Origin of the sequence: Tateyamaria sp. syn59 (assembly GCF_007995245.1) — a bacterium.
Taxonomy (GTDB): domain Bacteria; phylum Pseudomonadota; class Alphaproteobacteria; order Rhodobacterales; family Rhodobacteraceae; genus Tateyamaria.
Genome location: NZ_VCBA01000003.1, coordinates 1 through 55,884 on the forward strand (window position 1 = coordinate 1; position 55,884 = coordinate 55,884).

At 61.1% G+C, this 55,884-nt stretch carries 54 protein-coding genes and 1 tRNA gene (1 of these 55 only partly in view); 31 read left to right on the plus strand and 24 right to left on the minus strand.

Annotation, left to right across the window (positions count from 1 at the left end; translation table 11 throughout):
- Window positions 1-60 precede the first annotated feature (60 nt).
- Window positions 61-762, minus strand: a complete 702-nt coding sequence (locus FD715_RS06125; RefSeq protein ID WP_147106786.1) for a hypothetical protein — start codon at window positions 760-762, stop codon at window positions 61-63.
- A gap of 358 nt (window positions 763-1,120) precedes the next feature.
- Here FD715_RS06125 and FD715_RS06130 point away from each other — a divergent pair, with 358 nt between their 5' ends.
- The 6 genes from FD715_RS06130 to FD715_RS06155 all read left to right on the plus strand — a co-directional run bounded on the left by FD715_RS06130 (window position 1,121) and on the right by FD715_RS06155 (window position 9,217).
- Window positions 1,121-2,509 carry a cytochrome ubiquinol oxidase subunit I gene (locus FD715_RS06130; RefSeq protein ID WP_147106789.1) on the plus strand — a complete coding sequence of 463 codons (1,389 nt, stop codon included), beginning with the start codon at window positions 1,121-1,123 and terminating at the stop codon, window positions 2,507-2,509.
- Window positions 2,510-2,514: 5 nt separating this feature from the next.
- A complete protein-coding gene (locus FD715_RS06135) occupies window positions 2,515-3,525 on the plus strand; it encodes a cytochrome d ubiquinol oxidase subunit II (protein ID WP_147106792.1) in 1,011 nt (336 codons plus the stop codon).
- Window positions 3,526-3,654: 129 nt separating this feature from the next.
- Window positions 3,655-4,863, plus strand: a complete 1,209-nt coding sequence (locus FD715_RS06140; RefSeq protein WP_147106795.1) for a urate hydroxylase PuuD — start codon at window positions 3,655-3,657, stop codon at window positions 4,861-4,863.
- Between the two features lie 42 nt (window positions 4,864-4,905).
- Window positions 4,906-6,723, plus strand: a complete 1,818-nt coding sequence (gene mutL / locus FD715_RS06145) for a DNA mismatch repair endonuclease MutL (protein ID WP_147106799.1) — start codon at window positions 4,906-4,908, stop codon at window positions 6,721-6,723.
- Window positions 6,720-7,958: a DNA recombination protein RmuC gene (locus FD715_RS06150; protein ID WP_147106802.1), complete on the plus strand. Its 1,239-nt coding sequence runs from the start codon at window positions 6,720-6,722 to the stop codon at window positions 7,956-7,958. Before mutL ends, FD715_RS06150 begins: the two co-directional genes overlap by 4 nt.
- Window positions 7,955-9,217 carry an adenylate/guanylate cyclase domain-containing protein gene (locus FD715_RS06155; RefSeq protein ID WP_147106805.1) on the plus strand — a complete coding sequence of 421 codons (1,263 nt, stop codon included), beginning with the start codon at window positions 7,955-7,957 and terminating at the stop codon, window positions 9,215-9,217. Before FD715_RS06150 ends, FD715_RS06155 begins: the two co-directional genes overlap by 4 nt.
- Window positions 9,218-9,267: 50 nt before the next feature.
- Here the strand turns inward: FD715_RS06155 and FD715_RS06160 are convergent, their stop codons facing one another.
- Together FD715_RS06160 and FD715_RS06165 are read right to left on the minus strand one after the other, a co-directional pair.
- Window positions 9,268-9,924, minus strand: a complete 657-nt coding sequence (locus tag FD715_RS06160) for a ChrR family anti-sigma-E factor (RefSeq protein ID WP_147106808.1) — start codon at window positions 9,922-9,924, stop codon at window positions 9,268-9,270.
- A gap of 5 nt (window positions 9,925-9,929) precedes the next feature.
- Window positions 9,930-10,454 carry a sigma-70 family RNA polymerase sigma factor gene (locus FD715_RS06165; protein WP_189799443.1) on the minus strand — a complete coding sequence of 175 codons (525 nt, stop codon included), beginning with the start codon at window positions 10,452-10,454 and terminating at the stop codon, window positions 9,930-9,932.
- Window positions 10,455-10,682: 228 nt separating this feature from the next.
- Between FD715_RS06165 and FD715_RS06170 the strand changes: the two genes are divergently transcribed.
- The 6 genes from FD715_RS06170 to FD715_RS06195 all read left to right on the plus strand — a co-directional run bounded on the left by FD715_RS06170 (window position 10,683) and on the right by FD715_RS06195 (window position 15,806).
- The gene (locus FD715_RS06170) at window positions 10,683-11,984 is read left to right on the plus strand and encodes an NAD(P)/FAD-dependent oxidoreductase (RefSeq protein WP_147106813.1); all 1,302 of its coding nucleotides are present in this window, start codon (window positions 10,683-10,685) and stop codon (window positions 11,982-11,984) included.
- A complete protein-coding gene (locus tag FD715_RS06175) occupies window positions 11,981-12,742 on the plus strand; it encodes a DUF1365 domain-containing protein (protein ID WP_147106816.1) in 762 nt (253 codons plus the stop codon). The genes FD715_RS06170 and FD715_RS06175 overlap by 4 nt, the downstream gene beginning before the upstream one ends.
- Window positions 12,739-13,974 carry an MFS transporter gene (locus tag FD715_RS06180; RefSeq protein ID WP_147106819.1) on the plus strand — a complete coding sequence of 412 codons (1,236 nt, stop codon included), beginning with the start codon at window positions 12,739-12,741 and terminating at the stop codon, window positions 13,972-13,974. The genes FD715_RS06175 and FD715_RS06180 overlap by 4 nt, the downstream gene beginning before the upstream one ends.
- A 1-nt stretch (window position 13,975) precedes the next feature.
- Window positions 13,976-14,557 carry a DUF3833 family protein gene (locus tag FD715_RS06185; protein WP_147106822.1) on the plus strand — a complete coding sequence of 194 codons (582 nt, stop codon included), beginning with the start codon at window positions 13,976-13,978 and terminating at the stop codon, window positions 14,555-14,557.
- On the plus strand, window positions 14,554-15,291 hold the full coding sequence (locus tag FD715_RS06190; protein ID WP_147106825.1) for an SDR family oxidoreductase: 738 nt from the start codon (window positions 14,554-14,556) through the stop codon (window positions 15,289-15,291). Before FD715_RS06185 ends, FD715_RS06190 begins: the two co-directional genes overlap by 4 nt.
- Window positions 15,292-15,482: 191 nt before the next feature.
- On the plus strand, window positions 15,483-15,806 hold the full coding sequence (locus FD715_RS06195; RefSeq protein ID WP_147106828.1) for a DUF3775 domain-containing protein: 324 nt from the start codon (window positions 15,483-15,485) through the stop codon (window positions 15,804-15,806).
- Between the two features lie 43 nt (window positions 15,807-15,849).
- Here FD715_RS06195 and FD715_RS06200 read toward each other — a convergent pair whose 3' ends face one another.
- From FD715_RS06200 to FD715_RS06215, 4 genes are all read right to left on the minus strand, one after another.
- A complete protein-coding gene (locus tag FD715_RS06200) occupies window positions 15,850-16,914 on the minus strand; it encodes a saccharopine dehydrogenase (RefSeq protein WP_147106831.1) in 1,065 nt (354 codons plus the stop codon).
- Window positions 16,911-17,522, minus strand: a complete 612-nt coding sequence (locus FD715_RS06205) for a glutathione S-transferase family protein (protein ID WP_147106834.1) — start codon at window positions 17,520-17,522, stop codon at window positions 16,911-16,913. The genes FD715_RS06200 and FD715_RS06205 overlap by 4 nt, the downstream gene beginning before the upstream one ends.
- 8 nt (window positions 17,523-17,530) lie before the next feature.
- Entirely contained in the window at window positions 17,531-18,184 is a 654-nt protein-coding gene (locus FD715_RS06210) for a histidine phosphatase family protein (protein ID WP_147106836.1), read from the minus strand.
- A 101-nt stretch (window positions 18,185-18,285) separates the two neighbouring features.
- Entirely contained in the window at window positions 18,286-19,329 is a 1,044-nt protein-coding gene (locus FD715_RS06215) for an AbrB family transcriptional regulator (RefSeq protein ID WP_147106838.1), read from the minus strand.
- A gap of 149 nt (window positions 19,330-19,478) precedes the next feature.
- On the opposite strand from FD715_RS06215, the gene fdhF reads away from it, so the two are divergent.
- Entirely contained in the window at window positions 19,479-22,244 is a 2,766-nt protein-coding gene (gene fdhF, locus FD715_RS06220; protein WP_147106841.1) for a formate dehydrogenase subunit alpha, read from the plus strand.
- A gap of 102 nt (window positions 22,245-22,346) precedes the next feature.
- Complete coding sequence (locus FD715_RS06225; RefSeq protein ID WP_147106844.1) at window positions 22,347-23,549, plus strand: hydantoinase/carbamoylase family amidase; 1,203 nt, start codon at window positions 22,347-22,349, stop codon at window positions 23,547-23,549.
- On the opposite strand, the gene FD715_RS06230 is transcribed toward FD715_RS06225, so the two are convergent.
- The 3 genes from FD715_RS06230 to FD715_RS06240 are packed head-to-tail and all read right to left on the minus strand — an operon-like array spanning window position 23,534 to window position 26,370.
- The gene (locus tag FD715_RS06230; protein ID WP_147106847.1) at window positions 23,534-23,752 is read right to left on the minus strand and encodes a WGR domain-containing protein; all 219 of its coding nucleotides are present in this window, start codon (window positions 23,750-23,752) and stop codon (window positions 23,534-23,536) included. The genes FD715_RS06225 and FD715_RS06230 overlap by 16 nt on opposite strands.
- A gap of 27 nt (window positions 23,753-23,779) precedes the next feature.
- Window positions 23,780-24,481, minus strand: coding sequence for a response regulator transcription factor (locus tag FD715_RS06235; RefSeq protein WP_147106850.1), 702 nt, complete (start codon window positions 24,479-24,481; stop codon window positions 23,780-23,782).
- The gene (locus FD715_RS06240) at window positions 24,478-26,370 is read right to left on the minus strand and encodes a PAS-domain containing protein (protein ID WP_147106852.1); all 1,893 of its coding nucleotides are present in this window, start codon (window positions 26,368-26,370) and stop codon (window positions 24,478-24,480) included. Before FD715_RS06240 ends, FD715_RS06235 begins: the two co-directional genes overlap by 4 nt.
- 147 nt (window positions 26,371-26,517) lie before the next feature.
- On the opposite strand from FD715_RS06240, the gene FD715_RS06245 reads away from it, so the two are divergent.
- Window positions 26,518-28,527, plus strand: a complete 2,010-nt coding sequence (locus FD715_RS06245) for an AMP-binding protein (protein ID WP_147106855.1) — start codon at window positions 26,518-26,520, stop codon at window positions 28,525-28,527.
- Between the two features lie 188 nt (window positions 28,528-28,715).
- Here FD715_RS06245 and FD715_RS22460 read toward each other — a convergent pair whose 3' ends face one another.
- Entirely contained in the window at window positions 28,716-28,880 is a 165-nt protein-coding gene (locus FD715_RS22460) for a hypothetical protein (protein WP_189799422.1), read from the minus strand.
- A gap of 82 nt (window positions 28,881-28,962) precedes the next feature.
- Here FD715_RS22460 and FD715_RS06250 point away from each other — a divergent pair, with 82 nt between their 5' ends.
- The 5 genes from FD715_RS06250 to FD715_RS06270 are packed head-to-tail and all read left to right on the plus strand — an operon-like array spanning window position 28,963 to window position 32,335.
- Window positions 28,963-29,781, plus strand: a complete 819-nt coding sequence (locus FD715_RS06250; protein WP_147106858.1) for an ABC transporter ATP-binding protein — start codon at window positions 28,963-28,965, stop codon at window positions 29,779-29,781.
- Entirely contained in the window at window positions 29,774-30,322 is a 549-nt protein-coding gene (locus FD715_RS06255) for a hypothetical protein (RefSeq protein ID WP_147106861.1), read from the plus strand. The genes FD715_RS06250 and FD715_RS06255 overlap by 8 nt, the downstream gene beginning before the upstream one ends.
- A 4-nt stretch (window positions 30,323-30,326) precedes the next feature.
- Window positions 30,327-30,890: a hypothetical protein gene (locus FD715_RS06260; protein WP_147106864.1), complete on the plus strand. Its 564-nt coding sequence runs from the start codon at window positions 30,327-30,329 to the stop codon at window positions 30,888-30,890.
- A gap of 1 nt (window position 30,891) precedes the next feature.
- The gene (locus FD715_RS06265; RefSeq protein ID WP_147106866.1) at window positions 30,892-31,923 is read left to right on the plus strand and encodes a branched-chain amino acid ABC transporter permease; all 1,032 of its coding nucleotides are present in this window, start codon (window positions 30,892-30,894) and stop codon (window positions 31,921-31,923) included.
- Window positions 31,910-32,335 carry a hypothetical protein gene (locus FD715_RS06270; RefSeq protein ID WP_147106869.1) on the plus strand — a complete coding sequence of 142 codons (426 nt, stop codon included), beginning with the start codon at window positions 31,910-31,912 and terminating at the stop codon, window positions 32,333-32,335. Before FD715_RS06265 ends, FD715_RS06270 begins: the two co-directional genes overlap by 14 nt.
- Window positions 32,336-32,348: 13 nt before the next feature.
- On the opposite strand, the gene FD715_RS06275 is transcribed toward FD715_RS06270, so the two are convergent.
- Complete coding sequence (locus FD715_RS06275) at window positions 32,349-32,678, minus strand: SHOCT domain-containing protein (protein ID WP_147106872.1); 330 nt, start codon at window positions 32,676-32,678, stop codon at window positions 32,349-32,351.
- A gap of 125 nt (window positions 32,679-32,803) precedes the next feature.
- Here FD715_RS06275 and FD715_RS06280 point away from each other — a divergent pair, with 125 nt between their 5' ends.
- The 7 genes from FD715_RS06280 to FD715_RS06310 all read left to right on the plus strand — a co-directional run bounded on the left by FD715_RS06280 (window position 32,804) and on the right by FD715_RS06310 (window position 39,872).
- Window positions 32,804-33,880, plus strand: a complete 1,077-nt coding sequence (locus FD715_RS06280) for a branched-chain amino acid ABC transporter permease (protein ID WP_147106875.1) — start codon at window positions 32,804-32,806, stop codon at window positions 33,878-33,880.
- 92 nt (window positions 33,881-33,972) lie between these two features.
- The gene (locus FD715_RS06285; RefSeq protein ID WP_147106878.1) at window positions 33,973-35,247 is read left to right on the plus strand and encodes an ABC transporter substrate-binding protein; all 1,275 of its coding nucleotides are present in this window, start codon (window positions 33,973-33,975) and stop codon (window positions 35,245-35,247) included.
- A gap of 73 nt (window positions 35,248-35,320) precedes the next feature.
- The gene (locus FD715_RS06290) at window positions 35,321-36,145 is read left to right on the plus strand and encodes an ABC transporter ATP-binding protein (protein ID WP_039685541.1); all 825 of its coding nucleotides are present in this window, start codon (window positions 35,321-35,323) and stop codon (window positions 36,143-36,145) included.
- 11 nt (window positions 36,146-36,156) lie between these two features.
- Window positions 36,157-36,537: a cupin domain-containing protein gene (locus FD715_RS06295; protein WP_147106880.1), complete on the plus strand. Its 381-nt coding sequence runs from the start codon at window positions 36,157-36,159 to the stop codon at window positions 36,535-36,537.
- Between the two features lies 1 nt (window position 36,538).
- A complete protein-coding gene (locus FD715_RS06300; protein ID WP_147106883.1) occupies window positions 36,539-36,826 on the plus strand; it encodes a hypothetical protein in 288 nt (95 codons plus the stop codon).
- Between the two features lie 5 nt (window positions 36,827-36,831).
- Window positions 36,832-38,037, plus strand: a complete 1,206-nt coding sequence (locus FD715_RS06305) for a phenylacetate--CoA ligase family protein (RefSeq protein ID WP_147108121.1) — start codon at window positions 36,832-36,834, stop codon at window positions 38,035-38,037.
- Between the two features lie 230 nt (window positions 38,038-38,267).
- Complete coding sequence (locus tag FD715_RS06310; protein WP_147108124.1) at window positions 38,268-39,872, plus strand: iron ABC transporter permease; 1,605 nt, start codon at window positions 38,268-38,270, stop codon at window positions 39,870-39,872.
- Between the two features lie 45 nt (window positions 39,873-39,917).
- Here the strand turns inward: FD715_RS06310 and FD715_RS06315 are convergent, their stop codons facing one another.
- The 5 genes from FD715_RS06315 to FD715_RS06330 form a co-directional block, all read right to left on the minus strand.
- Window positions 39,918-40,691, minus strand: a complete 774-nt coding sequence (locus FD715_RS06315) for a YHYH protein (RefSeq protein ID WP_189799423.1) — start codon at window positions 40,689-40,691, stop codon at window positions 39,918-39,920.
- Between the two features lie 166 nt (window positions 40,692-40,857).
- Window positions 40,858-41,010 carry a hypothetical protein gene (locus tag FD715_RS22465; protein ID WP_189799424.1) on the minus strand — a complete coding sequence of 51 codons (153 nt, stop codon included), beginning with the start codon at window positions 41,008-41,010 and terminating at the stop codon, window positions 40,858-40,860.
- Between the two features lie 25 nt (window positions 41,011-41,035).
- Window positions 41,036-41,515 (minus strand): aggregation factor core, encoded by a 480-nt coding sequence (locus FD715_RS06320; RefSeq protein ID WP_147106889.1) that lies wholly within the window; start codon window positions 41,513-41,515, stop codon window positions 41,036-41,038.
- Between the two features lie 220 nt (window positions 41,516-41,735).
- On the minus strand, window positions 41,736-42,611 hold the full coding sequence (gene yghU / locus FD715_RS06325; protein ID WP_147106892.1) for a glutathione-dependent disulfide-bond oxidoreductase: 876 nt from the start codon (window positions 42,609-42,611) through the stop codon (window positions 41,736-41,738).
- A gap of 89 nt (window positions 42,612-42,700) precedes the next feature.
- Entirely contained in the window at window positions 42,701-43,564 is an 864-nt protein-coding gene (locus FD715_RS06330) for a LysR family transcriptional regulator (protein ID WP_147106897.1), read from the minus strand.
- Window positions 43,565-43,660: 96 nt separating this feature from the next.
- On the opposite strand from FD715_RS06330, the gene FD715_RS06335 reads away from it, so the two are divergent.
- Window positions 43,661-44,725, plus strand: a complete 1,065-nt coding sequence (locus FD715_RS06335) for a sodium-dependent bicarbonate transport family permease (protein ID WP_147106900.1) — start codon at window positions 43,661-43,663, stop codon at window positions 44,723-44,725.
- Between the two features lie 344 nt (window positions 44,726-45,069).
- Here the strand turns inward: FD715_RS06335 and ykgO are convergent, their stop codons facing one another.
- Both ykgO and FD715_RS06345 read right to left on the minus strand, forming a co-directional pair.
- The gene (ykgO, locus tag FD715_RS06340; protein ID WP_005850168.1) at window positions 45,070-45,195 is read right to left on the minus strand and encodes a type B 50S ribosomal protein L36; all 126 of its coding nucleotides are present in this window, start codon (window positions 45,193-45,195) and stop codon (window positions 45,070-45,072) included.
- 106 nt (window positions 45,196-45,301) lie between these two features.
- Window positions 45,302-45,376: transfer RNA gene (locus tag FD715_RS06345), tRNA-Val, on the minus strand.
- A 149-nt stretch (window positions 45,377-45,525) separates the two neighbouring features.
- Here FD715_RS06345 and FD715_RS06350 point away from each other — a divergent pair.
- Window positions 45,526-46,386, plus strand: coding sequence for an N-formylglutamate amidohydrolase (locus FD715_RS06350; protein ID WP_147106903.1), 861 nt, complete (start codon window positions 45,526-45,528; stop codon window positions 46,384-46,386).
- 3 nt (window positions 46,387-46,389) lie between these two features.
- Here FD715_RS06350 and FD715_RS06355 read toward each other — a convergent pair whose 3' ends face one another.
- Window positions 46,390-47,643, minus strand: coding sequence for a DNA polymerase IV (locus FD715_RS06355; RefSeq protein WP_147106907.1), 1,254 nt, complete (start codon window positions 47,641-47,643; stop codon window positions 46,390-46,392).
- Window positions 47,644-47,697: 54 nt separating this feature from the next.
- On the opposite strand from FD715_RS06355, the gene FD715_RS06360 reads away from it, so the two are divergent.
- Window positions 47,698-48,132, plus strand: coding sequence for an NUDIX domain-containing protein (locus tag FD715_RS06360; protein WP_147106909.1), 435 nt, complete (start codon window positions 47,698-47,700; stop codon window positions 48,130-48,132).
- A gap of 219 nt (window positions 48,133-48,351) precedes the next feature.
- Here the strand turns inward: FD715_RS06360 and pyrF are convergent, their stop codons facing one another.
- Entirely contained in the window at window positions 48,352-49,068 is a 717-nt protein-coding gene (pyrF, locus tag FD715_RS06365; protein WP_147106912.1) for an orotidine-5'-phosphate decarboxylase, read from the minus strand.
- A gap of 196 nt (window positions 49,069-49,264) precedes the next feature.
- Window positions 49,265-49,576, minus strand: a complete 312-nt coding sequence (locus FD715_RS22470) for an orotidine 5-phosphate decarboxylase (protein ID WP_189799425.1) — start codon at window positions 49,574-49,576, stop codon at window positions 49,265-49,267.
- Between the two features lie 443 nt (window positions 49,577-50,019).
- Between FD715_RS22470 and clpB the strand changes: the two genes are divergently transcribed.
- A complete protein-coding gene (gene clpB, locus FD715_RS06375) occupies window positions 50,020-52,635 on the plus strand; it encodes an ATP-dependent chaperone ClpB (RefSeq protein WP_147106915.1) in 2,616 nt (871 codons plus the stop codon).
- 185 nt (window positions 52,636-52,820) lie between these two features.
- Here the strand turns inward: clpB and FD715_RS06380 are convergent, their stop codons facing one another.
- Entirely contained in the window at window positions 52,821-53,717 is an 897-nt protein-coding gene (locus tag FD715_RS06380; protein WP_147106917.1) for a DNA-binding response regulator, read from the minus strand.
- A protein-coding gene (locus FD715_RS06385) for an ATP-binding protein (protein WP_147106920.1) crosses the window boundary here: on the minus strand, window positions 53,704-55,884 show its 3' portion. It continues 1,164 nt past the right edge of the window; 2,181 of the gene's 3,345 nt are visible here — the last part of the coding sequence; the start codon falls outside the window, past its right edge — the gene reads right to left on this strand; the stop codon is at window positions 53,704-53,706. Before FD715_RS06385 ends, FD715_RS06380 begins: the two co-directional genes overlap by 14 nt.

The window sequence follows — 55,884 nt, forward strand, 5'->3', positions numbered from 1 at the left end:
TGGGTCCTGACCCTAGTGCGCAGACAAGCAACTTTGGTTCGCAGATCGTGACGCGCTGAGTTAAACTGCAATCTCTTCAAAATTGATTTCAAGAAACAGAAACGGCATGTTGGCTGAACTGTAGTTGTACTTTGCATCACCCTTTGACAACGAGATTCCTCTGGAGGCAGTTGTTAAGCGATCACGCCCCCCAACCACACTATGTTTAGCAAAAGCGAAGGTCCCTCCAAAAATGCCGCCTCGAGCAACATAGGCTTCGATTGGCCCCATGTGCATGTGCTCCCTGGTGCTGTGCTTGGCTGCATCTAGAGCAGCCAAATACTCGTTCCGGCTGTTCTGCTCCGCCTTATCATCTACTGGCTCGAAGTTGATTAGCACCATCGCCGCGTCGCCGTACGGACGTGCAAAGGAGAAGGGCATTGTGATTGCTAGTGTGTCCTCAAATGGATGGCTCCAAAATCGGCAGTTTTGGTTCTTTTCCCACATACTCAGTCTTCGAAGATCCTGGTCGATCTTTTTGGTGTTTTTCGAACCAATTAACGGATTCAAGTCGGGGCCGACATCCGACGCGACGCTGAAAGCATCGCGTATTCTAGTCAGGTTTTCGGAGGATTTATCAAGTAGAAAACCAAAGCTTGTTAGGTCGCCTGCAAAACCGCGGGTTGTGACGGCGCTTTCAAGTGCCGTTGCCACGGACCAAAAGGCCGCAGCACCATCAGCTCGGGTAGGCTTTCGACGGTTATCCACTTTTGGAACACTCAATTTCGCACCTATCCACTGTAGCAAGGGCAAGTTCGCGTGACTTGTTAGAATTAGTCGACCACTTTGATGCCGGAAGCATCATGCAAAAATCACGCGTACTGTCAAAGAAGCCGAAACCTGACGTTCATCTATTTGTGCCACAAGTCAGCTTTTCATGTCCGCAAAGCGGCCATTCGATCGGTCCCGCCGCCTTGTTCGTATGCGCTTTGAACATTGCCGGCGCGCGCACCCGACATCATGGCAATACTCTGTGACAAAACGCGCATGTGCACCCTGTCGCACCCCCGCTGACCCAGGCCATGCGCCATCTATATCTGCATCAAGACATCAGTTGTAACCGTTTTGGGCGGAGGTCTTCATGGACACCCTCATGCTGTCCCGCATTCAATTTGGGGCGAATATTTCGTTTCACATCCTGTTCCCGACGATCACGATCGCCTTGGGCTGGGTGCTTTTGTTTTTCAAGCTGCGCTACAACGCGACGGGCAATGTGCGCTGGATGGAAGCCTATCGCTTTTGGGTGAAGGTCTTTGCGCTGTCCTTTGCGATGGGTGTCGTGTCCGGCATCACCATGTCGTTCCAGTTCGGGACGAACTGGCCCGGATTTATGGAAACGGTGGGCAATATCGCCGGGCCGCTTTTGGCCTATGAGGTGATGACCGCGTTCTTCCTCGAGGCGGTGTTCCTCGGCATCATGCTGTTTGGATTTTCGCGGGTGCCGGGGTGGTTGCATACCCTGGCAACGTTCCTCGTGGCCTTCGGCACCACGATGTCTGCGTTCTGGATCATCGTGTTGAACAGCTGGATGCATACGCCGCAGGGGTTTGAGATGCGTGAGGGCGTCGCCTTTGCTACCAACTGGTTCGAGATCATCTTTAACCCGTCGATGCCCTATCGATTTACGCACATGATGCTTGCCTCGGGTCTGACCGTGGCCTTCCTTCTGGCCGGTCTGAGCGCGTTCCGCTGGTTGCTGGGTGACCGGAGCAACGGTGTCCGCGCAACCTTGAAAACTGGAGTGTTCATGGGTGCGCTGCTGATCCCGGTCCAGATCTTTATGGGTGACCTACATGGTCTGAACACGCTGGAGTATCAGCCTCAGAAGGTTGCCGCGATGGAGGGCAATTGGGAAACCCAATCGAACGTGCCGCTGTTGCTGTTCGCGATCCCAGATGAAGAGGCGCGCGAAAACCGGATGGAGGTGGGCATTCCCAACATGGCGTCCATCATCCTCAAGCACAAAGCGGATGGCGTCGTGCCGGGTCTGAACGATTTTGTCGCCGAGGATGGCACCGTGATGCACCCGCCCGTGGCGCCTGTGTTCTGGTCCTTCCGGATCATGGTGGGCACCGGCTTTGCCATGTTGCTCCTGAGCTGGGCGGCGGCGTTCCTGATGCTGCGCAAAAGGCGCGGGCCAGAGGGCATTCCGACCTTTATGTATGTCGCGATGGTGCCGATGGCATTCTCTGGCTGGGTTGCGACCCTCGCCGGGTGGTACACGACCGAGATCGGGCGTCAGCCGTGGCTGGTGCAGGGCGTGCTGACCACCGAGATGGCCGTGGCCGATGTGCCTGCGCCGTTCGTGGGGACCACGTTGGCGGCATATCTGGCGATCTATGCCTTGCTGCTTGCGGCCTATGTGGGAGTTCTGTTCTTCCTCGCCCGCAAGGGTGTGGATGGCGATGTGCCGCGCCCGCGCACACCGCTGTCGGGCCAAGCCATCGCCCGCGAAATCCCTGCGGAGTGACGTGAATGGACCTGTTTGGAGATCCGGCTGTTTGGCTGCCCTTAACCTTCGCTGCGCTGATGGGCGTGTCGATCCTAGTCTATGTTGTCCTTGACGGCTTTGATCTGGGCGTAGGGGTTCTGTTCCCGTTCGCCACGGATGAGGAAAAGGACATGATGGTTGCGTCCATCGGCCCGTTCTGGGACGCGAATGAGACGTGGCTGGTGCTGGCCATCGGGCTGTTGCTGGTGGCGTTCCCTTCGGCACATGGCACGATCCTGACGGCGCTGTATCTGCCCGTCGCGATCATGTTGATCGGTCTTATTCTGCGCGGTGTCGCGTTCGAATTTCGGGTCAAGGCTCCGACGCCGCACAAGGCAACATGGAACTGGCTCTTCTTTGCAGGCTCGCTCATGACGTCGCTGGCGCAGGGCTTCATGCTGGGCAAATATGTGATGGGCCTGGAAAGTACGTGGGGCACCTGGACCTTTGCTGCGATCACGGCTGTCTTTCTGACGGTTGCCTATTCCATGATCGGGGCCTGCTGGCTGATCCTGAAGACAGAGGAACATCTGCAGGCCAAGGCGGTGACGTGGGCCAAGGGCGGCATCTGGGGCCTGGTTCTGGGCTTGGGGGCGGTATCGCTTGCTACGCCGCTGGTCAGCCCGCGCATCTTCGACAAGTGGTTCTCGGTGCCGGAGATTCTCTACCTCGCTCCTCTGCCCATTCTGTCCGCGGTCATGGTTGCGCTGTTGTGGCGATCCTTACAGCACCTGCCAAACCCGACCGACACAGGTGCACGGGCGCCATTTTCCTACGCCATCGCGCTTTATGTGCTGGCCTTTGGCGGTTTGGCGTACTCGTTCTACCCATTTGTGGTGCCGGAACAGCTGACGATCTACGAAGCGGCCAGCGCACCCGAAAGCCTGATGATCATCCTTGTCGGTGCGATTTTTGTGATCCCGATGATCGGCGGATATACGGCGCTTGCCTATTGGGTGTTCAAGGGCAAGGCGGCAGAGTTGCGCTACGACTGACTCTTCTTCTAGCGGTAAATACTTCGGGGGTGAGCGCGCCAGCGCGAGGGGGCTGGCCCCCTCTATCCCCGCTTCCCCTTGGCGCGCAGGCTGCTATTCTGCACCGCAGAACGCAAGGGATCCGACATTATGTATGACTTTGCCGCCATGGGCGCGTGGTTGGAATTTGCGGTGCGCTGGCTGCATGTGATCACCGCCATCGCCTGGATCGGGTCGTCGTTTTACTTCATCGCACTGGATCTGGGTCTGCACCGCGACCGCAACCTGAAAAGCGGCGCGGATGGGGAGGAGTGGCAGGTCCATGGCGGTGGCTTTTACCACATACAGAAATACCTCGTGGCCCCGGCGGGAATGCCGGACGGGCTAATCTGGCACAAGTGGCAGAGCTACTGGACGTGGATCAGCGGGTTTATCCTTCTGGTGCTGGTCTACTACCTGGGGGCCGAGTTCTACCTGATTGATCCCAATGTCATGGATCTAGCCACCTGGCAGGCGGTGGGGATTTCGCTGGTGTCCCTGGCGCTGGGTTGGGTGATCTACAACACGCTCTGCAAAATCTTTGTGAACGCGGATCAGACGGTTTTGATGGTGGCGCTCTTCGCGGTGCTCATCGCGATGTCGTGGTTTTATGCGCAGGTGTTCACGGGTCGAGCGGCGCTGCTGCATCTGGGCGCGTTCACGGCGACCATCATGTCCGGAAACGTGTTCTTTATCATAATCCCGAACCAGAAGATTGTGGTCGCCGATCTGATGGCCGGCCGCACGCCAGATGCGATTTATGGCAAGATCGCCAAGCAGCGGTCGACCCACAACAACTACCTGACCTTGCCCGTCATCTTCCTGATGCTCAGCAACCATTACCCGCTGGCATTTGCGAGCGAATGGAACTGGGTGATCGCGAGCCTTGTCTTCCTGATGGGTGTTACCATTCGCCACTGGTTCAACACGCATCACGCACGCAAGGGCAACCCGCATTGGACATGGGGTGTGACCGTGATCCTGTTCATCTTGATTGCCTGGCTGTCTGTCGCGCCTGGGGGGCAGCGTGAAGCGGCTGTGGTTACGCGCTTTGCCGAGGCCGAAGGGTTCACCAACGTGCATGACATTGTTCTCGGGCGGTGTTCGATGTGTCATGCCGCCGAGCCGGTCTGGCCTGGCCTGCACTGGGCGCCCAAGGGTGTTGCGCTGGAGACAGAGGCCGATCTGACCCGCCATGCCCGCGCCGTCTATCTGCAATCGGGCGTGTCCCATGCCATGCCGCCGGCCAATCTCAGCTATATGGAAGACGACGAACGCGCCGCCATTGTTGCATGGTATCGCAACGCCATCGGCGGCTGAACCGCTGGTCGAATCGGCGCGTCGCATGCTAAGTCTTGTGGCATGAACTCTCACGCCCCCAATATACGTCCTGTTATCCGGCAGTTGGACGATGCTGCGATCAATCGCATCGCGGCGGGCGAGGTGGTGGAGCGCCCGGCTTCGGCCGTGAAAGAACTGGTTGAAAATGCCATTGACGCAGGCGCCAACCGCATTTCCGTTGACGTCGCGGATGGGGGCAAGACGCTTATCCGCGTCACGGATGACGGCTGTGGGATCGCGTCAGATGACCTGCCGCTGGCGATGTCACGGCACGCGACGTCCAAGATTGATGGCAGTGATCTCTTGAACATCCACACCTTCGGCTTCCGGGGGGAGGCCCTGCCCAGCCTCGGCGCAGTGGGCCGGTTGACCATCAAAAGCCGGGTGCCCGGTGAGGCTGCCGCGGAGATCAGCGTGGCCGGGGGCAAGATCGGGGCGATGAAACCCGCCGCCTTGAACGGCGGCACCGTTATCACCCTGCGCGATCTGTTCTATGCCACGCCTGCGCGCCTGAAATTCCTGCGCACCGACCGGGCCGAGGCGCAGGCGATCACGGATGTGGTCAAACGCCTTGCGATGGCTGAACCCTTCATTCGTTTCGAGCTGCGCGATGTGTCGAACGACCCGCGTACGATATTCAAGGCCGAGGCGCAGTCGGGCGATGTGGTCACAGCCCTGAAGGCCCGCTTGCGCGATGTGCTGGGGGCGGACTTCATCGACAATGCGATTGCCATTGATGCCGAACGGGAGGGGCTGCACCTGACCGGGTTTGCGGCGTTGCCCACCTATTCGCGCGGCGCAGCGGTGGCACAATTTTTGTACGTGAACGGCCGTCCGGTGAAGGACAAGCTACTGACCGGCGCCTTGCGCGCCGCTTACTTCGATTTTCTCAGTCGCGACCGCCACCCGGCGGCGGCGCTGTTTGTCGATTGCGATCCACAGCTTGTCGATGTGAACGTGCACCCCGCCAAATCGGAAGTGCGTTTCCGCGATCCCGGTGTGGCGCGCGGGCTGATCGTGTCGGGCCTGCGCCATGCTTTAGCAGAGGCCGGGCACCGCGCATCGACCACCGTGGCAAGTGCGACCTTGGGCGCAATGCAGCCCGAACCGACCGCGCCGCGCGTGTATCAGATGGACCGGCCCAGCCTTGGGCCGCGCGCAGCTGTCAGCACCGGCTTTGCCGAGATGGCACAGGAGTTCAGCGCACAGGTGGTTGAGACACCCGCGCCGGTGAGCGATTGCGAAGAGGCCCCCGATGATCTACCGCTTGGTGTCGCACGCGGGCAGGTGCACGAGAATTACATCGTGGCACAGACGGATACGGGCATGGTCATCGTTGATCAGCACGCCGCCCATGAGCGTCTGGTCTATGAAAAGCTGAAGCGTCAGATGGCCGAGACTGGTGTGGCGGCGCAGGCATTGCTGATCCCGGAGATCGTCAGCCTGTCATCGGGTGACTGCGCGCGGCTTTTGGAAATTGCGGATGATCTTGCTCGCTTTGGTCTTGGCATCGAAGCCTTTGGCGGAGATGCAATCGCTGTGCGCGAGACCCCTGCAATTCTGGGCGAGGTCGATGCCAAGGCGATGATCCATGACATCCTTGATGAATTGGCCGATCTGGGCGCGTCTCAATCAGTGCAGGCGCGGGTCGAGGCGATCCTGTCGCGTGTGGCCTGCCATGGGTCCATCCGCTCGGGCCGCCGCATGCACGCCGAAGAGATGAACGCTCTTCTGCGCGAGATGGAGGCGACGCCCCATTCCGGGCAGTGCAATCACGGCCGTCCTACCTATGTTGAATTGAAGCTGGCGGACATTGAACGCCTTTTCGGACGCACATGATCCAGATCGGAAATACGACAGTCGACACCAGTGATCCGCTGGTGATGGCGGCCCTGATCGGGGGCGGGATCCTGTGTTTGATCCTGATCCTGCTGATCCTAGCCTTGCGTGCGGCGGGGAGGTCGGCGCGGGCGGCTGAACCGCTGGCGCAGCAACTGGGGTATCTCGGCCAACACGTGCAAGGGCTGGCACAGGGGCAGGAAGGGTTGCGCGCCTCGATCCAGACCGTGTCGGATACCGCCACGAATGGGCAGGCGCAATTGGCGCAGACGGTCGAGATGCGCCTGTCTGCGGTCCAGCAGCAGATGCAGGATCGGCTGGCTGACAATGCCATGCGCCAGAACCGCGCCCTGACCGAGATGCAGGAGCGGATGAAAGAGACGCTTCACGGCTCCTCCAAGCAGACGACGACCAGTCTGACGCAGCTTCAGGAACGGCTCGCTGCCATCGACAAGGCGCAGGACAATATCACCAACCTGTCGGGCGATGTACTGAAGTTGCAGGACATCCTGTCGAACAAGCAGACGCGCGGGGCCTTTGGCGAGATCCAGCTGCGCGACATCGTGAGCAAGGCGTTGCCAAGTGACAGCTACGCCTGGCAACCGACGCTATCCAACGGCAAGCGGGCCGATTGCATGGTGCATCTGCCGAACCCGCCGGGACCGATTGTGATCGACTCCAAGTTTCCGTTGGAAGCCTATGAAGCCCTGCGCCGGGCCGAAACGGATCACGAGTTGAAACAGGCTGTGGCAATGATGAAGACGGCGGTGAAAAAGCACATCGCCGATATCTCTGACAAGTATATCATCGAGGGTGAGACAGCCGACGGTGCCTTGATGTTCCTGCCGTCTGAAGCTGTCTATGCCGAGTTGCACGCCAACTTCCCCGACCTCGTGCGCGAGGGGTTCGACAGACGGGTGTGGATTGTATCGCCCACCACCTGCATGGCCACGCTGAATACAATGCGCGCGATCCTGAAGGATGCACGGATGCGCGAACAAGCGGGTGAGATCCGCAAGATGCTGCGCAACCTGCACCGCGATGTCGAACTGGTCGTGGAGCGGGCGGGCAAGCTGGAAACCCATTTCGATCAGGCCCGCCGGGATGTCGAAGGGATCACGACCGCCGCAGAACGGGCTGGCAAGAGGGCGGGCAAGCTCGACAATTTCGATTTCGAAGAGTTGCAGGAGCAGGGCGCCTTGCCGCTGAACGGTCGGCCCACGGCGGCGGAATGACCCCGCAGGCACAGCGTATCTTTTTTGAAGCCGAAGCGCAGGCTGAGTGGTTCATTGCCATTTTACGCCTGATCATTTCGTCCACCCTGGCGCTGGTCTTGTTCACCACCATCTGGTTCATGGGCCTGCCGGATTCCGAGGTGCTCGCGGCGCAGCTGATCTATGCCGCGATGACGATGATCAGTTATTTCGCGCTTGGCATCACCATTCTGCTGGTCATCCGCGCGGGTAGGTTTCGGGCTTGGATGGCGTGGCCGTCTGCGCTGATCGACTGTGTGTTCGTCTTGCTTGGATCGTGGCTGAGCCTGTCGAACATGGGTCTGTCCGGCGAATTTATTGCAGCCTTTCCGACGATCTGGCTGATCCCCGTTGTCCTGGCGTGCGGCGCGTTGCGGTTCAATCCGGCGCTTCTGGCGTCGATGGCGGTTGTGCTGATTGCGGGCTTTGCCGCAATCCTGACCATCCCTTTTCTCGCGTCCGAGGCTGAGGCGCGGGCAGGGCTGATATTCTTGTTTGGTATGCCGCCCAACATCGTTCGGTTGGTGATGATCGCGCTGGCTGCGATGGTGTTGGTCGCTGCCTCCATGCGTATTCGTGCGCTCTTGCGCCGATCCATTGATGAGGCAGAGGCGCGCGGGCAGCTGACGCGGTTTCTGCCGGCGGAACTGGATGATCAGTTGGCGGCGCGGGGACTGGATGCGATGCGTGCGGGCCAACAGCAGCGTATGGCGATCGTGTTCATTGATATCCGGGGCTTCACAGCGCTGGCCGAGACGCTGTCGCCTGCCGACCTGTCTGCTTTCCTTGAACGGTACCGCGCCAGCATCTCTGGTGCGGCGGATGAAACGGGTGGGATTGTCGACAAATTCGTTGGTGATGGTGCAATGGTTGTCTTTGACGACCGGCAGGGGGACGCGGCCACATGTGCTGTCGCGTTTGCACGTGCAGCGCTCGACCGGATATCCGACGTGCGCCTGGGCGTCGGTGTCCATATCGGAGATGTGTTTGCCGGGGTGGTCGGTGGCGATGGCCGGCTGGAGTACACGGTCTTGGGCGACACGGTGAATGTGGCCGCTCGGTTGGAAGCGGCGACCAAGGTTGAGGGCGTATCCCTGCTCGTGTCCGAAGATGTGATGCAGGGCTTGGATGTGCGCCAGACCGACTGGCAGCATTTTCCGTCGCTTGCGCTACCGGGCCGACAGCAACCGATATCTGCATGGGGTTTGATGCGCGGCTATTCGTCAGACGGTGCCGACTAGACCTGCAACAAGAAGGGCAATGAAGGCGGGGGTAGCCCCGCCTCACGTTATCAGATGCGCGCGAAACGTTGCGCGATTTTCGGCAACAGACCTTCGAACCGAAGAGGTGCGTCGGTGACGGCCAGGCAGATGCAGTCTTCGTGAATGTCAGCTACGGGTGTGTGGTGCAGGTCACTGTCGGCCACCTCGACATCACCGCGAGCGAAATAATCGTCCTCGTCCTGGAACGCGCCCTGCAGCACCATGGTCATCTCGGTGCCGTTATGTCCATGGTCCGGCATGGCCGTGCCCGCAGGAATATACAGCAACCGCGCCGAAGCATCGCTGGAGGTCGGCAGGATGGCCTGTTTGACGCCCATGCCAACAGACCGCCATTTCACAGTGTCTAGGCCGCCGCCGACATAGTCCAGCAAGGGTTGCGGCAGCACTGCGTCCTTCGGCCGTTGCGCGCGGATTTCATCGGGCGCGCCCCCGGCGATCAAAGCCATCGTCGCTGCAAAGCTGCCCGGCGTAAGCGCAACGTCGTTCCCGGGCGTTTGGTCCAAAACCTCGCCCCCCAGAGCGTCATAGCTTTCAACGACCGCGCGACACTCGTCGCACAGTGACACGTGGGTTGCCACCATAAGGTTGAACGCTTCAGGCAGCGTCCCGGCTGCGTAAGCCATCAGGATTTCGTCCGTCAGGTGATGTGTGATCTTCTGTTCCATATCCGTCACTTCATCGCATGGCGCAGTCGCTCCAGCGCCAATCTTATCCTTGATTTGATCGTGCCCAGGGGCAGACCGGTTTGGTCGGCGATTTCACTGTGGGACAGGTCCCCAAAATACGCCTTTTGTATCAGTTCTCTTTGGGCTGGGGGCAATTCAGCGATGGCCCGTCCCAATTGTTCGCTTTCCTGTTGCAGGGCCATCACGTCGGCCTGATCAGGTTCGTCTTCAGGGCCCCATCCCAAATCTTCGGGTTCGGGGCGGCGCTGCTTGCGCAGCACGTCAATCTTTCGGTTCCGCGCGATGGTGAAGATCCAGGTCGCCACCGAGGCCCGCGCGGGGTCAAACATATGCGCCTTGTGCCAACAGGTCGCCATGACCTCTTGTGCGCATTCTTCTGCCAGCGACGCATCCGCACCAGACTTCATCAAGAACCCTTTGACCCGTGGGGCAAAGTGGTCGAACAGCTCGGCAAAAGCTGTCTGATCTTGATCGTCACGGATCCGGAGCATGTGGTCCACCCACAACATCCGCTTGCCGTCGCTGTCTTGCATGAGTGCCGGTCCTGTCGCCGCCGCCGAGATCGCCCCGACAACGCGCTGCGTGTTTGTTTCAGACGTGTCTAGACCCGCAAACATACCCCGTCTACGCGACACAACGTGTTTTGGATCAAAAATAAATGTCTGGTTTTTGTGCATCCGGTTGCGCCATCCCTTCGTAGAAATCAATAACCTAGACCGTACGGGACGCCGCAGACCATGCCATTTGAGACCGCAACATCCGCACCGAAACGCATCGCCGTTATCGGAGGCGGGATATCCGGAATGGGGGCTGCGCATACGCTCGCGCCCGATAACAGTGTCACACTGTTCGAGGCCGAACCGCGCCTAGGCGGCCATGCGCGCACAATCATGGCAGGCAAGCGTGGTGATCAGCCGGTGGACACCGGATTTCTGGTGTTCAACTACGCAAACTATCCCAACATGGCCAAGCTGTTCGCCGAGCTGGACGTGCCGGTCGTCAAGTCGAACATGAGTTTTGGCGCGTCCATTGACGGAGGGCGGTTGGAGTACGGGCTCGCCAGTCTGGACGCATTGTTTGCCCAGCGGCGCAACGCATTGAACCCGAAGTTCCTCGGCATGGTCCGAGATATCGTCCGCTTCAACAAACACGCGCTGCGCGTCGCCAACGAGGATCGCAGCCGCACCATCGCGCAGTTCCTTGATGTGATGGGAACCGGCGATTGGTTCCGAGACTTCTATTTGCTGCCGCTGAGCGGTGCGATCTGGTCCACCCCGACAGAGAAGATCATGGATTTCCCAGCCCACGCCATGATCCAGTTTTTTGAAAATCACGCGCTGCTCAACCACACCGGTCAGCATCAGTGGTACACGGTCAACGGCGGGTCGGTTGAGTATGTCCGCCGGATCGAGGCGGCGATGCTGGGCAATGGCGTCGACATCCGTCTCGGTGCGCCCGTTCAGTCCGTGCGCCGCACGGCAGGTGGTGCACAGGTCAAAGCGTGGGGTGGCGCGTGGGAGATGTTCGACGAGGTCATCTTTGCCACCCATTCCGATGATAGCCTGAAGTTGCTGGCCGATCCGACAGAGGGTGAGAAGGCAGCGCTTGGTGCTGTGAAGTACCAGCCCAACGATATCATCCTGCATCGCGACGCGGCCATCATGCCCGAACATCGGCAGGTCTGGTCCAGCTGGGTCTATACCGAGGACAAGAATGCGCAGTCTGACCGCATTGACCTGACATACTGGATCAACTCGCTGCAGCCCATTCCGATGGACGACATGCATTTTGTGACGCTGAACACCAAGCGGACGATCCGCGAAGAGATGATTTACGACCAGACGGTGCTGCGTCATCCGGTCTACGATCTGGCGGCGCTTGCGGCGCAGGATCAGGTGCGTGCGATGAACGGATCGAACAACACGTGGTATTGCGGGGCGTGGATGCGCCACGGGTTCCACGAGGATGGGTTGTCCTCTGGCCTTGACGTTGCCCGTGCGTTGCTTCGTGCGCCCCAGATGCAGGTGGCAGCGGAATGACAGCGACCGTCGATCATATTGCAGGCGTGACCTTTCATGGACGCAAGGGCGCCATCGACAACGCCTTTCGCTATACCGTGGACTACATGTTGTTGGACGCCGAGGCGCCGTTGCGCGTTCCACGCCTTTTTGGTCGCAACAAGCGGGCGCTGATGGCTTTGGATGATGCCGACCATGGGGGTGCCCCACAGGCCGGGCGAGGTGCCGCCTGGGTACGCGAGGTTCTGCAGGCGCACCAGATCACCGATGTTGCACGGATCGAACTGTTGGCCCAACCCAAGGTGCTGGGCCACGTGTTCAATCCGGTCAGTTTCTGGTTGTGCCGCCGCGCGGACGACCAGATGATTGCCGTGATCGCCGAGGTGACAAACACCTTTGGTGACCGCCATAGCTATCTGGTGCACCACCCCGATCTGCGTCCCATCGCGCCCGAGCACAGGCTGCGTGCAACCAAGATTTTCCACGTCTCGCCTTTCCAGCCCATCGAAGGCGGGTACGAATTTCGGTTCGACATCCGGGATGACCGGATCGGGGTCTGGATTGACTATTCGCGAGGTGGTGAGGGCGGGCTGATTGCCACGCTCACGGGACGTCGTTGTGCCCTCACCAATGGCGCGATTTTGCGTGCGGCCCTGCGCCGGCCCTTCGGATCGCGCCGGGTTCTGGCGCTGATCCACTGGCAGGCGCTGAAGCTGTGGTGGAAACGCGCGACCTACCGCGCACGCCCCTTGCCCCCGTCCGAAGAGGTCTCGCGGTGAGCAACACGGCACCCCAACGTCTGCCAGCCTACGCGGTCTTTGCCGCCTTGCTGAGTGCGGCCGGGTTGCCGATCTATATTCATGCGCCGAAATTCTATGTTGACGAATACGGCGTTTCGCTCGCCGCACTGGGCGCGGTACTGTTTGGTTTGCGCTTGCTGGACGTGGTGCAGGATCCGCTGTTCGGCCGCCTTTCCGAAGCGTTGCGGTCCCGGCGCGGTTTGGCGGTTCTGATCGGCTGTACGGTGATGGCTGTGTCGATGCTGGGCCTGTTTGCCGTGCCGCCGCTTTTGCCGCCGCTCATCTGGTTTGCCCTGATGCTGACGGGCGTATTCTCGGCCTTCAGCTTTCTGACCATCAACTTCTATGCCCAAGGCGTGGTTAAGGCAGACCGCCTGCCGGGACAGGGGCACCTGATGCTGGCGCGGTGGCGCGAAACGGGTGCGCTACTGGGCGTTTGCGTGGCGGCCATTGCGCCGGTGATGCTAGGCGGCTTCACGGGTGCGCCCTTTGCCGGGTTTGCGGTTGGCTTTCTTGTTCTGGCGCTCGCCGCCGTGGTGATGATGCGGGGCGAGTGGGTCAGCGATGGGCTGCCGCCTTCAGTCGGCTTTAAGGCTGTGCTGGGCGATGCACTCGCACGCAAGCTCCTGCTGATCGCGCTGGTCAATGCCGCGCCTGTCGCCGTTAGCTCAACGCTGTTTCTGTTCTTTGTCGAAAGCCGATTGGAAGCGCCCGGCTTCGAAGGGCCGCTGCTGTTGCTGTTCTTTCTGTGCGCTGCCATGGCTGCGCCCGTCTGGGGCCGGTTGGCCGAACGGTATGGCCCAAAGCCGGTGTTGTTGAGCGCCATGGTCCTTGCCATTTGCGCCTTCGGCTGGGCCATCACTCTTGGTCCGGGCGATTGGGTCGCTTTTGCGATCATTTGTGCGCTGTCCGGCGCCACGCTGGGCGCTGACCTGACAGTGCTGCCGGCCGTGTTTGCGACCCGCATGGCCCGCATTAGCCCCTCGGCGGCCGAAGGGTTTGGCCTGTGGGCTTTTGTTTCGAAATTCACCCTGGCCTTTGCTGCCGTCACCCTGTTGCCCGCGCTTGAGCGGGCTGGGTTCGACAGCGGTGCGGCCACCCATCCGCCCGAAGCGCTGACGCTTCTCACGCTGCTCTATGCAGCCGTGCCTTGTGGCCTCAAGGTCGTGGCCATTGCGCTGCTTGCTACGACAGATTTGAAGGAGACGTGATATGGACGGTTTGATCTTTACCCTATTGGGAGCCGCTTTTGTTTTGTTCATTGGCTGGAGCCGGTCCCGCTATGCCGACTTTTTGGCACAGAGTCCGGAGGACTATGCCCAAGGAAACGGTCCGCAATTTGATGTGCGTACGCACCTGAATGGGTCCATCATTTGCGAAGGCGTCATCTTTGGCCCAACAGGGCGCGTGTCGTCGCGTTTCGTGGGCGAGTTCGACTGCAAGTGGGAAGGCAACACCGGCGTCATGGATGAGGTGTTCACTTATGACGATGGATCAAAGCAAACGCGCGCCTGGCGGCTGACCATCGGGAATGACGGTAAAATCCTCGCTCGTGCCGACGACGTGGTGGGGGACGGGTCAGGGCAGCAATCCGGCAATTCGGTGCAACTGAAATACAAGTTCCGCTTGCCCGAAGCGTCGGGTGGGCATGTGCTGGACACGGTCGATTGGATGTATCTGGCGCCAAACGGAACCATCGTGAACCGGTCGCAGTTCCGCAAATACGGGATCAAGGTGGCTGAATTGGTCGCCACAATGCGCCCGGCAAATGAAGAGTTGAAAGCAGCAGCATGACGGACATTTCCCTGAGCGGTAAACGATATTGGCTGGTGGGCGCGGGCGACGGTTTGGGCCGCGCCCTTGCGCATTGCATGAGCCGCGCAGGGATCGAGGTGATCGTGTCATCGCGCAGTGAAGACAAGCTGAAAGAACTGGTCGAAGAGCTGCCGGGCAAGGCGTCTTACCAGACGATCGACATCGCGGATGACGACAGCGTCAAGGCGGCGGCAGAAGCCGTAGGTGAGATCGACGGACTGGTGCTGTTGGCCGGGGTCTACTGGCCCTTTTCAGCCAAGGAGTGGCATGCCGAGCAGGCGACGGCCATGGCCGACATCAACTTCACCGGCTTCATGCGCGTGCTGGGGCAGGTCGTGCCGCAGTTTGTCGAGAAGGATGCGGGGCACATTGTTCTGACGTCTTCGCTCACCGGGTTTCGCGGGCTGCCAGGGTCTATTGGGTACACCGCCTCGAAGGCGGCGACCATGTCGCTTGCTGAGTGCATGTTTGCCGACCTGCGCGATACGGGCGTGCGCGTTCAGGTGGCCAATCCAGGATTTATCAAGACGCAGCTGACCGACAAGAATGACTTTAATATGCCCTTCATTATGGAGCCGGATCAGGCCGCGCGGGTGATGTTCGAATTCATGCTGACCGATAATTTCAAAAAGAGCTTTCCGACCTTTTTTTCGCTTTTGTTCCGCGGGTCGCAATTCCTGCCCGACTGGCTGTATTACCGCATTTTCGCCTAAACGCCGCGCACGTGTGATCGCGGCGAACGTTAGTAACGTCAGTTGCACTAACCTGAGCCTCAGCAACTTTGTTGGACCCGGAGACAGCGCATTTTCTATGTTGAAGATGCGCATACCCGCTGTTTCGATTTGATCCCGATCAAAGCCGTGGCACGCGGAGTGTTTCAAGGTCGGGTCAGGAGGGTTGATCCATGGACCTTGAAATTGAGCGCGCCGTTGTGGCGCAAGTGGTTTTGATGGGCCACGAGTTGGAGCGGGCCGAGGCCGAGTTGCGCGGTCTGATTGACCGCTTGGACACCGACGAGCAGGCCGAGCTGATCGCGATCATGTGGATCGGGCGCGGAGCGTTTGAACCGGATGATTGGGACGAAGCGCTGCTTACCGCGGAGGCGGAGGCCACGACCCCATGCGCCGATTACCTGCTGGGCACACCGCATTTTCCAGACCATCTGGAGGCGGGGATGGAAGCGCTGGGCCTGCCGCTGGGCGACGATGAGGATGCGCTATTGCGGTAAGCATCCTGCGGTGCCGCGGGCGCGCAGTCAGGCTTGGGCGTTCTCAGTTAGACGGCAGTGCCTCTACCGCGCTGTCGAATGTCCGTTCGGCTCGGCCCCAAACGCCCGACGTCACATCGGGAAGCGTGAGCAGGCTGGGCAGGAGTTGGTCTGCGTAGTCTTCGCTCGACTCAACCGGGAGCATGGACGGCAGGTTGTCGATGGCGGTGACGTCAAGCAGCGGGCTGTCGTGGACCCGGAGGGCGGGGGCGTCCCACGTGGTGGTGCGGTCGTAGACTTTGATGGGGGAGAAGTCGCTGTCGGGGTCGCAGGCGATGTCGCCGATGACGGTGAGTTTGCGTGGCTTGTGGGGTGTGTCGGCGGGGACAAAGACCGGTGTGCCGGGCCGTGCCAGGATGCAGTTGAAGAAGAGGTCGTGCTGCGCGATTTCGGGGAAGGGGCCGCCGTGTTTGGTTTCTTCCATGTCCCAGCGGGTGGTGGGGACGCCCATGACGGTGCAGAGGTCTGCCGCCCCCGTGCCGACGCGGCCGAGTGCGCCGATGATGAGAGCGGTGGGGCGCTGTGTGCCCGTGGCGACGAGGTCGGATTGGAGTTCTGCCAGCAGGTGGTTGGAACTGGGGTAGGCGTGGACCGGGCCAGCGATTTGGCCGTGTTGTTGAGCGATCCAGCATTTGAGCGCAACCGCGGCGCCCGCGTAGCCAGCCCAGTAGCCGAAGGCGGCGACCCGCTTGCCCGCCTCGTCCACGAGGTATTCGAGGTCGTAGAGGGTGCCGCCGCCTGCCTTGAACCGTTGCAGGAGGATTTGACCCGCGGGCTGCCCCTTGTAAGCGTGGCCGAACATGATGTGTTTGTGCGGCAGCGGCGTGCCGTCTTCGGGCAGTTCCTTGAGGCCGAAGATGATGGCGTCCTGCGGGGCGTTGGGCCATGTGTTTTCGGGGGAGATTGTGGCCCCTGCCTGGGTATAGCGGTCGGTGGGGATGCAGCGGGTTTTGCTTTCTTCAATTGTAACCTTGATCCCGGCGGCGATCAGCTTGGCCGCGCCTTCGGGGGTGAGGCCCACGCGGTCTTCGTTTGCGCGTTGTTCGGCGCGGACCCAGAGATGTGTCATCCGAGCATTCCTTTGGCGCGGATGGTTTTGACGCTGTCGCGCGCTTCCATCGCGTCCATGAAGGTGCGGAGTTTGGGGAAGGGGGTTAGATCGACGCCATCGCCCGGCAGCCATGTGCAGACCATGAAGAGGTAGGCGTCGGCCAGTGTGAACGTGTCGCCGAGGATGTAGGGGCCTGTGAGGCAGTCGGTTTCGACGAATTGGGCGGAGGCGGTCATGGTTTCGGTCACTTTGGCCGTCATGTCCTGCCAGCTGCTTTCCTGATCTGCCCAGCGGTGGCCGCGCATCTTGTGGGCGTGGTTCACGTGCATGGTGGAGGCGAGGTAGTACATGACGCTGCGCGCTTTGGCGGCCTGGATCGGGTCGGTGGGCATAAGGTGGGGCGCTTGCGTGGCGATGTAGTCGAGGAGCGCGCCGGTTTCGGTGAGAATGGTGCCGTCGACTTCGAGGGCGGGGACGCGGCCTTTGGGGTTCACCTTGGCGTAGTCGGGGGATTGCTGGTCACCCGCAGCGAAGTTGAGTTGGTGGGTGTCGTAGTCGAGCTCCGCCTCTTCCAGTGCGATTGCGACGGCGATCGAGATGGTGCCGGTGGCGTAGTAGAGTTTCATTTGGGCCTCTAGACGTGCGTTTGAGCGTGGTGGCGGTCGGGGTGTTCAAGGTGGGGGACTGCGTTGAACATCACGGGCGACCAGGTGCCGCCGATCGGGTGCAGGCGGTGCATAGAGGTGTTCATGATTGCGAGCGCGACGTTGGCCATTGCGCTGACTTCGAGCCCGAGATGGAGCCGCATGGTCATGGCGATGAGGCCGCCCGAGGTGACGACCAGGGCGGGGCCGTCGCCCTCGCCGATTTCGGTCAGCGCGTCCTTGATCCGTTTTTCAAAGTCAGAGAACCGTTCGGGGACGTTGTCGAGTTTGTCGTCCTGCCAGTGGGCCAGCACCTTGGGGAAGTGGTGGACGAATTCTGAGGGGGCCGTAGGGACGGGGATGCCGTGTTCGGCCTCCAGCGCTTGCGCCATGGTGAAGTATTCAAGCTCGTTCAGGCGCGGGTCTTCGGTGGCCCTCATCCCCGTGTCCATGCCGTTTGCCGTTTCGCGGTGGCGGCGGAGGGTGCCAGTGTAGAGCCGCGTGTGGTGCTGGTGCGTAGCCCGCATGTGGTCGCCGAGCCAGGCCGATTGCTGGTGCCCGAGGCCCGAGAGCTGGTCGTAGCTGGCTTCGTCCTTGGCATGCGTGTTGGCCTGGCCGTGGCGGATAAGTGTGATGTGGGACATGGGTGCCTGTTGTTCTGTTGTCCCTGTTCTAGGCCGGTGCTGTTCCTGTGGAAAGTGCGGGAGCCTCCGGCGGTGGTTTATTTTGCGAAATGAAGAATGGATCAGGCGCGTTGGAGGCGGCCGACGAAGGCGGGGAGGAGGACGGTGAGGAAGAGGAGGCGGGCGACGTGGGCAGCGGCGACGAAGCCGGGGTTTGCGCCGAGGACGACGCCCATGGCGATCATCGTCTCCAAGCCTCCGGGGGCGAAGGCGATCAGGACGTGGGTGGGCTCGAAGCCGAGCGTGTAGGCGACGGGGATCGCGGCGGCGAGCGCCATGAGGACGGTGAGTGTGGTGACGGTGAGCCCTGCGAACAGGGATTGGGCGAGGGCGCGGCGGGTGATGCCGTTGAACCGTGCGCCGATCAGTGTGCCGACGGTCATCAGCCCGGCGTAGCTGAGCCAGGGGTGCATAACGCCCGGTGTGACTTCGGTCGCGTGGCCGAGGGCGGAGGCGACCATGCCGCCGATCAGGAGCGGGGCGGGCAGGCCGATCTTGTCGAGTGCGTAGCCGAGTGTGAGCCCTGCGACGAGGAGGAGGCCGAGGTGGCTCCACACCATGGGAGGGCCTGGGGGTAGGACCTGTCCGGTGAGTTCGAAGCCGAAGGCCAGGGCGATGGCCGGGACCGTGAGGGTGAGGGCGAGGAGGCGGACGGACTGGATGACGACGATGCGCGTGGTGTCGAGGTTGAGGCCGGTTGAGAGGCCCACCACGAAGCTGAGATGGCCGGGGGCGGCGGCGAGGTAGGCGCTGCGTTTGTCGAGGCCGAAGCCGTGGTGCAGGAGCCTGCCGCAGAGCCAGAGTGTGGCCCAGAGCATCAGCCCGAGGGCTGCAAAGGCGAGCGGCCAGCGCAGCATGGCCGCCGTTGCGTTGCTGTCCACGCCGCTGCCGATGGAAACGCCCACCAGCAGGAAGACGAGGTTCCGCACCGTGTCGTCGATGCCTGTGCGCAGCCCTGCGAGGGCGGCGAGGCTGACCAGCAATGCGGGGCCTGTGAGCACCGCGATGGGGGCGCCGATGGCTTCGGCGATTCCTGCGCCGATGGCGCCGACGATCAGGGTTTGTGCGGTGATACGGAGGCTGTCGGGGGAAGGACGTGCGAGCATGCTCTTTGGCTACCTCTGTTGCCGGGGGTGAGCAATGGTTGCGGATCGGAAACCTTGATGGCGCAAAACCGGGGTGCGGTGTCGGGATTGGGAGTCACGGGATTGCGCGCACTCTCCTATATCTAAGGCAGAACAGGGAGATGCGGCAGATGTCGGATATGGTGACGTTCACGCTGGATGGACAGGAAGTGCAAGCCGAGGCTGGCATGACCATTTGGGAAGTGGCCCATGGTCGCGGTCTGGTGATCCCGCATCTGTGTCACAAGCCTGCGCCGGGGTATCGCCCGGATGGGAACTGTCGCGCCTGCATGGTTGAGATTGAAGGCGAGCGGGTTTTGGCCGCCTCGTGCATTCGCGAGCCGTCCGAGGGGATGGTTGTGACGACCAATTCGGCGCGGGCCGAGAATGCGCGCAAGATGGTGGTCGAGATGCTGGTGGCCGATCAGCCCGAGCGGGATGTCGCCCATGACAAGTCCGCCCATCTTTGGGACATGGCGGAGATGAACGGTGTGTCCGAGAGCCGGTTTCCTAAGCTGGAAGAAGGGCGGATTCCGCTGCTGGACGATTCCCATGTGGCGATGTCTGTGAACCTCGATGCCTGTATTCAGTGTGGGCTGTGCGTGCGGGCTTGTCGTGAGGTGCAGGTCAACGATGTGATCGGCATGGCGGGGCGGGGGCATGATGCCTATCCGACCTTTGATTTTGCTGACCCGATGGGTGAGAGCACCTGTGTCGCCTGCGGCGAATGTGTGCAGGCCTGTCCGACGGGTGCTTTGATGCCGTCCACGGTTGTGGATGATGCGCAAGTTGGGGACAGCAAGGACTACGACAGCGAGGTTGAGAGCATTTGCCCGTTCTGCGGTGTGGGCTGTCAGGTGTCGTTGAAGGTGAAGGACGGCAAGGTCAAGTATGTCGAGGGCATCAATGGCCCTGCGAATGAGGGGCGCCTTTGTGTGAAGGGGCGCTTTGGCTTTGACTATATTCATCACGATCACCGTCTGACCAAGCCGCTGATCCGGCGCGAGGATGCGCCTGCTAAGGGGCTGAATGTGGACCCCGGCGATTGGTCGACGCATTTCCGCGAAGCTTCCTGGGACGAGGCGCTGGATTTTGCGGCGAACGGGTTGAAGGGCCGGGGGCGCGAGGTGGCTGGCTTTGGGTCGGCCAAGTGTACCAACGAGGAAGCCTACCTGTTTCAGAAGATGATCCGGCAGGGCTTTGGCCACAACAACGTCGATCACTGTACCCGGCTGTGTCACGCGAGTTCTGTTGCCGCGCTGATGGAGAATGTGGGGTCGGGGGCTGTCACCGCGACCTTTAACGAGATCGAGAATGCGGATGTGGCGATTGCGATTGGGTGTAACCCGATCGAGAACCACCCGGTGGCCGCCACCTATTTCAAGCAGTTCACCAAGCGTGGTGGGAAGCTGATCGTGATGGACCCGCGGGGGCAGGCTCTGAAGCGCTTTGCCAGCCATATGCTGCAATTCCGGCCCGGAGCGGATGTGTCGATGTTGAACGCGATCATGCATGTGATCGTGGAAGAGGGGCTGTACGACCAGCAGTATATCGACGCCTACACCGAGAATTGGGAGGCGGAGAAGGCGCATCTGGAGGGCTTTGCGCCGGAGAAGATGGCGGAGATTTGCGGGATTGAGGCGGATGTGCTGCGCGATGTGGCGCGGACCTTTGCTGGCGCCAAGTCGGCGATGATCTTCTGGGGCATGGGTGTGTCGCAGCACATTCATGGGACCGATAACTCGCGCTGTCTGATTTCGCTGGCGCTGATGACGGGGCAGGTTGGGCGCCCGGGTGCTGGGCTGCATCCGCTGCGGGGGCAGAACAATGTGCAGGGGGCGAGTGATGCTGGCCTGATCCCGATGTTCTTGCCGGACTATCAGACGGTGACAGATGATGGCGTGCGGTCGGCGTTCACGGACGTTTGGGGGTCTGGTGACTTCTCCAATGAGAAGGGGCTGACCGTGACCGAAATTATGGATGCTGTTCACGCGGATCAGATCAAGGCGATGTATATTCTGGGGGAAAACCCGGCCATGTCGGACCCGGATGTGGAGCATGCGCGGGATGCGCTGGCGAAGCTGGATCATCTGGTGGTGCAGGACATTTTCATCACCGAAACGGCGAACTATGCCGATGTGATCCTGCCGGCGAGTGCCTTTGCCGAGAAGACGGGGACGGTGACCAATACGAACCGTCAGGTGCAGATGGGTCGGCCTGCGGTCCCACCGCCCGGCGAGGCCAAGGAAGACTGGTGGATTGAGGTCGAACTGGCGAAGCGGCTAGGTCTGGGTTGGACCTATCAGAGCCCGGCGGATGTGTTTGCCGAGATGAAGCTGAACATGAAGTCGCTGGATAACATCACCTGGGATCGGCTTGAGGGGCAGAATGCGGTGACCTATCCATCGCTCAGCCCGGAAGATCCGGGGCAGGCGATTGTGTTTGGTGACGGGTTCCCAAGGCCTGAGGGGCGGGCGCGCTTTACCCCTGCGGCTGTGATTGCGCCGGATGATGTGCCGGATGCGGAGTATCCGATGATCCTGACAACGGGTCGGCAGTTGGAGCATTGGCATACCGGGTCGATGACCCGCCGTGCGACCGTGCTGGATGCGGTGGAGCCGGAGGCGAATTGTTCGTTGCACCCGTCGACGTTGCGGAAGCTGGGGGCTGTGCCGGGGGATATGGTGCGTTTGACGACCAAGCGTGGCTCTATCGAGATCATGGCCCGTGAGGATCGGGCTGTGTCGCCGGATATGGTGTTCTTGCCCTTTGCTTATGTGGAGGCGGCGGCGAACATTCTGACGAACCCGGCGGTGGATCCTTATGGGAAGATCCCGGAGTTCAAGTTTTCGGCTGTGCACGTTGAAGCTGTCGCCGGGGCTGTGGCGGCGGAGTGAGCCACATGTGCGCCTGACGGCGCGCGCGATTTATTTTTGCTGACGAGGGGCTCTGCCCCTCGAGCTCCCCGTCGTATTTACAGTCAGAAGAAGGGGATTGCGTTGGCGTTGAATTCTGAGCGGTTTTTGGCGGATTTGCATATGCTGCGGTCCTTTGGGGCGTCGGGTGTGGGCAAGGGTGTGGTGCGGCCTGCATACTCCGAGGCTGACATGGCGGCGCGGGATTGGTTAGCCTCGCGGATGGCTGAGGCCGGGCTTGAGCCGCGCTTTGATGCGATGGTAAACTTGTTTGGGTTGGCGGAGGGGACTTCGCTACTGCTTGGGTCGCATTCGGACAGTCAGCCGCAGGGTGGTTGGTTGGATGGGGCGCTGGGCGTTGTCGCCGCTTTGGAGGTTGCGCGGGCCAGTATTGAGGCTGGTGGGCCTGCGATTTCGGTTGTGTCGTTTCAGGATGAAGAGGGGCGCTATGGGGTGACCACCGGATCGAATGTGTGGTCCGGTGGGTTGTCTTTGGCTGAGGCGGATGCGCTGGTGGATCATGAAGGCGTGACGCTGGGTGATGCGCGCCGGGTTGTCGGGGAGCGGATTGGGGCGCCGGTTGATCCGGGGCGGTTCACCGGATTCATCGAGTTGCATATCGAGCAGGGGGCGACGTTGGATGCTGCTGGGGAGCGGATTGGGGTTGTGACCGACATCGTTGGTATTCGGGATCGGGTCATCACGCTGACCGGGCAGCAGAACCATGCGGGGACCACCGCGATGTCGCTGCGTCGGGATGCGTTTCAGGGGCTTGTCGCCTTTTCCAGCCGGTTGAATGAGCGGTTGCGCAACGTGGTGACGCCGTCGTCCGTTTGGACGATTGGGCATGTGGTTGTGGCGCCCAATGCGTCATCCATCGTGCCGGGGCAGGTGCGGTTTTCGATGCAGTGGCGGGATGGCGATGCGGACCGGTTGGCGCGGATGGAGGCGGTGATCGAGGAGACCTTGGCCGAGGTGGCGGGTGAGATGGGTCTTGGTGTCGAGATGGGGCCGTTGTTGGGGTTGGAGCCTGTGGCGATGGATGTCGATCTGCGCGCGCGGTTGGAGGCTGGGGCGGAGGCAGTCGCACCGGGGAAGTGGCGGTGCATGCCCTCGGGAGCGCTGCACGATGCGACCAATGTGGCGCGGGTGCTGCCGGTCGCGATGCTGTTTGTGCCGTCCATTGGCGGGATCAGCCATGCGTTCGAGGAAGATACGGATGAGGCCGATCTGGTGGCGGGCCTGCGGGTGCTGGCCCATGCGGCAGGGCTTCAGGCTTTGGCGTAGCCCCGTCTGAGCGCGCGTTTGCGGTAGCGGTCGGCGGCGGTGGAGGCCGCGCGCAGGTCGCTGTGGCAGGTGATGCGGCGGCAGGGTTTGCCACCTTTGACGCCCCATTCGATCACCACGGAGGCTTCCGCGAAGAGGTTGAACGTGATTTCGACCCGGTAGAACCGGGCGTCGTCAGAACGGTAGAGGAGCGCTTCGACCATGAGGTGATTCTGGCATGAGTTGAATCCTCATGTCCACTGCACATCGCCCAGAAAGATGTAACCGGCGCCATAGATCGTTTTGATCAGGCGGGGGTTTTTCGGGTCTTCGCGCAGTTTTGTGCGCAGGCGGCTGATGCGGACGTCCATGGCGCGGTCAAAGCTGTCGCCTGCGCCGCCGCCGAGCATTTCCTGCATTTGGGCGCGGCTGATCAGCCGTTTGGGGGCGTCGAGGAAGAGGCGGAGCACTTCGCCTTCTGCGTGGGAGAAGGGGGTTTCGCTGCCCTTGTCATCGGTCAGCGTGTAGCTGTCGAAGGAGGCGGTCCAGCCGTTGAAATTGGCGATCTGGCCGGTTTGTGTGGTGGCTTTGGGGGTGCGCAGGCGGACGCGGATGCGGGCGACGACCTCGGCCGGGTCGAACGGCTTGATGATGTAGTCGTCGGCGCCGAGTTCGAGGCCCGTTACCCGGTCTTGTACCTGTGCGCGGCCTGAGATGATGATGACTGCAGCGCCTTGTTCGAGGGCGAGTTTGTGGACAAGTGTCAGGCCGTCGGTGTCGGGCAGGCCGAGGTCGACGAGGCACACGTCGGGTTTGTGGGTTTTGAGGGCGGCTTCGAAGGACGAGGCGCGGGAGAAGGAGAGGGTGCGGAACCCGGCCTCTTCCAGCGCGTCGGCGAGGATCGTGCGGATCGCAGGTTCGTCGTCGAGGATGGTGACAAGGGGCTGGGTCATGCGGCGTCTGCTTGCAGAAGGGCGGCGAGGTCTGAGGCTTCGAACGGTTTGCGCAGGACGGGGGCGGTGCGCGTGGCCGTTTGGAACGTGGGATCGCTTGGCAGGAGGGATGTCATCAGGATGACTGGCAGGCTGCCGTTCAGTTGGGTGGCAAGGTCGATCCCTGTGCGGGTGCCGGAGCCGAGGTTGATGTCGGACAGCACGAGGCCGATGTCGGGCAGGTCGGCGGTGAGGGCAATGGCCTCGTCCACGCCTGCGGCTTCGATGACCGCGTGGCCCATGCCCATCAGCAGATCGCGGTAGTGTTGGCGCAGGTCGGGGTCATCTTCGACCAGCAGCACGAGGGCCCCTGCCAGTTGCGGGGCGGGGCGTAGAGGCAGGCGCAGGCGGACTTGCGCGCCCACGTCGCCATTGCCGAGTTTCAGATCGCCGCCTGCGCGTTTGGTCATGTCGTAGACCATGGGCAGGCCCATGCCTGACCCTTCGGACCCCTTGGTCGTGAAGAAGGGGTCGAAGCCGTGTTCGAGCGCGTCGTTGGAGAAGCCGGGGCCGGTGTCGGTGACGATGAATTCGAGCCATGTGTCGTGGACGGGGCGGGCGGTGAGCGTGATTTCCCCGCCCGTGCCGCAGGCGTCGCGGGCGTTGAGGATGAGGTTCAGGAGGCTGTCCTTGACCAGTCCGGGGTCGAGCATGTGGGGGCCGGTGACGGTGGTGAAGGTGCTGAGCGTAAGACCCGGTGGCAGGGTCGATTGCGCCATGGTGGTGACGTCGGCCAGCAGCGTTTCGATGTCCGTGGCGGCGGGGCGCATGGCGCGGCCTGCGGTCATGTCGGCGATGGCATTGAGGAGTTCGCCGCCGCGTCTTGTGGCCGAAAGCGTGCCTTCGATCAGGTCGCTGGCACCTTGGGGGAGGTTATCCATACGCGACAGTTTGGATTGCAGGCCGAGGATGATGGTCAGCAGGTTTGAGAAGTCGTGCGCCATGCCCGATGTCATTTGTGCGGCGAGCGTGCGGCGGCGGTTTTGTTGTAGGGCGACGCGGGCTTGCGTTTCCTCGGTAATGTCCATCGACAGGATGTAGACGCCGCCCGAGGCTTCGGGGGTGAAGGCCACACGGATGCGTCTGGCGCTGGCTTCATCGGTGAATTCGAAGACCGAAGCTTCGCCCTGATAGGCGCGGGCGAGGTTGGAGGTGATGCGACCGTAGGCAAAGGCGCCGAGCGCGTCGGAGATATGTTCGCCTACGATTTCCGAGGGGCGGCTGGGGATGACCGTACTGAGCCGTCTGTTGGAGTAGGTGTAGTGCCCTGTTGCGTCTACGTGGGCGATGTGGGCGGGCATCATCTCTGTCGTGAGACGGGTGCGCGCCTCGGTTTCCGTCAGTTGGCGCTTGGCTTCTTCCAGCGCTGAGACGGTGGCGGCGAGCTGGCGGTTGGTCGAGCTGAGCGCTTCGGTGTGTTGCAGGACCTGATCGCTGAGTTCGGTGGCGCGGGCGCGCAGGAGCGCCTCTTGCGACTTGGTGTGGGAGATGTCGGTATAGACGGTGACCCATCCGCCTTGGGGGAGTGGCGAGCCTTCGACGGAGATTGTTCGGCCATTGGCGCGGGTGCGTTCCATGTAATGCGGCTCGAACGCGAGGGCCTGGTCGACCCGTTCCTGCACGAAGGTGTCGAGGTCGTCGATGGGGCCGTATTCGCCGCGCTTGGCGAGGTGGGTTATCGTTTCGCGAAAGGTGGAGCCGGGTGTGACCAGCGCGTCGGGCAGGTCGAACATCTGCTGGAAGGGGGCATTGCACACGGCAAGGCGCAGGTCGCGGTCGTAGATCGTGAGCGCCTGCGCGATCAGGTTGAGGCCAGAGGCCGTCAGGGAGGCTGTGTGATCCTGTGCCATGATCTATGGCTAGCACTGGATTTGCGCTGCGCACAACGGCTGCTGGTGGGCTGTTACAATTCGTAAGGATTGGGAAAACATCAGGAAAAAGTTGACGCGCAGCGTGAACCGGACATCCTTAGACGTGTAAGAATCGTCAAAGCGATCATGTGCGCCCCGGGGAGGGGGTGCTCGGGAGGAACATTCGTGGTTAAGTCGCCTGAAGGCGCGAACGGGCTGGTGTCCGTTCCTGCGCTGTTACATCGAAATGCCAAGGAATTTGGATCGGCCCCGGCCTATCGCGAGAAAGAATTCGGGATCTGGCAAAGCTGGACCTGGGCCGAAACGCTGGAAGAGGTCGAAGCGCTGGCATTGGGTCTGATCGACCTTGGGGTGCAGCCCGGCGACCATATTGCCGTGATTGGACGGAACCGGCCTTACCTTTACTGGTCGATGATGGCGGCGCAGATGGCGGGCGCGATCCCCGTGCCGCTCTATCAGGACGCGGCGGCGGAGGAGATGGCCTATACCCTCGACCATTCGGGCGCGCGTTTTGTGATCGCGGGTGATCAGGAGCAGGTGGACAAGGTCATCGAAGTGCAGGCGCAGTTGCCCGGCTTTGAGCAGATGATCTACCTCGATCCGCGCGGTTTGCGGAAATACGATCATTCGAAGCTGCATCAGTATTCCCATGTGCAGGATGCCGGGCGGGCCAAGCGGGATGAGTTGGCGCCAGAGATGGCGAAGCGGATTGCGGCGCTGGATTACGACAGCACGTGTGTGATGCTCTATACCTCGGGCACCACGGGCAAGCCGAAGGGTGTGGTGCTGTCCAATCGCAACGTGATCGAGACGTCGAAGTCTTCGTCCGAGTTTGACGGGCTGCGGCAGAGCGACGACATTCTGGCTTATCTGCCGATGGCCTGGGTGGGTGATTTCATTTTCTCCGTGGGTCAGGCGCTTTGGACCGGGTTCTGCACCAACTGCCCGGAAAGCGCTGACACGATGCACGTGGACCTGCGTGAGATCGGGCCGACCTATTACTTCGCCCCGCCGCGCGTGTTCGAAGGTCAGCTGACGAACGTGATGATCCGGATGGAAGATGCGGGCGCGTTCAAGCAAAAGATGTTCCATTACTTCATGGCGCACGCGCGCAAGGTGGGCCCGGCCATTCTGGACGGAAAACCTGTCGGGTTCATGGATCGGCTGAAATACAGCCTTGGCGAGTTGATGGTCTATGGCCCGCTGAAGAACACGCTTGGGTTTTCTCGTGTGCGCGTTGGATATACCGCCGGTGAAGCAATCGGGCCTGAAATCTTTGATTTCTATCGCTCTTTGGGCATCAACCTGAAGCAGCTTTATGGCCAGACCGAAGCGACCGTGTTCATCACCGCCCAGCCCGATGGTGAGGTGCGCAGCGATACCGTTGGGGTGAAATGCCCCGGTGTTGAGTTGAAGATCGAGCCGAATGGCGAGGTGTTCTATCGCTCGCCCGGTGTGTTCGTGGAGTATTACAAGAACGCGGAAAGCACTGCCGACACCAAGGATGCTGAGGGGTGGGTCGCGACGGGTGATGCCGGGTTCATCGAAGAAGACACGGGCCATCTGCGCATCATCGACCGGGCCAAGGATGTGGGGCAGATGGCGTCGGGTGCGCTCTTTGCCCCCAAATACGTCGAGAACAAGCTGAAATTTTTCCCGAACATTCTGGAGGCCGTGGTCTTTGGCAACGGTCGCGACGAATGTACGGCTTTCATCAACATCGACCTGACAGCTGTAGGCAATTGGGCCGAGCGAAACAACATTGCCTATGCGTCATATCAAGAGCTGGCGGGGCATCCGCAGGTTTTGGCGACCATCACGGACCACGTGGAAGAGGTGAACCGGTCGGTGGCCGAGGACGAGATGTTGTCGGGCTGTCAGGTGCATCGCTTTGTCGTGCTGCACAAGGAACTGGATGCGGACGATGGCGAGTTGACCCGTACCCGCAAGGTGCGCCGCCGGATCATTGAAGAGAAGTACGCAGACATCATCACGGCGCTCTATGATGGATCGTCGGAGGTGTCGACGGTGACCGAGGTGACCTATGAAGATGGGCGCAAGGGGTCGATTTCGGCGACGTTGGAGATCCGGTCGGCTGTGACGTCGGCTGTGGCGCAGAAGATGGCGGCGGAATGAGGATGTCGGTGCGACGCTCGGCTGCGCCATCGCCCCGCCCGCCATCCCGTATGGCGCGTCATGTTTGGCGAGGGGGACTTATAGCGGACCGGCCCTCCGGGGGGGATTTTTTTGAAACAGGGAATGAGGGCCGTTGTGGAAAGCCTCCTGTGGAGGGTTTCAGGTCCGAATGGGCGGAGCCCGTGACCCTAGTCCTTGAACACGTGCCGGACCGCGCAGCTCAGGCGGTTGTCGCCGGTGAAATAGCCGATGTTGCGCCGCATGATCTTGCGGGTCTCCGCAGCGTTCAGCCCCTTTCGGCGGCAGTCAAATGCGAGTTTCAGCAGGTAGCGGCGTTCAAGTGCGTCAAACATGGGAAGCCCTCCGAGGCGATGTCTGAGCTTGCGCATAAAATGGTTAACATCCCGCTGACCGCGCGGGCGATGGAGGCAGTTCATGCTTGATCAGGCCGAAGGATACGTCACCGCCGATGGCCGCAAGATCGGTGGCGTGGTGATGGAGATGAAGAACATTACCCTGCGCTTTGGCGGGGTCGAGGCGATCAAGGACATTTCGTTCGACATTCGAGAGGGGGAGATTCGGGCGATCATCGGGCCGAACGGCGCTGGCAAGTCATCCATGCTGAATGTCATTTCGGGCTTCTACATCCCGCAGGAGGGGCAGGTGTACTACAAAGGTGCGCCGCGCCCGCCGATGAAACCCTTTGAGGTGGCGCGGCAGGGGATTGCGCGGACGTTCCAGAATATTGCGCTGTTCGAGGGGATGACTGTTCTGGACAACGTCATGACGGGCCGGTTGACCCATATGAAGACCGGTCTGTGGGGGCAAGCGATCTGGAAAGGAAAGGCCGAGGCTGAAGAGACTGCGAACCGTGAAGTGGCTGAGAAGATTATAGATTTCTTAGAGATTCAGGCCATTCGCAAGACGCCTGTTGCGCGGCTGCCTTACGGGCTGAAAAAGCGGGTGGAGCTGGCGCGGGCGTTGGCGGCTGAGCCTTCGTTGTTGCTGCTGGACGAGCCGATGGCGGGGATGAATGTCGAGGAGAAGGAGGACATGAGCCGCTTTATCCTCGACGTGAATGACGAGTTTGGAACCACGATTGCGCTGATTGAACACGATATGGGCGTGGTCATGGACCTGTCCGACCGCGTGGTCGTGATGGATTATGGCAAGAAGATCGGGGATGGATCGCCTGATGAGGTGCGCAACAATCAGGATGTAATCGACGCCTATCTCGGGGTGTCGCATGATTAAGCACTTGGTGTCATTGGCGCTTGTTGCGATGTCCTGGGCGGGGCTGGCGCAGGCGCAGGATCAGGCGCTGTTTGAGGCGGGGCTTGGCGAATGCGCGCGGTACATCGCGACGCAGCCGACCACTGTCTGGACCTCGCAGGTGGTGCCGCTTGACGTCGATGAGGATGAGGGCGGGATCAAGATGACCGTCGTTTATCCGCAGGGCTCGGGCGGCGGGTTCGACTTTGCTGTCAGCTTTGATCATTCGCGCGGCAACTCGACCACGCCGGGCACATGGGCGTGCAGTGGGTCTGGGCCGAAGTCTCCGCAATGGCCGCAATTCAACACGACCGGTTGGATTGGGGCGGATGCACGCTTGCGTTTTAACGGCCTGGTCGAGTTGAAGTTTCCGCCGCCGCAGCGGGCCTATGCCAATTGCACCGCGGATGCGCCCGACATTTACCTGCTGTTCAATGCAGGTGATGGGGATCGCGTCGTGTTTGCGGCTACGACGGGGCCAGCCGCTGCTGCGTTCTGCAGCTCCTTGGGATGGAAGGGGTAACGATATGTTTCGCCACATGCCCCTTGGTGCCGCGATTGTTCTGGCGATGTCACCAGCATCGGCAGAACGAAGTGTGGAGCAACGCCTTATAGAAGACTTTGCAGATATGTGCATTGCACAGGTCACGAGCGGTAACGTTGTTTCGAGTCTGAGCTACCAAGAAATGACAGAACCACAAATACGCGCGCTGGCGACTTCGTTCAGCTTCGGTGCCGTTCCCGAAGCGGTATGGTTTGAGCCGTCCGGGAAATGGTTCCGCGTTCAGCAAGACGTGAATGTTCCCGAGCTGTGCGAATTCTTCGCCGTGGGGGCAAATCCGAAGGCCATCGTGTCGGCATGGAACGCGGAATTCGGCGAAGCATACCGAAGCCGATCTGCCGCCAGAACTCGGACGACTGCGAGCGGAATTCGTGCGGGTGGGTTTAATAGCAAGCCCCATGAAGACGGTTTTGTGCAGGTTAGCTTTAATACGTTTCGTTTCGAAGAAACGGATTTTTTAATCCTGGTCGCACTTAAGATCGGGAAGACGCCCGCATCGTGCGATTTGTGGCCGGAGGAGTGTGACTAGAATGTCGGATCAACTGATCTATGCCAGTGAGGTGTTCCTGAACGGTCTGATGGCCGGGGTGCTCTATGCCCTTGTGGCGCTGGGTTTTGTCCTGATCTTCAAGGCCTCGGGCATCTTCAACTTCGCCCAAGGTGTGATGGCGCTTTTTGCCGCCATGACCCTGGTGGGCATCCAGAACGGGCAGGTGCCCTTTGCCCATCTGATCAACGCAGTCTTTGGCACAGACATCCACTATTTCGGATGGGAGGTGCATTCGATCCTCGCCATCTTGCTGACCGTTGCAGTGATGATCCTGCTCGCCTGGATGGTGCAGCGCTTCATCTTCAAGCATCTCGTGGGGCAGGAACCGATCATCCTGTTCATGGCGACCATTGGTCTGGCCTATCTGCTGGAGGGGGTGGCGGACCTGATGTGGGGCTCCGAGATCAAGAAGCTGGATGTGTGTCTGGCCGAGGGGACCTGCCTGCCGCAAGGCATCAACCTTGCCATTGACGAGGCGACGTTCAACCTGTTCGGCTACGGGTTCTTTATCGACAATCTGGATATCACGGCGACGATCATCGCGATCCTGCTGGTGACGGCGCTGGTGATCTTTTCGCAATACACCAAGCAAGGGCGCGCCATGCGGGCCGTGGCGGATGACCACCAGGCGGCTTTGAGCGTCGGGGTTTCGCTGAACTACATCTGGATTCTGGTGTGGTCGGTCGCGGGTTTCGTGGCCCTTGTCGCGGGTATCATGTGGGGGGCGAAGTCGGGCGTGCAGTTTTCGCTGTCGCTGATCGCGCTCAAGGCGCTACCAGTGCTCATGCTGGGTGGGTTTACCTCCATCCCCGGTGCTATCGTGGGTGGCCTGATCATTGGTGTGGGCGAGAAGCTGTTTGAGTTCTTCATGTCCTCCAGTGATCTCGCGGGCGCGCTCTTTGGCTTTACGATGAACGCGACCGAGAACTGGTTTGCCTATGTGCTGGCGCTGATCTTCCTTGTCTTCCGTCCGCAGGGCCTGTTCGGGGAGAAGATCATTGAACGGGTCTAAGGCCAATCAATTGCCCCCTGCCGCTCTTGCGGCAGTGGTCGCGTCGGGCGCGGCGTGGGCGGAATGTACGCCGATCGAAGATCCGGAGCCGCACATGGATCTTGAGCGGTTCAAGACACTTGTGAGTGAAGGTGAATTCGGTACGGCGTTGCTGCCTTTCGAAATCCCGCAATCTGCCAAGACGCAGCTTGCGGGAAGCCTTGAAGCCGTCGCACCAGATGGGTTCGAAGACTGCACGACAATCAAACGCGTCCGCCAAAGCGACCACTTCATTTCCGAACTCTTCATGACCGAAGTCGACGGGGCCGTGCTGTATTGGGCCATTTCCGGCCAAATCCGTGGCGACCGCTTTCGGATGATCAACTTCAACTATTCCGACAAGTTCGACGAGTTCAGGGAGTTGATCTATTGATGCCCGTTGATCATCACCCTTCGTCCAATTGTCGGAACAGCGCAACCGTCAGTGCGGCCAGCACAGTAATTGACAGCGTCATGGCCAGCATGATGTCGCCTGTCAGCACAAGCGTCGTACCGGCGCAAAGTGTCAGTACGAAGATGCACAATAGCAGCGTCTGGCCGAGCCGCGATTGTACGCGCCCCGGCGGTTGGCGCGCCGGTGTTTGTTCCAGCACATCGTCTGCGTCCGGTATCGCCTCGAACAGCTTTGCCTTCTCGGCAGCCAGATCGACGGCACTTAACTCACCCCGCGCATGCGCGGCATCGAGACGACGGATGTCGTCTAGAATCACGGTCATAGATCCCACTCCATTTACCCACGATCAGTGTGCACACGGGATTGGGGCGAAATGTGGCAAAACAGGAAAACCACGCATGGTGGTTAAGCGCCCGTTCACCAAAATACGGCAGGAGGAGCAAGCTGATGTTCTATCGTGAGGCGGGCGATTTTTCGACCACATATCCGCAGGATAGCCAGACTTTCCCGATCAAGTTCGACCGGTATCGCTACTATGTCGTGCTGGCCGTGGCCGTGTTGGTCATGCCGTTTGTGATGACGGATTATCTGGTCAATTCGATCTTTCTGCCGTTTTTGATCTACGCCATCGCGGCGATCGGGTTGAACATCCTGACCGGCTATTGCGGGCAGGTGAGCCTTGGCACCGGCGGGTTCATGGCTGTAGGGGCCTATGCCTGTTACAAGCTGATGACGGCCTTTCCCGATGTGAACATCTTTTTCCATGTGATCCTTGCCGGAGGGATCACGGCGATGGTCGGCACGCTGTTTGGCCTTCCGTCCCTGCGGATCAAGGGGTTCTATCTGGCCGTGGCGACGCTGGCGGCGCAGTTCTTTCTTGTTTGGCTCTTCAACAAGGTGTCGTGGTTCTACAACTACTCCGCCTCGGGCCAGATCAATGCGCCTGAACGCACCGTGTTCGGCATTGAGGTGACGGGCCCGAATACCGAGGCATGGGCGACATATCTGTTCTGTTTGGTCTTTACCGTGGGTGCTGCGATCCTGGCCCGCAACCTGACCCGTGGGTCCGTGGGCCGCGAGTGGATGGCGATCCGCGACATGGATATCGCGGCTGAGATCATTGGGGTGAACCCGCTGCGCGCCAAACTGACCGCTTTTGCCGTATCGTCCTTCTTTGTCGGCGTGTCGGGGGCGCTGTTCTTTGCGGTCTACCTGGGCGCGGTCGAGGTGGGTGAGGTGTTTGGCATCACCAAGTCATTTCTTGTCCTGTTCATGATCATTATCGGGGGGCTGGGGTCGATCTTCGGCTCCTTCGCCGGGGCCGCGTTCCTTGTCGTTCTGCCTGTGGTGCTGAAGATCGTTGGCGTGGACCTGTTGGGTTGGCCCACCGACATCGTGGCGCATTTCCAGCTTGTGATCGTGGGCGGGCTGATCATCATGTTCCTGATCCTTGAACCGCACGGACTGGCGCAGCTGTGGCGCGTGGCCAAGGAGAAACTGAGATTGTGGCCGTTCCCGCATTGACGGGGGCGGTTGCCAAGAATGGTGGGGTGAAACCCCACCCTACGGATGGGCCGGATGGCTCGCATCGGATAACCATTAGGGAGGAATTACCGATGAAATACAAACTAGGCACCTATGCCGTCGCAGCCATGATGGCGGCCAGCCCAGTGATGGCGGACCTCGTGTTCCCAAGCTTGAGCTACCGGACCGGGCCATATGCGGCGGGGGGCATCCCCTTTGCTGACGGTTATGCAGACTACTTCACCCTGCTGAACGAGCGCGACGGCGGCATCGGTGGCGTGGAAACCCGCGTGCTGGAATGCGAGACCGGCTACAACACCGAGAAGGGTGTGGAATGCTACGAGGCGACCAAGGGCGAAGGGTCGCTGGTCTATCAACCGCTGTCGACCGGCATCACCTACCAACTGATCCCCAAGACAACCGCGGACGGCATCCCGATGCACACCATGGGCTATGGCCGGACCTCTGCTGCGAACGGCCAAGTGTTCAGCCACACGTTCAACTACCCTGCAAACTACTGGAACGGGGCGTCGGGCGCTATCAACTACCTGATGAGCCAGGGCGACATCGCGGGCAAGAAGATCGCGCTTGTCTACCACAACTCCGCCTATGGCAAGGAGCCGATCCGCACGCTCGAAGAGCTTTCGGAAAAGCACGGCTTTGAGCTGATGCTCGTGGCCGTGGATCACCCCGGTCAGGAGCAGAAGTCGCAGTGGCTGCAAATCCGCCGTGAGCGTCCCGACAATGTCATCATGTATGGCTGGGGTGTGATGAACCAGGTGGCGATCCAGGAAGCGGCCAACATCCGCTACCCGATGGAAAACTTCATCGGCATCTGGTGGTCCGGGTCTGAGAATGACGTGCTGCCTGCGGGTGACGCGGCCAACGGATACAAGGCGCTGACCTTCCACGGCGTGGGCAGTGACTTCCCAATCTTCGACGACATCCAAAAATATGTTGTCGATGCGGGCAAGGCTGCGGGTGCTGGCGACCAGATCGGCACGGTGCTCTATAACCGTGGTCTCTATGCCGCGATGCTGGCGGCCGAAGCGGCCAAGACCGCGCAAGAGATCCATGGCACGGCCGAGATCACGCCAGCCATGATGCGTGACGGCATGGAAGCGCTGGAGATCACCGAGGCCAAGATGACTGAACTCGGTCTGCCGGGCTTTGGTCCGTCGTTCAACGTGTCTTGCGAAAACCACGGTGGTCCCGGCCTGATTGGCATGACCCAGTGGGATGCATCGGCGGGCACATGGTCGCTGATTTCTGACTTCTCGGAGACGGACATGGAGGTCATCCAGCCGCTGATCGACGAGGACAGCGCGTCCTACGCCAGCGAGAACAACATCGAAGCGGGCTGTTAAGCCCTCACATCCCGGCGGCAGCACCCGTTGCCGCCGGGGCATTTGCATATTTTTGGAACAATGAAGGTGGCCCATGCTGGATGCCGAGGTTCAGACCGAGACCGTTCTTGAGGTCAACAATATCGAAGTGATCTACAACCACGTGATCCTCGTGTTGAAGGGCGTGAGCCTGAAGGTGCCCAAGCGTGGTATCACGGCGCTGCTGGGTGGCAATGGCGCGGGTAAGACCACGACGCTCAAGGCGATTTCGGGGTTGTTGGCGAGCGAACGCGGTGAAGTGACCAAGGGGTCGATCACCTATCACGGGACCAATACGGCTGAGATGGATCCGGCTGACCTGGTGAAACGCGGCGTTGTGCAGGTGATGGAGGGGCGGCACTGCTTTGAGCACCTGACCGTCGAGGAAAACCTGATGACCGGGGCCTATACGCGCAGCGACGGTAAGGGTGCGATCGCCGCCGATCTTGAGATGGTCTATGACTACTTCCCCCGGTTGAAAGAACGGCGGAAGTCTCAGGCGGGCTACACGTCAGGCGGCGAACAGCAGATGACCGCCATTGGCCGGGCGTTGATGTCAAAGCCCGAGACCATCCTGCTGGACGAGCCGTCGATGGGGCTCGCGCCGCAGCTTGTGGAACAGATATTTGGTATCGTGAAGTCGGTGAACGAGAACGAGGGCGTGACCTTTTTGCTGGCCGAGCAGAACACGAACGTCGCCCTGCGCTTTGCCCACTATGGCTACATTCTTGAAAGCGGGCGCGTCGTGATGGACGGCCCGGCCGCAGAGTTGCGCGAGAACCCGGATGTGAAGGAATTCTACCTCGGCATGTCAGACGAGGGGCGCAAGTCCTTCCGCGATGTGCGGTCCTATCGCCGCCGCAAGCGGTGGCTGAGCTAAGGGAGTTTGGCATGAAGCGATTTGTTCTGACCGCAGCCGCCCTGTTGATGGCGGGTACCGCCTGGGCGCAGGAGATCGCGCGTGAAGAAATCCGGCGCGCCGCCGTGCCGGGATCGGATACGATGGAGGTGGTTGTGTACCGTTTGACAGTGCCGGTCGGGGCGACAATTCCGCTGCACACGCATCCGGGTGACGAACACACAGTGGTTGTGACGGACGCGAAGGCCGAGGCGCCAAACGGCAATATCGTCGAGTTCGCTGTGGGCACGCCGCTCTACTTCCCCGAGGGGCAGGTGCATGGCGGTCTGACCAATGTGGGTGACGCGCCGATGGTGGCGATCACCACCTTTGTCGTGCGCAAGGGCGAACCGCTCACTGTTCTGGCCAACTGACATGGACAAGGTCGCCTGCCGCACTCCCGCCGAAGGGCGCGATGGGGTCACGAACATCCCGGCGTGGAAGTTCGATACGGTGCGCGGTGCGATCCTTGATACGCTGGCGGACGGGCCGATCAAGGCGATGACGCTGAAGGATGCGGTAGGCGAACGGCTTGACCCGGAGACGTTGGAAAAGCTGGGCAAGCTCGGCTGGCACGTGGTGACGGTGAAACTGGAATTGGAAGTGCGGGGCGAGATCGAGCGCCTCGATGTCAAAGGTCCGCAGCAGATCAGGGCGGTATGAAAAAGATGTTGGACAAAGTGTATTACGACGATCTGGAAACCCGCTCGTCCGACGCGCGCCATGCGGCGCAGCTTGAGGCGGTGAATGCCAATCTCGCGCGCACAGCCGCTGCCGAAGGCAGCTGCCTGCCCGAGATCGGCAAGCTGAAATACCTCGATGACCTGGCCCATCTGCCGGTTCTGCGCAAATCGGAACTGGCGAAGTGGCAGGCCGACAAGCCGCCTTTCGGTGGCATTCCGGTGTCAAACATCGCTCATGTCTTCCAGTCCCCCGGGCCGATCTATGAGCCAGGTGGGGTTGGCCACGATTGGTGGCGCATGGGCCGTTTCCTGCATGCAGCAGGTTTCGGGCCCGGCGACATTGTTCAGAATTGCTTTGGCTACCACCTAACGCCTGCGGGCATGATTTTTGAAAATGGCGCGCGGGCGGTTGGCGCGACTGTCTTGCCCGCAGGAACCGGCCAAACCGAATTGCAGGTGCAGGCCGCGCGCGATGTCGGCACGACGGCCTATGCAGGCACGCCCGACTATCTGAAAATCATCCTCGACAAAGCCGAGGAGATGGGCGTGTCCCTCAAGATCACCAAAGCGGCGGTCGGGGGCGGTGCCCTCTTCCCCTCGCTCCGACAGGAGTACAAGGACCGCGGCATAACCTGCATGCAGTCCTATGCCACGGCGGACCTTGGCAATATCGCCTACGAATCCGCAGCACTTGAAGGGATGATCGTGGACGAGGGCGTGATTGTAGAAATCGTCACCCCCGGCACCGGCGATCCGGTCGCGCCGGGCGAAGTTGGCGAGGTTGTTGTCACATCTCTCAACCCCGACTACCCCCTGATCCGTTTTGCTACGGGCGACATGAGTGCTGTCCTGCCGGGCCACAGCCCCTGCGGGCGCACCAACATGCGGATCAAGGGCTGGATGGGCCGCGCCGACCAGACGACCAAGATCAAGGGCATGTTCGTACGCCCTGAACAGGTCGCGGCCCTTGTCGCGAAGCATGATGAGATCACCCGCGCGCGCGTCATCGCCACCCGAGAAGGCGAACAGGACGCCATGACCGTCCAGATCGAAAGCCCCAACGACACGCCCGACAACTACGCCCAGTCGATCACAGACACGCTCAAGCTCAAAGGCACGATCGAGATCCACACACCCGGCTCCCTGCCCAAAGACGGGCTCGTAATCGAAGACCAGCGCAGCTACGACTGATCCTTCATTTCGCCGTATAAACCGCGGGGGGAGGCGCAGCCGGGGGGCTGGCCCCCCTTCATCGCCAGCCATCCTACGCAAACGTCATAAGGCGCAGGTGTCCTCCGCCCACGCAAACACTGGAAACCCGAGCGAAAACATAAGATAACGCCCAAGGTCCAGAAACAGGAACACACGTGGCGCTTACTTCCTTCTTCCAGCCCGACGCTCCGCGCAGCGCTGTGCCGCGCATGCTGCCGATCCTCGGCTGGACGGTAGCGCTCATTTGCCTTCTGCCGATGGTGGCGGTCGGCATTGCTGCGCTGACAGGTGGGACGGACACGGTCCAGCACCTGATCAGCACCGTGCTGGGGCGCTACACCGGCAACACGCTCCTGCTGGTGGCGCTCGTGTCCATCGGCACCTTCGCCATCGGTACCGGTGCCGCCTGGCTGGTCACCATGACACGCTTTCCTGGCGTGCGCCTGTTCGAGATCGCGCTGGTTCTGCCGCTCGCTTTCCCGGCTTACGTGCTGGCCTATGCCTACACCCACATCCTTGACCATCCCGGCATCGTACAAACGACCTTGCGCGGCGTTATGGGCTGGGGACCACGCGACTACTGGTTCCCGGAAATCCGCTCGCTCGGCGGCGCCGCAGCCATGCTGGTGCTCGTGCTCTATCCTTACGTCTACCTGCTCAGCCGGGCCGCGTTCATCCAGCAAAGCGGCTCGACCTTCATGGCAGCGCGGGCGCTGGGGTCGCGCCCGCTCTCTGCCTTCTTCCGGGTCAGCCTGCCGCTGGCACGTCCCGCCATCGCCGCAGGCGTGCTGCTCGCGGTGATGGAGACAATCGCCGATTTCGGCACCGTTGCTTACTTCGGGGTGCAGACCTTTGCGACCGGTATCTACACCAGCTGGTTCTCCATGGGCGACCGGGCCGGGGCCGCGCAACTGGCGCTCTGCCTGCTCAGCTTCGCGCTTCTGCTCGCCGTGCTGGAGCGAACACAAAGGGGCCAGGCCAGATACCACGACCCCAGCCGCGGCCAACGCCATCACCCGCCGCTGATGCTGACTGGCTGGTCCGCCGCTGGCGCAGTCACACTTTGCAGCGTGCCGGTGTTCTTTGGCGCGTTTTTCCCGATCATTGCGCTGTTCAATATGGGCATCGGGTCGGAACAGGACCTGCTCAGCAGCCGCTACCTCGGCTTTATCCGCAACTCTCTTGTGCTGGCGACGACCGCGGCCGGGCTGACGCTGGCGGCGGCCATCACCGTGGGGTACTACCTGCGCAGCCGCCCCGGACGGTCCTCGACCATCGCGGCCTATATCGCGCGGCTGGGCTACGCCGTGCCGGGGGGTGTGATCGCCGTGGGTCTGCTCGTGCCTTTCGCTGCCTTCGACAACGCGCTTGATGCGTGGATGCGCGCCACCTTCGATATCTCGACCGGGCTGCTGATCACCGGGTCTATCTGGCTGCTGGTCTTCGCCTACATGGTCCGCTTCCTCGCTGCGGCTTTGGGTGCCTACGAGGGTGGTCAAGCACTGGTGCACGCCAATATGGACGCCGCCAGCCGGTCGCTGGGCAAAGGGCCCTTTGCCACCCTGCGCCGGGTCCACTTGCCGATCTTGACGCCCAGCTTGCTGACGGCCCTGCTGATCGTCTTTGTGGATGTGATGAAAGAGCTGCCTGCAACGCTGATCATGCGTCCCTTCAACTACGACACGCTCGCGGTACAAGCCTATCGCCTTGCCTCGGATGAACGGCTGAACGGGGCTGCGGTCCCAAGCCTTGTGATCGTCGCCGTTGGCCTCTTGCCCGTCATCCTGATCTGCCGGCAGGTGGGGCGCCGCTAGGAACACAGGCTGCCATCAACCCATGCCAAGGCAAGCGCGCGCCGCTCAATCACTGGGCCGCGCGCCGTCGTCCCGGGGCGGCCGACCGCCCCGCCCACCGACAAAGCTGTCCGACACCGCGCCTTTGAAGCAGCGCGGGAAGAACGGATAGGTATCGGTTGCGAAATACACATACTGGCCGTCAACCATCGTCCCGTTGCATTCATCCAGGTCGCCTGAACCCGCAACATACTCGTAATCCTGAACATAGGTGCCGTCATGTGCGCCCCCCGGACCCGAGGGACGGTCTCCGCTTTTCAACTGCCAGGACGATTGCATGTTAGTGCCCATGTAGTGAATTTCGAACCCGTCTGCGGCATAGCCAAAGAGCGTGCCATCAAGCGCGCCCGTCACGGCAGAGGGGATGCCGTGATAGTGGTACATCCCGGATGCATCCACGTGGGCGTTCTGGGCGTCCATGATCAACCCGCCAATGCCTTCGACATTCCAGCCAGAGGACGGATCGCGTGAATAGCTGCGCTCGGACGACGGGTCGTAGTATTCCGCTGTGCCCGGGCGCAAGGGAATCCCGGTCAGCGTGATACCCGAGATTTGCACCCGGTAGGCGATGGTACCAGTTAGCTCCGGCGTCGCATCCATGCAAAAGTTGTGGTCCTGCGGCTCTACCGTGGCGCCGGGCCGCCATGTGCCGGTCTCATGGTCCGGAACGCCGTCGGATTTGATACAGCGCCGATCGCCTTCTACCGTGATGGTGACATGTGCGTGAACTGCACCGCCGGTCAAAGCCGTAAGAACGAGCGTGATGCCGAGTGTCTTCATGGTTGCCTCCGTGTGTGTTGATAGTTGTTCAACGGGGGCACGCGGTCTTTCTGTCGCGTCGTATCTTGGGAAAGGGGAATGGGCCGCCGCGGTGAGCGGCCGTTTGCCAACATGGGTAGGATAACCGTTCTGCATCCGGATGAATGATTATGGTCAAGCTTTCACATCATCCGTAGCGGCGCGCCATTCCTTGGACGCGTGCCTGTGTGTCCACGGCATTGGCATGGGCAGTGTCCATTTCAAACAGTGTCAGCACAGCCGAGCCTAGTAACATCGGGCACCGGCTTTCGATAAGGCCGCGCGGTTTCGTCCGTTCCATCGTCGGTCCTGGCGGGAACGTCTGGCTATGACACGCAGTTTGCCAGTCGGACCTTCGCAACCCCTGACGTATCAAAGGCAGCAGATTGGTCATCTGCCCACAGCATCGCACCAGCCATCTCCGATCCGTCCACCGTGATCTGACGGGTGCTCGTCGTATCATCAATGTCGACAGTAAAGGCCCAGCTTGCCCCCGGTCTCACATCGTCCAGCGACAGGGATAACAGCGTGTCGCCATCCGTGACGTCAGACGTGCTGGCCGTCCCCGACACCCATTCAAGCGGCTGAAACACCTGGACCCCAGCCCCCGCAGGCGTGGTGTCAAAGATCAGCCCTGCGGGTGCCGCACCCAGGTCGATCTGCACGTCGAGCCGGTCCAGCGCACAGGCGCCATCGTAGTTCAGCGTAAAGCGGTCCTTGGGCGCGCCGTCGCGGAAACTGACTGTCAGATCGGCTAGGGCGAAAGACGGTGTAAGGACTGCAAGGGCAAGAATGATGGGGCGCATGGGGTAGGTCTCCGATCAGGTCCGTATGCGGAGACGTAGCCTGCCAAACGCCCCAGACAACCGACCGCGCCCCGTCGGGCACGAGGGTGCGCCGGAACCGGTTAACACGCTCTACCGCACCGTGCGATGCGATAGCGCATTGATTTCGGGCCTGTTTCAGACGCTGATGAAGATCACGTTTAGCGTCCGAACCCCTTGTCCCCGCGGGGACACATCGCCATCAGGCGTCTTTGGGCGCAATCTTGTCCTGGGTCTGTGTGTCGAAATCCGACGCATCATGGCGGTTGTGCAGCTGCAACTCCGGCTCGCCAAATGCCCGGTTCACCATCCGTCCCCGCAGCGTCGCAGGCCGTTCGTCGATCTTCTTGGCCCAGGCCATGACATTGGTGTAGCTCTCCACATCCAGGAACTCCGCCGCGCTGTAGAGACGGCCCAGGCAAAGCTGCCCATACCACGGCCAGATCGCCATGTCCGCGATGGAATAGTCGTCACCCGCGATGAACGGCTTCTCCGCCAGTTCGCGGTCCAGCACGTCAAGCTGCCGCTTGCTCTCCATCGCATAGCGGTTGATCGGGTACTCGAATTTTTCGGGCGCATAGGCATAGAAGTGGCCGAACCCGCCGCCCAGAAACGGCGCCGATCCCATTTGCCACATTAGCCAGTTGAGCGTTTCCGTTCGCGTGGGGCCGGAGGCTGGGAGAAACTTGCTGAATTTCTCTGCCAGGTGGATCAGGATCGAACCGCTTTCGAAAACGCGCAGCTCTTCCTCACCCGACCGGTCGATGAGCGCCGGGATCTTTGAATTTGGGTTTGCCCCTACAAAGCCCGAGCCGAACTGGTCGCCTTCCCCGATGTCGATCAGCCAGGCATCGTATTCCGCGTCGGAGATACCCGCCTCCAACAGTTCTTCGAACAGCATCGTCACTTTCACACCGTTGGGCGTGGCCAGCGAGTAAAGCTGGAACGGATGCTTCCCAACGGGCAGGTCCTTATCGTGAGTGGGCCCCGCGATGGGGCGGTTGATCGAGGCGAACTTGCCCCCGGACTCTGCATCCCAGGTCCATTTTGCGGGGGGCGTGTAGGTGGGATCGCTCATGTCGGTGGCCTTTCGGTTCAAGTGTGACGGCAAGGTATTCCCCGCAGGGACACACGCAAGGGGGCGGGCTGTGCCGTGGCGCACAGGCCTCAGTCAGGCAGCAGCGTCCCAAGCATCGGATGCGGAAAGCTGCGCTGCGTCGTGACAGCGTAAAACGTGTCGGCGATGCCTGTGTCGAACGGGGCCGTGACCAGCTGACCCGAGGCAATCTCGTCGGCCAGAACGATGTCGGGCGCGAGCGCAAGGCCGATGCCTTCGCGCGCGAGCAGGCGCACCATGGCCATGTCGTCCACGTCCGCGACAATGCGGGGCTGCAGGCCCAGACGGGCGGTTAGACGGTTGAACCCGGTGCGGATCGCACTTTCGGTGGGGACAATGACGGGCTCTGAATTAAGTAATGATATCAGTGATTTGTGCTGCATTCGATGCGGAGCGCCGTGCAAGCTGACGGCGTGACCAGCCAGGCGATGGGCGATGAAATCGGAGCCCGCGGCACTGGTCGGGGCATCGGTGGTCAGCACAACGTCAAGCGCCAGTTCTGACAGCGACCGGAGCAGTGGTGTATTTTGCCCCGATTTCAATACGATATCGACCTCCGGGTGATCGAGGATAGGGCGCAAGAACTGCATCTGGAAGTTCCGCGACAGGGTGGACAGCGCGCCCACGCGCAATGGCGGCGCGTGGGCCGCGCTGCGGTTCAGCGTCTCCATCAATTCTTGCCCGGTGCCAAAGATGCGGTCGGCGTGGTCGAGAGCGATGCGCCCGACTTCCGTCAGCTTTAGCTGGCGCCCCACGCGGTCAAAGAGTGCATGGCCTAGCCGCGCCTCTAGCGCTTTGATTTGTGTGGATAAAGCGGACTGAGACAGGTTCAGCTTTTCGGCGGCACGGGTCAGGTTGCCCTCATGCGCGACGGCCCGGAAATAGCGGAGGTGATGATAGTTCAGTGTGTCCATACATTGAGAATATAGAACGATAAGGCGCAATAGTTATATTTTTTATCCGACACGTGCCCCGCTACTTCGTCCTCCAGACCCAAGGAGAGGCGAGTCATGGATATCATTACCGAGATCGTTACGACCATTCTGGCGCAACTGCAGAAACCGACGCTTGCCTTTCTGATTGGCGGCATGGTGCTGGCAGCACTTGGCAGCAAATTCGAGATCCCCGACGCGATCTACAAGTTCATCGTTGCGCTGTTGTTGCTCAAGGTCGGCATCGGCGCCGGGATTTCGGTGCGCGAAGCGAACTTTGTGGAATTGGCCGTGCCAGCCCTGCTGGCGGCAGCGCTGGGCATCGCCATCGTCGTGCTGGGCCGCTTAACGCTGTCCAAGTGGCGGGGTGTGTCGCAGCTGGATGCCACGGCCACGGTCGGCTTGTTTGGCGCGGTGTCTGCCTCCACCCTCGCGGCGGGCATGGCGGTTCTGGACGATGAAGGTATCGCTTATGAAGGGTTCATCGGCGCGCTCTATCCGTTCATGGACGTGGCGGCATTGGTCACGGCCATTGTGCTGGCGCGGCTGGCGGCTGCGCGGAAGGCGGCGACAGCCAATGTGCAGGGCGGGACTATCACCATGGGTGGCGGCGGCGGCGGCGCTGGCGGTTCGGCGGTTGAGAAGGGTCTGATCAAGGGCATTCTTGTCGATACCGCACGCTCGCCTGCCATCTCGGCGCTGCTGTTGGGTATCGCGCTTGGACTCTTTGCACGGCCTGAATCGGTCTATGAGAGCTTTTACGAGCCGCTGTTCCGGGGGCTGCTGTCCGTGCTGATGTTGATCATGGGCATCGAGGCCTGGTCGCGGTTGTCCGAGCTGAAGGGTGTGGCGCATGCCTACCTCTTCTACGGTCTGACAGCGCCGCTGGTGCATGGCGCGCTGGGCTTTGGTGCCGGTCTGATCGCGCACCATCTGACGGGGTTCTCGGCGGGCGGCGTGGTGCTGTTGTCGATCATGGCGGCGTCGAGTTCCGACATCTCGGGCCCGCCCACCATGCGCGCTGCACTGCCCGAGGCGAACCCGTCGGCCTATGTGGGGACGTCTACAGGGCTGGGCACGCCGGTTGCCATCCTGAGCATCCCGCTGTTCATGGCGTTGGCGGATTACTTCATCGGGTTTTGATTGGGCCATAGCTCTGTAAAGTGCACGGTTATGGGCGGGCTTCGGCCCGCCCTTTTACGTGATCCTGTGGTGTGCTGAAGCCCTTGCGAATTAAGAGGCTCATGAGGCTTTGCTCACTTGCACGGAATCAAGCCGAAGGCGCCGTGCATCGTCAGACCGCCCCTCGGGCTGGCGATTTGGTTGGTCTGGGCGCGTCGCTCGGATCGAAGATGTACTTGGCTGCCATAAAGCGAGTCGAATGGATGTTGGGTCGCCATCCCGCGGTCTGGCGCAGCACGGCTATTGCCACAAACAAAAAAGCCGCCCCGGATGGAGCGGCTTTTCTAAAATGTATCGCTGTGGCCTTAGCCCTGGCGGGCTTTGAACCGGCGCTGTGTCTTGTTGATGACGTACACACGGCCCTTGCGGCGCACGACGCGGCAATCACGGTGCCGATTCTTGAGCGAACGGAGCGAGTTGCGAACCTTCATGGCGCTTCTTCCTCATGTTTCATGGCGCGAAGCAGCGCCGGGTTGCAGTTTAGCGCATCTGCGCTGGTGTTTGGCCCATGCGGGTTGCCCCGGATGGTGGAATGAGTGGTGGGCGATACAAGGATCGAACTTGTGACCCCTTCGATGTCAACGAAGTGCTCTACCGCTGAGCTAATCGCCCACTCTGACCGCCTCGAATGCCTTGTCCACAGGTCCGTGGACGCGGGAATCCACGCCGGGTGAGGGGGCGTATAAAAGGAGTCGAACAGAGGATCAAGGGCTTTTGGCTTTCCCTTTTCTCGGGCTATGTTGGACGCCAGAGGAGGGGCCATGCCCAAGGTCGCATACGAAGTTTTGCATCCCGAGCGCCGCACGTCGTGCGTCGTGTTTGCGTCGCCCCATTCGGGTCGCGATTACCCGTGGAGTTTTCTGCGGCGGACCGTGCTGGATGAGCAGACGGTCCGGTCGTCCGAGGATGCCTTTGTCGACAAGCTGTTCAATATGGCGCCGCAATACGGCGCCCCCCTGCTGACAGCCGGTGCGCCGCGCGCTTTTGTTGATCTGAACCGCAGCGCGGACGAGCTGGACCCGGCGTTGATCGAAGGCGTCCGGCGTCAGGGGCACAATCCGCGCATCGCAAGTGGGTTGGGTGTGATCCCGCGCGTGGTGGCAAATGGCCGGGTGATCTACCGCGGCAAGCTGCCCATGCGCGAGGCGGAGCGGCGTATTGATCTGTACTGGAGGCCCTACCACGCTGTCCTGCAAAAGCTGCTGGACGGGGCGCACCAGCACCATGGGCTCACCGTTCTGATCGACTGCCATTCGATGCCGCATGAGGCCATGGACGGGATCGCGCAAGGCGCGCGCAAGCGCCCCGACGTGGTGCTGGGCGACCGCTTTGGTGCGGCAGCCGGGGGCGAGATCGTAGATATGGTTGAGGCGGCTTTTGCCGCGGCGGGCTTTACCGTGGCGCGCAATGCGCCCTTTGCCGGGGCCTACGTGACGCAGGCCTATGGCCGTCCGTCGCGCAACCAGCATGCTGTGCAGGTCGAGATTGACCGCTCCCTTTATATGAATGAGCGCACGATTACGCCGCACTCCGATTTCGATTCCGTGCGGGACCGGTTGCGTGGAGTTGTCGCCGAGCTGTCGACTATTGGCCAGAGCCGGATGCCGCTGGCGGCTGAGTGATCCTCAGCGCAGCGCGCGCCCTTTGACAATCGCATCGTGGCCGAAGCGGTCGCGGATTGCGTCGGCGGCGCGCTCCGCTTCACCGCGTTTGCGCGCGCCTGGATCGAGCAGGTCGCCCGAGGCCTGCACACTGTCTGCATCTACGAGGTCTGAGATACCGCAGCCGAGGAGGCGGTAGGGGCCTTCATCCCCAACCTGATCGAACAGCCCGCGCGCGGTGCGGTAGATCGTGTCGGCCAGTTGCGCGGGGTCGCGCAGGGAGACGCGGCGGGTGAGCGATGAGTGGTCGTGGCGTTTGAGTTTCAGCGTCACAACGCGCCCTGCGATGCCCCTGGCCTTGGCCCGGCTCGCCACCTTGTCCGCCATCCGCCAGAGATGGCCGTCGAGGATATCGGGGTCGTTCGTGTCCTCGCCAAAGGTAGTTTCGTTGCTGATGGATTTCATCGGCGCGTTGCGGGTCACGCGCCGGGCGTCCTGCCCGCGCGCGAGGTTCCAGAGCCGGTCGCCCATGGAGCCGAAGCGTGCGACGAGGTCGGTTTGGTCCCACCGCAGGAGGTCGGCGAAGGTGCGGATGCCGGCCTTGTCCAGTGATTGTTGAGCGGCAGGGCCAATGCCCCAGATCAGGCGTACTGGCTTGTCGCGCAGGAAGTCGGTGGTTTCTGCGGCACCAATGATCGAGAAGCCGTGGGGTTTTTCGAGGTCTGAGGCGACCTTGGCCAGAAATTTGTTGTGTGAGAGGCCAATGGAACCGGTCAGGCCCAATTCGTCCCGCATCCGCTTGACGAGGCGCGCGAGCATCACGGCTGGAGGTGCGCCATGCAGGCGGGTGGTGCCGGTGAGGTCCAGGAACGCTTCGTCCAGCGACAGGGGTTCGATGGCGGGGGTCAACTCTTCCATCATGGCGCGGATCGCGCGGGAGGCTTCGACATAGGCGTCCATGCGCGGTTTAATGACGACAGCGTCGGGGCAAAGCTTGAGCGCCTGGAACATAGGCATGGCAGAGCGCACGCCGCGGATGCGTGCCACGTAGCAGGCGGTGGATACCACGCCGCGCCGCCCGCCGCCGATAATGACGGGTTTGCCTTCGAGGCCGGGATCATCGCGTTTCTCGACCGAGGCATAAAACGCATCGCAGTCCATATGCGCGATGGACAGATCGAAGAGTTCTGGGTGACTGACGATGCGCGGTGCACCACAGGACGGGCAGCGGGAACCCGCTTCGAAAGTGGTCAGGCAATCACGGCATAGGCTGGGCATGGGGCGGCTTTGTAGCTAGTGGTTTTCGTGTATCAAATCAGCGAGGGATTGAACATGGCCAGACGGATCACCGGAGCAAAACTGGCCCTGTTTGTTGGCGATCGACTGGCCACAATGCTGCGGGACGACGATCCGAATATCAAATGGCCAAACTACTGGGACCTACCCGGTGGTGGCTGGGAAGAAGGGGAAACTCCGTTGCAGTGTGCGCTGCGCGAAACGCGTGAAGAGCTGAACCTTTCGGTTGCCCCGGAGTTGGTGCGCTGGGGCCGGGATTATGGCGCGACCAGCGGCAACATCACGTGGTTTTTCGCTGCGCACATGCCGGAAGAGACGGCACGCGACATTACCCTTGGGGATGAGGGACAGGCATGGGATCTGATGGATGTGCAGACCTTTCTGGACCATGACATGGTCGTACCGCTGTTCAAGCCGCGCCTGCGCGATTACCTCGCCGGGGTCATGTCTGCGAATTTTGAAAGGCCCTGACATAAAGCCCCCCGCGCGAAGCGGGGGGAGGTGACGAACCACAGGAAGAGCCGGTCCGTCGGGGAGTATCACCTAACGTAAAGTACCACCTTTAAGGGAATTTACCGAGTATGGATTTCCTGACCATCCAATATACGGTGGTCCGTTGCCGAAATGGCACAAACTATTGATCCGGAACAGCGTCAATTGCTGTGGATAGGTCGGAAAAGCCCGGCGTTGTCAGTGGTTTGGAGACTGTGCCTGCGGACTAAGCATTTCTGCCAAAATCGCCTCTGCAGCGGCTTTCGGGCTGGGCGATGTCCATATGGGGCGCCCGACAACGATGTGATCCACACCGTTTGCCACGGCGTTTGCGGGCGTTGCGACTCGCTTTTGGTCGCCCAGATCGGCGCCCGCAGGCCGCACGCCGGGCGTTACAATCAGCCGGTTCTGCGCTTCGGGCAGCGCGCGGATCGCGGCCGCCTCGTGCGGAGAGGCGATGACACCGTCCGCACCCGCGTCGAAGGCGCGCGCGGCCCGTTCGCTGACCAGATCGCCGACGTCGCCGGGCTTGATCAGGCTGTTGTCCAGGTCTTGTCGGTCAAGTGAGGTCAGGATCGTGACGGCAAGAATTTTCAGATCGCTGCCCGCAGCCCCTTCCTTGGCGGCGCGGACGACGTGCGGATCGCCATGGACGGTCAGAAAGTCGAGGTCGAATTGCGCAAGGCCGCGCACCGCCGCCTCGACCGTGGCGCCGATGTCAAAGAGTTTCATATCGAGGAAGATGCGTTTGCCGCGGTCCTGTTTTAACTCATTGGCGAGGGCCAGGCCGCCACCGGTCAGCATGCCAAGCCCGATCTTGTAGAAGCTGACGCTGTCGCCCAACCGGTCGGCAAGGTTCAGACCTGCCACCGCATTTGGCACGTCCAGTGCCACGATCAACCGATCATCTGTCATATGTCGTTCCCCCACGCTTGGCCGTGGCGCCGGTTTAGGGCACGCACGCTATGAAAAAAAGCCCGGATGCGATGTGCATCCGGGCAAGTGTCAGAGACGTAGCAGGCAGGCACCTGTCTCTGGATTGGTTCGTTGCGCTGCATGGCGCGGGGGACAGAAAATGCGCAATGCAGACCGCGCAACGAACCGAGGGAACTCAGGCTGCGCGCGGGCGCAGCGTTGCGAATTTGTCGATGGTCATACGCCGCAATCCCGCCAGCCGATTGGGGCGGCGTGGTGTCTTGGCGGCGGGCAAGTGCATGTTGCGGGACCGGCCAAAGGTGTGGCGTCGCATCGCTTGCGTTGCGAGCCCTTCGGCGGCGTCCTCGAACGCCATGGTGATGGGTGCATTGATGGCACATGCGTAACTGCGCGCACCGCGATCGTCGTGAACGGTCACGAGGGCTTCGAAAGACTGCGTGGCGGCGTTGTAGATCACATCGCTCAGTTGCAACGGAACAGTCTGCATTTTGGTCACCTACATGTTGTGGTTCTGCTCGTATAACTTGCAAGATGGGTGACTGGTTCCTGAATTTTAGGGGGAACATCTGTCACGCGGACTCACGGTCGCGTGCGTGGGGCGTTGCGGTTTGCCACCGAATTTTTGGCAAGATTCTGAAATCGTTAACTTTTTGGCAACGGTCGCGTATGGAGAATGCCCTTGGGCGTAAGCCGTTGAATCAGCGACATTTTGCTGAAATTTGTGAGCGATCCGTATGGTTTTGAAGGAAAGCTGTGACTTTCGGGGCGTTTTGGGCGCTGGGACATGTGGTGCAAAATTTGGTGCAGAAATCGACCTGTGACACTTGTGCAACGCATGCGCCTTCCCCATTTCTGGTTGGTAGGCCCGATGGCCCGTGTGCCTCTGGGAGGGCGCGGGCAAAACTGGGCGCTGAAAAGGAGAAATGACCCATGGACTTGTCGAAGTTCACGGAGCGGTCGCGCGGCTTTGTCCAAGCGGCCCAGACGATTGCAGCACGCGAAAGTCACCAGCGGCTGGCCCCCGAACATCTGTTGAAAGCGTTGATGGATGATGAGCAGGGGCTTGCGTCCAATCTGATCACGCGCGCCGGTGGTGATCCGGGCCGGGTGCTGACCCATGTGGATCAGACGCTGGCCAAGATGCCGCAGGTGACGGGCGATGCGGCGCAGGTCTATCTGGACAATGCGACGGCGAAGGTGCTGGCCGAGGCCGAGGCGCTGGCGAAAAAGGCAAACGATAGTTTCGTGCCGGTTGAACGGGTTTTGATGGCGCTTGGCATGGTGAAATCCGGCGCCAAGGAGGCGCTGGAGGCGGGTAAGGTGAACCCGCAGGCCCTGAATTCTGCCATCAACGACATCCGCAAGGGCCGCACGGCCGACAGTGCCAGTGCCGAGGACGGCTATGACGCGCTGAAGAAATACGCCATGGACCTCACCGAGCGCGCCGAGGCGGGCAAGATCGACCCGATCATTGGCCGGGATGAGGAAATCCGTCGCGCCATGCAGGTGCTGAGCCGTCGGACCAAGAACAACCCGGTTCTGATTGGTGAGCCGGGTGTGGGTAAGACCGCGATTGCCGAGGGACTCGCCCTGCGCATCGTGAATGGCGACGTGCCCGAAAGCTTGCGCAACAAGCGGCTGTTGGCCCTCGACATGGGTGCTTTGATTGCGGGCGCGAAGTATCGCGGTGAGTTCGAGGAGCGGCTGAAAGCCGTGCTGACCGAAGTGACCGAAGCTGCGGGCGAAATCATTCTGTTCATTGATGAGATGCACACCCTTGTCGGTGCGGGCAAGACGGATGGTGCGATGGACGCGGCCAACCTGATCAAACCGGCGCTGGCGCGGGGTGAGCTGCACTGTGTGGGGGCAACGACCCTCGATGAATATCGCAAGTATGTGGAGAAGGACGCGGCATTGGCCCGTCGCTTCCAGCCGGTGATGATTGCCGAGCCGACGGTCGAGGACACGATCAGCATCCTCCGTGGCATCAAAGAGAAGTATGAGTTGCACCACGGGGTGCGTGTGTCCGACAGCGCGCTGGTGACGGCGGCCACGCTGTCGCATCGCTACATCACCGACCGGTTCCTGCCGGATAAAGCCATCGACTTGGTTGACGAGGCGGCGTCGCGTTTGCGGATGGAGGTCGACTCCAAGCCCGAGGAATTGGATGCACTCGACCGGCAGATCCTGCAGATGCAGATCGAGGTCGAGGCGCTGCGGCTGGAGGACGATCAGGCGTCGAAGGATCGGCTTGAGACGCTGGAGAAGGATCTGGCTGATCTGCAGGAGCGCAGCGCTGAAATGACGGCGCAGTGGCAGGGCGAGCGGGACAAGCTGGCCTCGGCCCGTGACATCAAGGAGCAGTTGGACCATGCGCGGGCGGCGCTGGACATTGCCAAGCGTGAGGGCAATCTCGCGAAGGCGGGTGAGCTGTCTTACGGCGTGATCCCAGATCTGGAGCGCAAGCTGGGCGAGGCCGAAGGGGCCGAGACGGACGCAATGGTCGCCGAGGCTGTACGCCCGGAGCAGATCGCGAGCGTGGTGGAGCGTTGGACGGGTATTCCCACCTCGAAAATGCTGGAAGGCGAGCGGGAAAAACTGCTGCGCATGGAAGATCAGTTGCACAACCGCGTCATCGGGCAAAACAGTGCCGTGCGGGCTGTGGCCAACGCTGTCCGCCGTGCGCGTGCGGGTCTGAACGATGAGAACCGGCCGCTGGGCTCGTTCCTGTTTCTCGGGCCGACTGGCGTGGGTAAGACTGAGCTGACCAAGGCGGTTGCCGAGTTCCTGTTCGATGATGACAGCGCGATGGTCCGGATCGACATGTCGGAGTTCATGGAAAAGCATGCGGTGGCCCGCCTGATTGGCGCACCTCCGGGCTACGTAGGCTATGATGAGGGTGGCGTGCTGACCGAAGCGGTGCGGCGTCGTCCCTATCAGGTGGTCCTGTTCGATGAGGTCGAAAAGGCGCACCCGGATGTGTTCAACGTGCTGCTTCAGGTGCTTGATGACGGGGTGCTGACGGATGGGCAGGGGCGGACTGTGGATTTCAAGCAGACGCTGATCATCCTGACGTCGAACCTGGGTGCGCAGGCGCTCAGCCAGTTGCCGGACGGGGCGGATGCGTCCCAGGCGCGGCGAGACGTCATGGATGCGGTACGGGCGCATTTCCGGCCGGAATTCCTGAACCGTCTGGATGAGACGATCATCTTTGATCGCTTGGCGCGTGAGGACATGGACGGGATTGTCGATATCCAGATGGCCCGCCTTCTCAAACGTTTGGCGGCTCGCAAAATCGAGCTGTCGCTGGATGAGGCGGCGCGGACCTGGCTGGCCGATGAAGGGTATGACCCGGTGTTCGGGGCGCGGCCCTTGAAACGAGTGATCCAGTCAGCGCTGCAGAACCCGCTGGCGGAGATGCTGCTGGCCGGGGACATCAAGGACGGTGAAACGGTCAAGGTCAGCGTCGGATCCGAAGGGCTTTTGATCGGGGACCGGGTGTCCGGCACCCATCGGCCCCGTCCTGAGGATGCGGTGGTTCACTGAATGTGACGGGTCCCTGACGGGGCCTGTTGCCGGGGATGTTCGGCGAACGGACATCCCCGTGCCCAGCAGCCGAAACGCGTGCAAACCAGTGTTCCGTTTTTCGGTTTGTTTTGGCGATGTCTTGATGACGTGGCGCATGGCTGATCACGCAGACATCGGGGCACCTGCTGTTTGACGGCGCCGCGTCACAGCGCGTTCAAAACCCTGTCGGCCATCACAGCGGCGGACGTTCGGTTGTCGATACCCATCTTCTGAAAAATCTGCTCGAGATGTTTGTTCACTGTCCGCGCGCTCAGACCAAGGATGGCGCTGATGTCGCGGTTGGTTTTTCCCAGGGTCAGCCAATACAGCACTTCGGCTTCGCGCGGGGTCAGCGTGAAGGCTTCGGCGAGCACGTGTTCTTTGCTGTGTGACACGCGGCGCATCGGTTTGATCAGGATCTCGGGTGACGCTGTCATGCCGATGTACTGAAAGGTCAGTTCGCTTGTCTCGTAGGGTTGAACGGACGACACCGGCCTATTAGCGCACTCCGCCACCCACATCTTCCAATCAGGGCCCAGGGCCGTTGCATCGGTGGTGTTCAGGAAGTCGATCGCCTTTTGCGATCCCCACAGAACAGTGCCCTTCAGGTCGCATGCCAGAACGGTCCGCCCGGATGTATCGAGTGCGTCGCGGGCGCTTTGCAGAAGTCTTGAGTTGATGATGTGCGTGCTGAGCCGCGCAATGAGTTCTTCGACGACGACTGGTTTGGTGATGTAATCGACCCCACCGGATGCAAGACCTTCGAGAAGGCGCTCCTTTTCGGTCAGCCCGGTCATGAAGATAATAGGTGTGGTCACGGGGTCGGACCCGAATTTGAGTTCGCGGCAGGTCTCGAACCCGTCCATGCCGGGCATGACGGCGTCCATCAGGATCACATCCGGTTCCACGCGGCGGGTCAGTTCAATCGCAGATTTCCCGTCGGTCGCCACAAGCACGGTGATCCCGCTGTCCTCAAGTGCGGCAGACACCATGCCCAGAGTATCGGGCGTGTCATCGACGACGAGCGCGATGCACTTTCGGCCAAAGTCAGTCAATACCATCTTGGGCGGCCTCCAAGATTTCGACGATCCCCGCTATGTCGAACCGATCCAGACGTTTTTCGAGCAGATCGAGCAGGCCTGTCTGGCCGCGGTTTTCGGCCCGCAGCTTGTCCAGATGCGCCCGTATGCCTGCCGGGTGGCCCAGCGTTGCGCTGTCCAGGAGAATTTGGCGGTCCTCCTCGGTCAGATCCTGTGACGCGGGTTTTTCCTCTTCATCTTCCGAGGCAAGCACGAGGGTGACCTTTAAAAGCTCGGCCACCTGCATCAGCAGGTCGTCCAGGTTGAAGGGTTTGGCGAGAAACGCGTCATGCAGCAGTGCCTTTTGCCCGGACATGTCCTCTTCGTCCGCGTGGCCAGAGATGACGACAATCGGAATGTTCGGCCAATCCCGCGCGCGTAGGTCATCGGCAAAGGACCAGCCATCGCGTTCGGGCATATCAATGTCCAATACGATAAGGTCCGGGGTGGCTTCCTGCAGCAACTGCTCGGCCAGATCCGCCGATGGTGCGAGCAGCACGACAAACCCGAGATTGGACAGGAACTGTTCGGTCAAGGTCAGGTGATTGACGTCGTCATCGACCACAAGGATGGTCTTGCGCGGCCCGCTATAGCCGATCAGCGCAGGCTGTTGCACAGAGGTGTTCAGGTTTTCGGTGTCGAAGATGCTGGTCGAAATTGACGGGAGCATCATGCGTACCGAAAATGTGCTGCCTTGGCCCGGTGTGCTTTCCACCTCGATCCCGCCGCCCATGATCTCGACCAGAAGCTTGGTGATGGTCAGCCCCAGCCCGGAGCCTTGGCGGTCGGATCTGCCTGCGCGTTCAAACGGGCGCCAGATGCGGTCCAGGTTTTCTGGCGCGATGCCCATGCCGGTGTCTTTGACGGTGATGACCGCGACCTCGTTCCGATAGGCCAGGTCCAGCGTGACATGGCCTTTGTCAGTGTATCTCAGGGCATTCGACAGCAGGTTTATGATGATCTGACGCAAACGCTTTTCGTCGGTGCCGACGAGGGCCGGAAGCCTGCCGTGGGTGCTCCAGGTGAAGCATATGCCCTTTTCCTTGGCCTCCGCCTCAAAGATCGACGCGGTTTGGCGCAAGAGCGCCCGGAGGTTGACCTTGTCACGCGCAATCTCAAGCCGGCCTGCCTCGATCCGTGAGATGTCGAGCAAGCCGTCGATCAGCCCGGCGAGGTGTTCCGAAGAGCGACGGATGCTACTGATCGAGACGCGCCAGGGTTCAAGATCGGGGTCTTTTTCAAGAAGCTGAGCAAAGCCGTAGATGGCGTTGAGAGGCGTGCGCAATTCGTGGCTGAGGCCAGACATGTAACGCGTTTTTGCGAGATTGGCGGCCTCGGCCTTTTCCTTGGCTGCCTGCAATGCAAGGTCGGTGCGTTCATGCGCGCGGATCTCCTTGAGCAGCAGTTTTGTCTGCCGCTCGGTCTCCTCCGTTGCGTTCCGCTGGCTTTCGCCGACAAGGACAAACATCCACACCGCGACACCGATGACGATCAGCACGGTACAGAAGATGATGGTCAGAACGGCGTCGAGCGTGTCGTCATTGGCGAAGGCGCGGATCACCAACAGCAACGCCCCAAAGCAAAGCGACAGAACGGTTGTGGTCAAAAGGTAGCGTGACAAGCGCGACATCATCGCTTTGGCCATGGGCGCGGGTAGGGTGGCGTGCAGCGCGTCGCTAACCGTTTCGTCAAGGCGGCCGTGCGGTTTGCACTGGTCGTGGCAGGCGGCATCAAGACTGCAGCAGAGCGAGCAAATGTTCCCGACATGGAACGGGCAAACGCTCGTGTCTTCGGCATCGAACCGGTATTCGCACACGGTGCAGGTTTGCAGCCCCTTTTGCACCGGTTCTGCAGTGTCGACCCGCGCGAGATAGTACCGCCCGCCCGTGGCCCAGGCGAGAATGGGTGCCAGAATGAAGGCGGTCAGCAAGGCGACGAATGACGAAAACGCCTGGACCAGCGGACCGAAGACGCCCGCGTATGCGATCAGAGACACCACGCAGGCCACCACCATCGCGCCGATGCCGACCGGGTTCACATCGTAAAGGTGCGACCGCCGGAACTCGATGCCTTTGGGGCTGAGACCCAGCGGTTTGTTGATGACCAGATCAGCAACCAGCGCCCCGATCCAGGCCACGGCAACGTGGGA

Bases quoted from the DNA above. Each gene is read 5' to 3' on its own strand.
- FD715_RS06130 (WP_147106789.1), top strand. From the start codon at position 1,121: ATGGACACCCTCATGCTGTCCCGCATTCAATTTGGGGCGAATATTTCG.
- FD715_RS06135 (WP_147106792.1), top strand. From the start codon at position 2,515: ATGGACCTGTTTGGAGATCCGGCTGTTTGGCTGCCCTTAACCTTCGCT.
- FD715_RS06140 (WP_147106795.1), top strand. From the start codon at position 3,655: ATGTATGACTTTGCCGCCATGGGCGCGTGGTTGGAATTTGCGGTGCGC.
- mutL (WP_147106799.1), top strand. From the start codon at position 4,906: ATGAACTCTCACGCCCCCAATATACGTCCTGTTATCCGGCAGTTGGAC.
- FD715_RS06150 (WP_147106802.1), top strand. From the start codon at position 6,720: ATGATCCAGATCGGAAATACGACAGTCGACACCAGTGATCCGCTGGTG.
- FD715_RS06155 (WP_147106805.1), top strand. From the start codon at position 7,955: ATGACCCCGCAGGCACAGCGTATCTTTTTTGAAGCCGAAGCGCAGGCT.
- FD715_RS06160 (WP_147106808.1), bottom strand. From the start codon at position 9,924: ATGGAACAGAAGATCACACATCACCTGACGGACGAAATCCTGATGGCT.
- FD715_RS06165 (WP_189799443.1), bottom strand. From the start codon at position 10,454: ATGTTGTGGGTGGACCACATGCTCCGGATCCGTGACGATCAAGATCAG.
- FD715_RS06170 (WP_147106813.1), top strand. From the start codon at position 10,683: ATGCCATTTGAGACCGCAACATCCGCACCGAAACGCATCGCCGTTATC.
- FD715_RS06175 (WP_147106816.1), top strand. From the start codon at position 11,981: ATGACAGCGACCGTCGATCATATTGCAGGCGTGACCTTTCATGGACGC.
- FD715_RS06185 (WP_147106822.1), top strand. From the start codon at position 13,976: ATGGACGGTTTGATCTTTACCCTATTGGGAGCCGCTTTTGTTTTGTTC.
- FD715_RS06190 (WP_147106825.1), top strand. From the start codon at position 14,554: ATGACGGACATTTCCCTGAGCGGTAAACGATATTGGCTGGTGGGCGCG.
- FD715_RS06195 (WP_147106828.1), top strand. From the start codon at position 15,483: ATGGACCTTGAAATTGAGCGCGCCGTTGTGGCGCAAGTGGTTTTGATG.
- FD715_RS06200 (WP_147106831.1), bottom strand. From the start codon at position 16,914: ATGACACATCTCTGGGTCCGCGCCGAACAACGCGCAAACGAAGACCGC.
- FD715_RS06205 (WP_147106834.1), bottom strand. From the start codon at position 17,522: ATGAAACTCTACTACGCCACCGGCACCATCTCGATCGCCGTCGCAATC.
- FD715_RS06210 (WP_147106836.1), bottom strand. From the start codon at position 18,184: ATGTCCCACATCACACTTATCCGCCACGGCCAGGCCAACACGCATGCC.
- FD715_RS06215 (WP_147106838.1), bottom strand. From the start codon at position 19,329: ATGCTCGCACGTCCTTCCCCCGACAGCCTCCGTATCACCGCACAAACC.
- fdhF (WP_147106841.1), top strand. From the start codon at position 19,479: ATGTCGGATATGGTGACGTTCACGCTGGATGGACAGGAAGTGCAAGCC.
- FD715_RS06230 (WP_147106847.1), bottom strand. From the start codon at position 23,752: ATGGTCGAAGCGCTCCTCTACCGTTCTGACGACGCCCGGTTCTACCGG.
- FD715_RS06235 (WP_147106850.1), bottom strand. From the start codon at position 24,481: ATGACCCAGCCCCTTGTCACCATCCTCGACGACGAACCTGCGATCCGC.
- FD715_RS06240 (WP_147106852.1), bottom strand. From the start codon at position 26,370: ATGGCACAGGATCACACAGCCTCCCTGACGGCCTCTGGCCTCAACCTG.
- FD715_RS06245 (WP_147106855.1), top strand. From the start codon at position 26,518: ATGTGCGCCCCGGGGAGGGGGTGCTCGGGAGGAACATTCGTGGTTAAG.
- FD715_RS22460 (WP_189799422.1), bottom strand. From the start codon at position 28,880: ATGTTTGACGCACTTGAACGCCGCTACCTGCTGAAACTCGCATTTGAC.
- FD715_RS06250 (WP_147106858.1), top strand. From the start codon at position 28,963: ATGCTTGATCAGGCCGAAGGATACGTCACCGCCGATGGCCGCAAGATC.
- FD715_RS06255 (WP_147106861.1), top strand. From the start codon at position 29,774: ATGATTAAGCACTTGGTGTCATTGGCGCTTGTTGCGATGTCCTGGGCG.
- FD715_RS06260 (WP_147106864.1), top strand. From the start codon at position 30,327: ATGTTTCGCCACATGCCCCTTGGTGCCGCGATTGTTCTGGCGATGTCA.
- FD715_RS06265 (WP_147106866.1), top strand. From the start codon at position 30,892: ATGTCGGATCAACTGATCTATGCCAGTGAGGTGTTCCTGAACGGTCTG.
- FD715_RS06275 (WP_147106872.1), bottom strand. From the start codon at position 32,678: ATGACCGTGATTCTAGACGACATCCGTCGTCTCGATGCCGCGCATGCG.
- FD715_RS06280 (WP_147106875.1), top strand. From the start codon at position 32,804: ATGTTCTATCGTGAGGCGGGCGATTTTTCGACCACATATCCGCAGGAT.
- FD715_RS06285 (WP_147106878.1), top strand. From the start codon at position 33,973: ATGAAATACAAACTAGGCACCTATGCCGTCGCAGCCATGATGGCGGCC.
- FD715_RS06290 (WP_039685541.1), top strand. From the start codon at position 35,321: ATGCTGGATGCCGAGGTTCAGACCGAGACCGTTCTTGAGGTCAACAAT.
- FD715_RS06295 (WP_147106880.1), top strand. From the start codon at position 36,157: ATGAAGCGATTTGTTCTGACCGCAGCCGCCCTGTTGATGGCGGGTACC.
- FD715_RS06300 (WP_147106883.1), top strand. From the start codon at position 36,539: ATGGACAAGGTCGCCTGCCGCACTCCCGCCGAAGGGCGCGATGGGGTC.
- FD715_RS06305 (WP_147108121.1), top strand. From the start codon at position 36,832: ATGTTGGACAAAGTGTATTACGACGATCTGGAAACCCGCTCGTCCGAC.
- FD715_RS06310 (WP_147108124.1), top strand. From the start codon at position 38,268: ATGCTGCCGATCCTCGGCTGGACGGTAGCGCTCATTTGCCTTCTGCCG.
- FD715_RS06315 (WP_189799423.1), bottom strand. From the start codon at position 40,691: ATGAAGACACTCGGCATCACGCTCGTTCTTACGGCTTTGACCGGCGGT.
- FD715_RS22465 (WP_189799424.1), bottom strand. From the start codon at position 41,010: ATGGAACGGACGAAACCGCGCGGCCTTATCGAAAGCCGGTGCCCGATG.
- FD715_RS06320 (WP_147106889.1), bottom strand. From the start codon at position 41,515: ATGCGCCCCATCATTCTTGCCCTTGCAGTCCTTACACCGTCTTTCGCC.
- yghU (WP_147106892.1), bottom strand. From the start codon at position 42,611: ATGAGCGATCCCACCTACACGCCCCCCGCAAAATGGACCTGGGATGCA.
- FD715_RS06330 (WP_147106897.1), bottom strand. From the start codon at position 43,564: ATGGACACACTGAACTATCATCACCTCCGCTATTTCCGGGCCGTCGCG.
- FD715_RS06335 (WP_147106900.1), top strand. From the start codon at position 43,661: ATGGATATCATTACCGAGATCGTTACGACCATTCTGGCGCAACTGCAG.
- ykgO (WP_005850168.1), bottom strand. From the start codon at position 45,195: ATGAAGGTTCGCAACTCGCTCCGTTCGCTCAAGAATCGGCACCGTGAT.
- FD715_RS06350 (WP_147106903.1), top strand. From the start codon at position 45,526: ATGCCCAAGGTCGCATACGAAGTTTTGCATCCCGAGCGCCGCACGTCG.
- FD715_RS06355 (WP_147106907.1), bottom strand. From the start codon at position 47,643: ATGCCCAGCCTATGCCGTGATTGCCTGACCACTTTCGAAGCGGGTTCC.
- FD715_RS06360 (WP_147106909.1), top strand. From the start codon at position 47,698: ATGGCCAGACGGATCACCGGAGCAAAACTGGCCCTGTTTGTTGGCGAT.
- pyrF (WP_147106912.1), bottom strand. From the start codon at position 49,068: ATGACAGATGATCGGTTGATCGTGGCACTGGACGTGCCAAATGCGGTG.
- FD715_RS22470 (WP_189799425.1), bottom strand. From the start codon at position 49,576: ATGCAGACTGTTCCGTTGCAACTGAGCGATGTGATCTACAACGCCGCC.
- clpB (WP_147106915.1), top strand. From the start codon at position 50,020: ATGGACTTGTCGAAGTTCACGGAGCGGTCGCGCGGCTTTGTCCAAGCG.
- FD715_RS06380 (WP_147106917.1), bottom strand. From the start codon at position 53,717: ATGGTATTGACTGACTTTGGCCGAAAGTGCATCGCGCTCGTCGTCGAT.